Genomic DNA, 57671 nt, shown 5'->3' with positions numbered 1-57671 from the left:
CCAGAGCATGTGGTGGTTCTGCTGCAAATACAATTATTGGTGCGACTCAGCTTGGAGCAAAGACTTTCTACTCTTGTAAAGTTGCAGATGATGAGACAGGAGAGTTCTACAAGAATGATCTTCTTGCTAATGGTGTAAAGTCTAATATTGAACAAGGCCTATATGATGGTGAAACAGGAAAGTGTCTCGTTATGATTTCAGATGATGCTGAAAGAACAATGAATACTTTCCTTGGAACAACTGCAACTTATTCAGATGATCAACTGGACCTTGCTAGTCTTGGTGAAAGTAAGTGGCTATATATGGAAGGCTACCTTGTTACTGGAGCTGCAGGCATTGCTGCTTGCGAAACGGCAAGAGATTATGCACGCAAAAATGATGTTAAAGTTGCATTAACTTTTTCTGATCCAGGTATTGTTGGATTCTTTAAAGATGGTTTCAAGAAAATGATCGGTAGTGAAAAACTTGATCTTCTATTTTGTAATGAAGAAGAAGCGAAGTCGTTCACAGGATTAGATAATATAGATGATGCCTTCAATGCTCTTAAAGAAGTTTCTCATACATTTGCTATCACTGCAGGGGCCAAAGGGGCTTACTTATTTGATGGAAATGAGCGTCTAAACGTTTCATCTCCAAAAGTAACAGCTATGGATACAAATGGTGCAGGTGACTTATTTGCTGGAGCATTCCTTTATGGGATTACTAATGGCCTAAATTACGCTCAAGCTGGAACACTTGCTTGTTCTTGCTCAGCAAAACTTGTGACTCAATATGGTCCAAGACTAGAAAAAGAAACAACTCAGAGTATTTTAAAAGAAGTTTTATAGAAGGTATTAAATGACAGATTTAAAGCGTATTGAATTAAAGAAATTATTTGATCGTTCAAGTGATTTTATCGGTAATGAAGTAGTAGTTAAAGGTTGGGTTCGCTCAGTTAGAAAGTCTAAGAAGTTTTCATTCATTGTTCTTAATGATGGATCTTCTCAAGATCTACTCCAAATTGTTGCAGATGCTGATATTGAAAATTATGAAGCTCTATCAACGATGCTAACAGGAACATGTGTTTCAATCACAGGAAAGGTTGTTGAGTCTCAAGGAAAGAATCAAACAATTGAGATGCAAGCAGTTACTGGTGAAATTATTGGTGCAGTTGATGAGTCATATCCTCTTCAAAAGAAAGGAACTTCTCTTGAACACTTAAGAGACATTGCTCACTTAAGAGTTAGAACAAATCTCTTTGGCGCAGTTTTTCGTGTACGTCACGCACTTGCAATGGCCACTCATAATTTCTTTAATGAAAAAGGCTTCTTCTATTTAAATTCGCCAATTATTACTGCAGTAGATGGTGAAGGTGCTGGTGAGATGTTTAATGTATCAACTCTTGATAAGCAAAACCCGGCCAAAAATGATAAAGGTGAAGTTGATTTTACTAAGGACTACTTTGGTAAAGATGTTTCACTATGTGTTACAGGTCAGCTTGAAGGTGAGTGCCACGCTCTTGGTCTTGGTAAGGTTTATACATTTGGGCCGACATTTCGATCTGAAAACTCAAATACAAAACGTCACTTAGCAGAATTTTGGATGATCGAGCCTGAGGTTGCTTTTGCTGATCTTGATGATGTTGCTGATCTTGCTGCTGATTATATAAAGTATATGATTGATTATGCTTTCACTAATTGTCGTAAAGAACTTGAGTTCTTATATAAGATGCCATTTACAGATGTTGATGCATCTCATTTTGAAACTTTAGCTGCCGTTCGTGATGGAGAGTTCAAAAAGATTACTTACACAGAAGCAATTGATATATTAAATGCTTCTGGCCAAAAATTTGAATTCCCAACGAATTGGGGAGATGAGCTACAAACTGAACATGAAAAATACTTAACAGATGTTCACTTCAAGTCACCTGTTACAGTTACAGACTACCCGAAAACATGTAAGGCCTTCTATATGAAGCAAAATGACGATGGTAAAACTGTTCGTGCCATGGATGTTCTTGTTCCTGGTATTGGTGAGCTCATTGGTGGATCACAACGTGAAGAAGACCTTGATAAGCTTACAAAGCGTATGGATGAGATGGGAATGGAGAAAGAAGGTTACTGGTGGTACCTTGAGCTTCGTAAGTTCGGTTCTGCTCCTCACTCTGGTTTTGGCCTTGGGTTTGAAAGAGCAATTATGTATATTACTGGTATGAGCAATATTCGCGATGTAATTGCTTTCCCTCGTACGCCGGGAAATTGTGACTTCTAATCAAAAAAACTATCCAAATATAGTATTCTTTCCGGGGCTCAATCAGGCCCCGGGATCTTTTATTTTTTCAAATCCAAATGTTAAGTATATTTCACTTTCTTTTAATAAGAAGGCCAGGCCAAATCTTAAAGAAGATTGTGAGCGTATTAAAGAGGTATTTAAAACAAATCCTACCGCTCATATTGTGGCCCACTCTTTAAGTGCTCTATTAATAGAATGGCTAATACAACACGATGTGATTGAAGTAGGGGATCGTAAGATTACTTACGTTGCTCCTGCATTTATACCTCGTAATAAATTAGCAAAGCTTGTTGGTAAGGTTGCTAAAGGCCCTGCCGCAATCCTTCCAATACCATCTCTAGCTCCAATAAAGACTCGCGTTCGTTCATATGTAAGCCTTGGTGTTTATCGAGAAATTATTTTGTTAAACGAGAAGATTGAGCTAAAGAAATGTCTTCGTAAGGTTGTTGTTGATAAGAAAGATGAAATGTTAAATGTGAAGTTTCTTGGAAAGTTGCCAAATATTGAGATGGTAAGAGAAAATCGTTTCCCTCACCATCGCGCTTATGATTCATTAAAAAGAATTATTGATCAGACTTCTTAGGGGAGTTGGCCCCTTTGTTTTCAGACTTTTCACCTGATGGTTTACGGAAGTTTCCACCGCCTTTACCTTTTGGTGGACGGTTGCGATTATTTCTCCCACGAGACTTCTTTTCACCATCTTTATTATCTGATTTGTCATTTCTAGGGCCGCGATTGCGATTATTATTTGATCGTCTCTTTGGCCTATTATTGTTATGACGCTTCTTTTCGACATTTTCTTTTGGAATATTGTCATTTTCATCTTCACTTGAATCAAGAGGAAGCTTTTCAATTTCCTCATCATCTGAAGTCGATTCTTCATCATCCATTAACTCATGAGCATCTTCGTCTTGATCATCATCTTCATCGTGAAGGCTCTTTAGAAATGCTTGCTTTCTTAGGCGTAGCTCTTCTTCTAGTTCTTCAATTCCAATAACAACAGAGTTCTCTTTTGTGATTGATCTAAACTCTGTCGGGAATTTCCAATCTTTTGGTGGACGACAACGTTTGCGGTCGAATTGATTCTTGTAGTAGCGGCGGATATAGCCACGGTCTGTAAGCATTTCAAATTGTTCAAGGAGAATATGAAGCTTTAGGACCTTTCCAATATCGCCATTTTTAGTGCGAATATATGATCCTTCACCTGGAAGGAACTCTCTCTTATTTGTATAAACATCATCTTCATACTTAATACAGCATTTAACTTGTCCACAAACACCATTAATCTTGGCCGGGATAAGGGCAAGATTTTGATTCTTTGCCATTTTAATCGATGTATTACCGTAGTTGGTTAGAAAGTATGAACAACACGTTTGTAGTCCACAAGCACCGGTAGCACCAAGTGCAGCAGCACGGTCTCTAACTGAAATTTGACGAAGTTCAATACGCATCTTTATTTCAGAAACGAGGTCTTTGACGAGGTTTCTAAAGTCAACACGCTCTGGAGCTGTGAAGTAGAAAACGGCCTTTTTCCCAAATTGAATAAATTCAACGTGAGTTAGGTTCATATTGAGATTATGTTTTTCAATGAGGCGAATACATGTGACTTCAGCCTCATTTTCTTTTTTCATATAGCTTTTTTGCTCGTCAATATCTTCTTGAGTGGCAACTTTTGAGATGGAGCGGATTGGTAGCATTGATTTATCAAATTCAACTTCATATGGAAAAGAGTTGATATAACCTACAGTCATTCCGCGGTCACTCATGGCAATAACTTTTTGGCCATAAGTAAACTTTCTCTTACCAAGTAAAAAAGGCTGAGATTTAGCATTACCAGGAAATCTAACACGAACCATCGTTAGGGTCTGTCCTTCTTCGAACTTTCCCTCTTGCTCTTTAGCAAGTTTGTCATCGTGCTTACTGAACTTATTTGCTTTTTTCTTTTGCTCTTTATTGGATTCTCGAGGAGAGTCCTTTGCTTGTTTTGTCTCTGTATTTTTAGCAGCTTCTGATTGATCAGAGTCCTGCGTCGTATTATTATCAGTCATTTAATTACCAAATTTATTTTTGAACAGATCTTATTGTCCTCTTTATACTGCTTTATGTCTAGCCTTTATGCATCGTAAATTACTTATATAACGAACTGCAAAAGGCGTGAAAGACGTGATTTCACAGCACCATTAAATGGAATTTCTTCAGTTGAATTCTTTATTGCTTCTAGACACTTCATTTGATCCCTAATATCAAATTTATCGTTTTGATTAATATAGGCAGCTATTAAGTGGTGGAGGTTTAATTCTCTGGCAGGCTTCTCTTTTATAAGGCCTTGGATTGCATCTAATTTTAGATTGCCATCTCTTATCTCTACTAGGATGTCTTTAAGTTCATTATCTTTACAGCTTCTATCTAGAAAGCTATGAAAGTCGAGATTTTGAATCTTATCAATATTATCATTAGAGTCATTTGTAATGTGAATATTAATAGTTCTTGAATCGATTGTTGCTAGTGACTTCTCATTTGAAGATTTTAGAAAAATAAATAAATGGCCAGCAGGAGGCTCTTCAAGTGTTTTTAATAATTTATTTGCCAGTATTGGTGATATTTTTTGAGAGTCTTTAAATATAGTAATGCAGTATTTTAATTTTGATGGCCTAAATCGAATAAAGTCGAAAAATTCTTCAATTTTCTTATCACTTACTTTATAGCTTTTCTCATCTGTCTCAATAATTAGTATGTCTTCATGGCCTAGAGTTAAGGATTCACTTGCATGGTCATGATCCCAATTATTTTCAAACATGAGAATATTTTCAAGGAAGTTAGTTGTCCAATTACTTAAGATTTTAGATTTCTCATCAACTTCTAATTGCCCTGCTGTGTGTAGGGTATAGAAATGCGCCATCTGTGAAGATTTGTATCTTTCAAAAAGGGCCTTAAAGGCGAGATCTTGTTCTTGATTATTCTTTTGCATTAATAATTTGGTCAATGTTATTTATTAATTCGTTTGTAACATCATCCATGCTCTGTGAACCATCTATTACTGATACGCGATCAGAGAAAATACTTGCACAATAATCATATCCTTCAATGAGGTTTTGATGAAAGCTATTATCTCTTGATTCAAAATAGTCTTTAGGCATATTTCTTAGTCGCTGCCTCTCTAATGACTTTTGTAAATCAATTCTTAGGTAGAATGTTTTATGAGGAACGATATTAAGAGGGAAGCTAGAGTGAATATTTAAAATATATTCTGGCCCTAAACCTCTTGCTACACCTTGGTAGGCTATTGAGCTATCAAGGAAACGGTCACAGATAACAACAGTATTAGGTGTTTCAAGCTCTGGAAGAATTAATGATGAAAGATTCTGTGCTCTTGCTGAAGCAAATAAGTGTGCTTCTGCTGCTGGGTGAAGTTCTTGTGTAGACGTCAGAATTGCTTGTCTAAGCTTTTCCCCAAATGCTGTTCCACCTGGTTCTCTAATGACAATTACGTTGAAACCTTTTGTTTCTAGATAGTCTTTAATCTTTACGATTTGAGTTGATTTTCCAGATCCTTCGATACCTTCGAAACTGAAAAAATATGAGCCAGGGAAAGCGGCCTTTCTAAAGTATTGTGTTAAATTCGTGATTTCATTTGTGTTTTCCATACTTAAAAATAACACAAATATTTAATTTTTGACTACTTATTCTTTAAAATTTTGCTTAATACTCACTACCTTCAATAGCATCTTCAGGGACAAACTCATCTTCATAGAATTCTTCTTGTCCTCCTGCAGCAGGTGATCGCTCAAGATAATCATCGACAATTTCACGGGCCGCATCAAGTTCGTCATAATTTTCTAACTCTTCTTGTTGTGGATCAAAAGTTTCTTTTGAGATTCTCTCTCTAATTGGATCAAGCTCTAATGCTTCAGAGTTATCATCAAAAATAACTTCAGGAGGCAGGTCTCTTGGATCCATTTGTCCATCAGTCATCTCTCTAGTGTCACTTAGAAAACTTCCTTTATTAAGAGGTCTATCGCTTCTTGTGATCTCTCTTTTAGGTGCCTCTTTTTTCTTTTTAATTCTCGTTGTAGGCTTCTTTGTTGGCTTTGGCCTTTCTTGAACTTTTGGTTGAGTTCTCTTCTTAGCAGCTGGAGTACGTTGCGTTCTTTGCACTTTTTGTTTTTTCGCTACTGGCTCAGGGCTTCCTGAAAAGTTTGAAAAAGTAAAAAATACTGCAGCTACAATGATAAAGCTAAAAGCAAAAGCTGCTAGTCTAAACATTGCAGTATTATCTGTTTGTTCTTTTTGTTCAAAGTCATCAATTTGTGGTTTATTAGGATTTAGCTTTTGGTTTCCAATATAAGCAAGATCATAAATAAATTCGCGATCGCCTTGATCTTTTTTAGATACTGCCATCGCTCGATCCGCATCAAGCATAGAATTTTGAAAAACATGGCCTTGTGGTGACTCAGGCAAACTTTGATTATCTCTAGTTCGACGATCAAATACTTCAAATTCGTAAATTGTTCCCCAGCTGAGCCCATTATCAACAGATACTAGATCAGTGTGAAGCACCTCTAATTTATCAAGCTTTGCATTCACCTCATTGCTTGTAAAAGGTCCATCTTTCTTACCATTTTTTAGTAAGAAGAATTGATCATCTTCATCAATTTTAAATTCTTTTACAATCTCAGGTCTTCGTCTTTGGAATAGTGGGTGAGAAGTTACTGGTGTCCAATCTGAGTCGTTTAAGCTCTTAGCGAGAACATTTTGATTAAGAAGTCCATAGTCATCAATAAACTCTTTTAAATCTTCCTGCCAGAATGGTCCAAGTTCTTTTCCACTGTCTTTAATATAGTAGACTTCATTTGGCTCATAGAGGCCAGCTGAGATCTGCTTCTTAGTCAGTAGATATTCTGTAACTTTCTTCTTTGTATTTGAACTCATAAATCCTCAAACCCTGATAAGTTTAATCACTTTCTTACTAGAGTTATCGGAAAATATTGCCTGATGTTTAATAAAGCTTTAAAAATAAAGGCCGACTTATAAAGTCGGCCTAGTAAGTATCTGTAATGTAATTATGAAATTATAGGATTGAGAAATAGGCCGACACTACTAGTCTGGCATTCTTAAGTGTTTCATCAACGAAATCAGGATCTTCACCTCTAAAGTCTACTGGCTCTAGAGCTAGTGATGCTGATAGAGAAACAAATGGGAAGCTGTATCCAATTTCTGGAGAAACTGAAAGAGTCTCAGCTTCTGTACTTCCAGATTTTCTTTGTTGTCTATAGTAGTCAATTGTAAGTGATGTATATAGCTTATCACTTATATAATATGTAGGAGCAACTGCTGCGTAGTAATTTGCTAAAAGAGATGATTTACCAGAGTTTCTAATATAACTTTCGTAAAATGCATAAGTACCGATTCTTAATTTATCGTTAATCGTCTTTCCACCAATTAGGTAAAAGCGTTGTTTTGCATCATATCCAGACTTTCTTGTGGCGGCCGGGTAGTGGTATAGACGGTATTGAAGATAAAGGTCGTAACCATTTTCTTTATCAGTTAAAAGTTTCTTAACATAAAGTCTTGCTTGAGTTGCACCGTATTGTTGATGAATTGTACGGCTTCCATCTTTATTTTCTTGTTTTTCTGAGAAGTCTGTTTGCCAATAAGGAACAACTTTTACAGCAAATCTATCGTTGATATTGTAACCTAAATATAGGTAGTTATAGAAACTATATCCATTAATTGACTCTTTAAAACCGTTTGAGCCTTCCACTAAATACTGTGCATTAAATGGTGATTTTTTTAGTTTTTGCCAAATTGTGTTTTCTTCTGGATTTGGTGTCGCTGCTGTTTGTTGAGTTGTCGTTGTAGCTGGTACTGAAGGCATTGATGCCGTTGATGTAGCACCAAGTGCGCTGGTAACCATGAATGCGAGTATCGCTCCCCTAAATAATCCCATTTTTTTCTCCCTCTTTTTATACAATAGCCAATAATCGAAGTTTTTTTATTGTATGGCAATCCAGAATTTCGTTAAGGTACAAAATTAAAGTTATATGTAAGATTTTTTAAGAAAATGACACTCGTTTTTTATAATTTTATGTAAAATGTATCCACTAGGTGTCATCTCGACCACATTTTTAGCTTCTATTCTCTTAGATGTATCTTTATACTATTTGTATGTTGTTGATTTTTCTTATTCAGGCGATTCTTCGAATAGTGGCCTATCCATTTTTTCTATTTTTCTACTTATTAAGAATAGGGCCATTTTATCGTCGAGTAAGTTTTGAATCCAAAAATTATCTGGATGAAGGCACGAGGGCATTTTCTCGTGTAGGCAAGAAGGCCCACTGCTTATTTCATTTCTCAAGTGAAGGGGAGTTCGAGCAAATTAGGCCTATTATTGATGAGCTAATTTCACATGGTAAAAATGTTGAATTGCTTTTCACTTCTCCTAGTGTGGAGCACAAGGTCGTTGAATATTATCAGGCCCATCGTGAGAGAGTTCGTTATCTAAGGTTGCCCCTCATCACATACTTTCCACTTTTAAAAAGACAAAATATTATTGCTTGGTCTAGTGCCTCAAAGATGATGATGGTTAGATATGACTTTTTTCCTGAGCTTATTTATCTTGGATCAAAGATGAGTGAGTTTATCTTATTTTCCGCTACTTCAAAAAGCTCAAAAGCAAGGTTTAATAAAGATGGTAAACCTATCATCTCTTGGATTAAGAAGTTTATCTACGCTCAATTTAGTGAGGTTATAGCAGCAACTATTGAAGATCAGAAGGTATTTGAAAGTGCGCAGTTAGGCACTCAGATCGTTGCACCAATTGAACTTCGTATGCTTCAGATTAACTCTCGTCAAAAGAGTTTTAGAAAGCATAAACACTATGAGTTCTTAAGTCAGATTTTAGGACTCTATCTTTATCAAGATAGAATTTGTCTTGCTCAAATGTGGATAAATGAATTCACTTTCTTTAATGATACAAATTTATTAAATGATATAGCAGATAAGAAGAAATTTGTATTTCTAGCTCCCCATTTATTAAAAGAAGATAAAGTGGAGGAGATGTTATCAGAGATCAAAAAACTCTCTCCTAAGCTTAAGATACATATTCTAGATGAATCTAAATTAACACTTGAATCTTTTCAGTCTTTTCTGAAAGAGATTACAATGAGTCCTGGACTAATCTTATGTACAGTGAAGGGAATCCTTTGTGAAATCTATCCATACTTTCATAAGGTGTACGTTGGTGGTGGCCACGGTAAAGGTGTTCACTCATTATTGGAGCCATTTGTTGCTGGTTCAAGGATCTTCTGTGGCCCTAATATTCATCGTTCGACAGAATACGATATGATTATCTCATCAAATTTTAATATAAAGATTATTGAAGACTGTCATGAGATTTACCATATAATGAGTCAAGAAAATGAAGACTCTATGAAACCTGAGGTCATCTCTGCTATGATTGAAGAAAGCGAATTGGCCAAGAGAAAATTAATTAACTTATTAACAAAGTAAAATTATGAATAAAAATATTGATACATTAATTATAGGTAATAATATAACGAGTTTTTTAACCTCGTCTCAAATTTTAAAAAGCGGGCATGATGCCGTATATTTAAAAGATCAAAGAATAAAGTCTAACGATCCTTATTTTAAATTCTATGGGCCTATTGATTTAGCTTTCATTAAAACATGGATATCAGATATTGATGAAGAGTCATCTATTTTTAAGAGATCAAATTTTGAGCTCGCTCCATTTTGCTTATTAGTTAATTCTAAAAGATATGAATTTGCTTCTCCTAGGCCTTATCTGAATTATTCACAGGTAACAAGGCAATTTCCAAACTTACATGCGCAATTACAGCAGATACTTGCTTCTGAACAAAAAGAGATAAGTGATTTTGAAGAGGACTTCCTAACAGCAGTAAGTCGTCTTGGAGAGTCATTATGTCGTTACAAGACGATTCACCAAGTTTCTGTTGCTACTTTTAAAAGTGCACTTCCTGATTATATTTATGATTGTTACTCTTCATTTAGACGAGAGTTTAAAAATAATAGTGAATTACAAAAGCTAATGAGTTCTTTGCGCTGTATTTATACACAATCAATAGAGCTTACATTTTCTGATCTTGAGTTAATTTACTTCTTCATTGTTTTATTATCTCCAAGATATCGCTTTATTTGGAGTCTCGCCCTAGAGGCCCAGGCCAAGGATGCCATCGAAAAGCTTGGAGGAGTAACTTTAGAAGATACGATTGAAGAATTTAGTTTTTCAAACGCAAGACCTTGGGCCACTCAACTTGCTTCTTATAGTGGAGTTGTAGCACCATCAAAAATGGCCATCTTCAGCTCTAACGTTGAAAGGTTGGGAATTGGCCATGATTTAAGTAGCGTATATGGCTGTATCAAGCTTAATTATAAAATGTCTGATAATTTATTATCTGGAGAGTATTATCATTTTGATGCTTATAGCTTTGGTAGCGACGTTGCCTTTATTCGTAAAAAAATAGGTGGTGATGGCGTTTGTGAAGTGAAGGTGTATTCGCGCTTTGAAGACTGTTTCAAAGTAGATTTTGTTCAAGATATGTTTCACAAACTACTAATTGAAAATGAGATAATCGATTCACAAGACGTTTTATTAAATTGTGTTGCCATAGATGAAGTTTGTCTTTTAAGAAATCATGGACTTTTAAATGCTAGAGAAAATGTAAAACTTAAGTTTAGAACAGGAAGTCGTGGTAAACTTGAAAGTGTAAAGGGCGTGTATTATCACGGGCCTTTAAAGAAAAATAACCTTGGAATAACTCAAACTCTATTAGAGGCAAGAGACTATAAAACTTTTGTCTAAAATTAGGGACTATAATGATAGAAAGTAAAAAGCATAATGAGTTAAATAATGATAAAGGACAGACTGTTGTCGAGTATCTGCTTTTAATTACTGCAATTGTATCCATTATGTTTGCTGCTTTTCAAACTCTTGATGCCAGATTCAAGGCCGATCCCGGTGCTTGTGATCGAGGCAGCATAAACCCTCTATGTTTCCTTGATACCATAGGTCTTGATAGCTCAACTGATGTCAGGGCCGATAAATTTCGCTATTATAACCTTCGTTAGACAGTCTAAGTGTCTGATTTTTAAGTGTTTTTCCTTCTCCATGAAATAATTTCATCAACGTTCACCTTTTGCAGAGAATAATCTCGCTACGTGTTATAAACAAGTATAAAACTCTTATTTAGTACAAAGAACTACAAAGAACAGGGAGTACAGAATGAAAACAACAAAGTTTAATTGCGCCGTGATGGCAGCATTGATCTTTTCTAGTGCAGCTTCATTTGCACAAGAAGACCCACTATTAAGTGAGACAGATCAAGTCGTTCATACAGATGAAATTAATCTGGATGGATTTTACAAAAAGAAAAAGAAGAAATCTGCGGCAGACAAGATTCAAAAGCTTCGTCGTGAGCTCGAGGAAAAGCACGAGCAAATGATGAGAAAGAATGTTGAGGATATGCGTCTTAAAGAAGAGAGAAGAATCGCTAAGAAGATTCAAAAGGCTCTAGAAGGTCAAATTAAGGCCATGGACGAGATCAATAGCATTCAATCAGCTCCAGCTAGATCTGAGGTCGTAGCTCCAGTTGTACCTCAAGGGCCACAATTGGATAATAAAGTTTCTGTTCAAACAGGATTTAAAACAATCACTGGTGATCAGAAAGAGTGGACAGCAGGACTTAATTTTGATGCGGTAGTAGAAACTAAGGTTTCTGATCGCGTTGATGTAGGTATTAGTGTTGGTTATATGGGAATGACTATTGGTGACCAAGACTTAGCTAGTAATAGAGGATACTCATGTAGTTATTCTGGTTGTTACAGCACTGGTTATTACCACTCAGCAAATGATGAAATTTCATATAATGAGTTTAATTTCGGTGGACACGCTAAGTTCTACTTTTCTCGTGCTGCGAAAATTAAGCCATTCTTGAGCCTTGGGACTAAAGTTCACTTTGGTAACTTTAAAATTGAAAACCCAAGAGATAGCTTTAATAATACTGAATTATCTTATCGCTATGTTTCAGGTGGAGCGACTTTAGGTGCAGAAGTTAATTTTGCTAAAGAATTTGGAGTTCAGCTAGCGCTAAACTACGATAAGAATATCTTTAGAATGGGTGAAGAAGATGAATATGCTGGTTCAGCAAATGATTATGTTCTAAATAATCAAGCTAAGAACCTTGAAGGTGCAGATTCATTCACTTTAGGTCTTGGACTGTCATACCTATTCTAATCAATTGTTTAAATAAGAAATTTATCCTGTTCTAATAAGAAGGCTCCCAAAGTGGAGCCTTTTTTTGTTTGCATAACCTGTCAAAATCCCTACAATAGTGTCAAAACAATTAATCAGAAGAAAGGAATCATAGATGAAACCAGTCTACATTGTTGAGGCCGTAAGAACTCCACAGGCCAAATCCGGTACAATTATTAAAGATATTCAAGCGCCATACCTTGGAGCTTACCTTGTACGTCATATTATGGATGGGACAAGTATTGAAGATGATGCTGTTGATGAGGTTATTTTTGGTAACACAGGGACACCAGCTAAATATCCAAATATTGGACGAGTTATCGCTCTTGAAGCAGGACTACATAAGAAAACTTCAGGTTACTCTGTTCACCGCAATTGTGCCTCTGGTTTAGAAGCTGCTTCACAAGGCTTTTTAAAAGTAGCATCTGGCCGCAGCGAGATCGTTGTTGCTGGTGGTGTTGAGTCGATGTCAAATATGCCTCTTATCTATGGAAAGCAGATGACTGAGCTTTTTGCAAAGCTTATGAAGGCAAAAACAACAGGTGATAAGCTAAAAGTTTTATCAAGCTTTAAGCCGGCCTATCTTTCTCCTATTGTTGCTATTGAGCAAGGTCTAACAGATCCTTTTTGTGGGTTAAATATGGGACAAACAGCAGAACTTCTTGCACGTGAGTTAGGAATTACACGTGAGCAACAAGATGAGTATGCAAATGAGTCACACCACAAGGCCATTAAGGCCATTGAAGAAGGGCGTTTTGCAGATGAAATTGTCCCTTTAATATACGGTGCAAAATTAGATAAATTATTAATGAATGATCACGGTCCACGTAAAGAATCTTCTGTTGAAGGTCTTGCTAAGATGAAGCCTTACTTTGATCGTAAATCAGGTACAGTTACAGTTGGAAATAGTTGTCCAATTACTGATGGTGGATCAGCAATCCTTTTCTGCTCTGAAGAAGCAGTGAAAAAATACAACTTAGAGCCAATGGCGCGAGTTGTTGACTACCACTTCCACGGTCTAGAGCCTGAGCGTATGGGAATGGGACCTCTGTTAGCAATGGATGGTGTTTTTAGAAGAACAGGTCTAACTTTAGAACAGATGGATCTTGTTGAAATTAACGAAGCATTTGCTGCTCAAATTATTGCTGTTAAGAAAGCTTTTACTGATCAAAAAGTTGCAGACAAATTTGGTGTTGATAAGCTTTGGGGAGAAATTCCTGATGAGAAACTTAATGTAAACGGTGGGGCAATTGCACTTGGACACCCTGTTGGTTCAACTGGTTCACGTCTTGTTGTTACACTTGCACATGAGCTTAAAAAGCGTAAGGCCGGTTACGGAATTGCTTCCCTTTGTATTGGTGGTGGCCAAGGTGGTGCCATGATTATTGAGAACCTTCAAAAATAAGTAGGATACAGATATGACATATAAAAGATTAAGTTTTGAAATTAAGGATAAGAAAGCGTTTGTTGGTTTTGGTTACAATTGTGACAAGGCAATGACGGTTTTAGATGAAGAAACATTAAAAGAGCTTCAAGATATTGTTGAAGATCTTCACTCAAAAGAAAAAGAATTAGATGGTGCCATCTTCTTTTCACACAAAGATAGATGCTTCTTAGCTGGTGCTGATATCAATCTATTCGATACAATGCATACGGCAGCTGATGGCCAGGCTGGAGCTGAGGCAGGGCAGACAATTTTTAATCGTCTTGAAGACCTTAAAATGCCGACTGTGGCCTGTGTAAACGGTGTATGTCTTGGTGGTGGACTTGAGTTTGCTCTATCATGTAAGTCTATTATTGTGAGTGATGACAAGTCTACTGGACTTGGTCTTCCTGAAGTTAAACTTGGCCTAATTCCAGGTTTTGGTGGAACTTATCGCCTGCCAAAGAAAGTGGGACTTCCAACTGCTTTAGATATGATCCTTACTGGTAAGAACTTAAATGCAAAGAAAGCAAAGAAAGTCGGAATTGCTGATGAGATTTATGCAAAAGAGCGCCTTCTTGATCTTGCTCCAAAGCATTTTAAGAAAAAAGCAGATAAGCGTAGCATGATGGATAAAGTGCAAGATGCTGCTACTGATAACGTGTTTACAAAGAAAATTATTTTTCAAAAGGCCCGCGAGTCAGTTTTAAAGAAAACAAAAGGCTTCTATCAGGCCCCTCTTAAAATACTTGATGTTATGGAAGGTGGAGTGATGAAAGGTCGCGCATCTTACTTAACAACAGAAGCACAAGCTTTTGGAGAGTTATGTATTGGTGAGCAATCAAAGAACCTACGTCATATTTTCTTCTTAATGGAAGGGTCTAAGAAAATGGATGATGCTAAAGGTGTAGGACGTTCATTAAAGCGTGGAGCTTGTCTTGGTGCCGGTACAATGGGTGGTGGAATCGCATGGCTTATGGCCAAAAATGATATGTTTCCAATCATGAAAGATCTAAACCAACACGGACTAGAGCTTGGTTTAAAACAGGCTTCAAGTAACTTTTCAGGTGCTGTAAAAAGAAAACGTATGTCTAAAGATGATTTTGAGCGCAAGATGAGATCAATTAGTGCTCAAACAGATTATCGTGGTTTTGAACATACTGACCTTGTAATTGAGGCCGTTGTTGAAAATATGGATATTAAAAAGAAAGTATTTGCTGAGACAGAAACAAAAGTTCGTCCAGATACAATTCTTACGTCAAATACTTCATCTCTATCAATTCAAGAGATGTCTAAGGCATTAGAAGATAGTTCTCGTTTTGCTGGACTTCACTTCTTTAACCCTGTTCATATGATGCCTTTAGTAGAGATTATTAAGCATGATAACGTTTCAGACGAAACTGTTGAATCTCTTTATAATTGGGTTGTAAAAACTAAGAAGACTCCTGTTGTTGTTAATGATGGGCCAGGATTCCTAGTTAATAGAATTCTTATGCCATATATGAATGAAGCAGGATTCTTATTAGAAGAAGGTGTTTCAATTAAAGATATCGATGATGCTTGTCTAAACTTTGGTATGCCAATGGGGCCATTTAGGCTTTTAGATGAAGTTGGAATCGATGTAGGTGATAAAGTTTCTAAGATTATTTTCGACGGCCTTGGAGCACGTCTTGCTTCTAATGGAATTGGAAAGCAGATGCTTGAAAAAGAATTCTTAGGTAAGAAGAACTCTAAAGGCTTCTACCTTTATGATGAGAAAGGAAAGGTTACAGGACCTAATGATGAAGCATGGAAAATGCTTCCAAAAGCATCTAAGAAGATGAGTGAAACTGAAATTCAAATGCGAATTTTTTTACCAATGATTAACGAAGCTGCAACGACTCTTGAAGATAAGATTGTTGCAAAAGCAAAAGATGTTGATCTTGGTCTAATTTTTGGTATCGGATTCCCTCCATTTAGAGGAGGACTTCTAAGATATGCAGATACTCAAGGTATTGCGAGATTAAAAGAAGAGATGCTTAAATTTGCAGATAGTGTTGATAAAGATCGATACACTCCTTGTGAATTAATTAATAAACTCGCAAGTGATAATGGAAAGTTCTACGAATTATAGAACTAAGAATAATGTTTTTTAGTTTCTTTAAATTCTTTTTAAGTTATTTATTTAAAGCGAAGACTCGCCAAAGGCTACTTATTATGGCCTTGGCGAGTCTTGTTATATCTAGCTTTTCTCTACTTACTGTTCAATCAGTTTTAAAAGGGTTGCAAAGCAATCGTATTGAACGAGGTAAACAAACATTAGGTCGCTATATTATTGACCTTGAAAAAGACTTCAATTTTAAAAAGGCCACTTCTTATCTCAATGATAATAATTATAAGTATACTTTAGAGTATGAAATTGAAGGCCTGATAAGATTAGAAGGTTATTTAGCACCAGTCATTTTTCACGGGATTATAGAAGATACAAGTTCAATACTTCCAAAGGCCATTGATCATTGGCCTAAGAGAAATGAGATCTTAATGTCGCCATATTTAGCGCGTAAGGTTTATGCAGGACTTGATGATCGTGTGCAATTGATCTCACCGGCCCATACAGATACATTCTTTGGCGAATTACCACGTTTTAAGTCTCTTGATGTTGAGGCCTTTACCGATTCTATGGACCCTGATATTGATGAATTTCACGCTTGGGGACACGCTTATAGTGCATTCTCTATTGCTAAGTCTCGTCATTATAATAAGCTTAGAGTCTTCTCAAACTTAACGAAAATACAAGAAGAACAACTTAAGTCGAAGTTTGCAGGGGATGGAGCACGTTTTCATACTTGGGAAGAATTAAATCAAAACCTCGTATTTGCTCTGGCCTTAGAAAATAATGTCGTTCTTTTTCTATTTCTAGCAACTATTGTTCTTGTTACATTTTCAATTATTTCTGGTCTTTCAATTTTCTATGCACGTGTTAGAAATGACTTTGCTTCATTTTGGATTCTTGGCATGAGCATGGGCCATATAAAGAAATACGGTGGTTTAAATATTGCAATCATAACTGCAAGTGCAATTGCAGTTGGAAATATCTTAAGCTTTATTGTTTTAAAATTGTTAGTTCAGTTTTCACCTACAATCATGCCGGCCATGTTTGTTGATCGTTCATTACCAGTACGTTTTGAGGCATCATCATTTTTCTATTCATTCATTGTTCCCGTTATTATCACTGTCGTCTTTACGTTGTTATCTAATTGGCGATTCTTTAAAGACAATGGCAATTTCATGACCTTCGTAAAAAAGGTTGGTACTTAACCTGTGTTCGATTAGTTTCAAAGCTTCACTACGGAAGATCAGGAATCCTTGTTAGCTCTTTTAAATGCTCCTCTTTTGTTTCAAGCGTTTTTAGAAATTCAATAATTAGTTTTCGATCTTCTTTTGGAATCTCCACTCCAAGTTGAACTCGCCCCATTATATCAATTGCTTCATCAAGTGAGGCCACACTACCATCATGAAAGTAGGGAGATGTCTTTGTTACATTTCTAAGTGGAGGGACTTTAAAATACTCTTTATCATCTTCATTCTTTGTATGCGTGTAGCGGCCTAAGTCACGATTTTTACTCTTTGTGTACTTATATGGATCTTCAACGACTCCAAATTTCTGATACATTCCTCCACCGACAAGATTACCATTATGACAGCCGATGCATCCGTATTGCGTAAATTTCTTAAGTCCACTTTTTTGTTCTAAATTAAGAACGTCATCTTTTCCCTCAAGGTAATCATCAAAAATAGCAGGACCAACGAGAGTTCTTTCAAAGGCGCCAATTGATTTTGCACTTAATTCTAAAATGTCGTTTTCATTAGATGTGATAAGCTCAGTGTTAAAAGCCTTTTTAAATGCTTCATTATAATTATTATCCACAAGTTTTTTCTTTAAATGACTACTGTCTTTAAGATCATAGGCCCCCTTAAAGAAGAAAGCTTTCTTTGCTTGCTCTTCGACGTCTTTTCGATTTCCGTTCCAATGTTGTGAAATTTGAGCTGCTGTATTGATTAGTGTTTGAGCATTACGATGTGAAAGACGATATTTTGCACCAATGGATTTTGGAAGAGCATCACTAAAGCTTAATTGTGGTAAATGGCATTTTGAACAGCTTACCGTTTTGTCATTACTTAACCTAGTATCGTAAAATAACATTCTTCCAAGTTCGATGACTTCTTCTTTTGGACGATTTTCCCCAAAGTATCTTATTGAGTTTAGTCCATTACCAAATAATTCTCGCCTTTCTTCTAAAGATTTCTTATCGGTATTATTCTCTTTTCCTGTGCAAGAAAGGAGAAGTAGCATAGAAATAGTGTATACAGTTAACTTCATTTATTACTCCATTGGTTTTATTCTTTCATTCGTATGCTAATTGAAATTTGTGACAATTTTTTGTAAGAAATATTAAATTTAAGGATATAGATAAAGCTTTATAGTAGAATGAAACAATGAAGTTGCAAAAGTTAATATTGTTAATTATTTTAATGAATTTTTCAGGATGTTCGGCCGTGACAAAAGTTGCTTCAGTATTTATGTCTTCTATGGGCTCTCACCCAGATAAGGAAGAATTAGAGACTTTCACTAAATCTAGTCAATTTAACAAAGAGAAGATGAGGTTTGTAAATCGCAGACCTAATATAACTAGTGAACAGCCAATAAAGAAAGATGGCTTTGGTTTTTCTAACTTTATAGAGTTCTTGGGTAAGGGTAATGGCCGCTATCCAGATAAACCTCTTCCAATGTTAAAACCCGATATGGATAAATTTCTAGAGAAGTCTGATGTTGTAAAGTCAATTTGGTTTGGTCATTCAACAGTCTTATTTAATATCGACTCTAAGATTGTTCTAATTGATCCAATCTTTTCAGATTCTTCATCTCCTGTACCAATATTTGTTAAACGTTTTGGACCTACTGTTTTAACACTTAAAGAATTACCAAAGATTGACTATATATTAATCTCTCATGACCACTATGATCATTTAGATATGAGAACCATTAAATTCTTTGTGGATAAGGATGTTAAGTTCATCACTCCTTTAGGAGTGGGCTCACACTTAAAACGTTGGGGTATTGATCGTAAACGTGTCACAGAGCTTGATTGGTGGCAGAACGTTGAGTTTGATGGGATAAAATTTACGGCAACTCCTGCTCAGCATTTTTCTGGTCGCGACCAAGCACACGAAAATACAACTCTATGGGCATCTTGGGCCGTAAAAACTCGTAATAATAATCTCTATTTTAGTGGTGACTCTGGTTACGATACTCATTTTAAAGAAATCGGACAACGTCTAGGTCCTTTTGATGTAGCATTTATGGAGTCAGGTCAATATAACCCAGATTGGTTTGCTGTCCACCTCTTGCCAGATGAATGGCCAAAGGCCTATGAAGACATCAATGCAAATTACTACTTTCCAATTCACTGGGGTGCATTTTCTTTAGCATTTCACACGTGGGATGATCCTATAATAAAGCTCAATGAGTTTTCACAGCAAGGAAAGCTAAAGTTAATGGCCCCTAAGATGGGAGAAATTGTAAGCTTTGATCACCAGGAATACGTTACAAAAAAATGGTGGTAATAGGTATAAGAATTTTTTATCACAGTGATCTAATATAGGTATTTTATTTATCTAATTTAATTCGTTAGTTTTCTCTTAATCAATGAGCATAATGCTCATTAAGGAGATATTAATGAAAAAGATATTTGTTATTCTATTAGGTTTATTATCAATTAATTCATTTGCTAGTGAAATTAAGTCTCTAAAATATGTAAGTCCATGGAATTATCAAATGCCAGCAGTTGAAGTTTTAAATAACTCTACTGAGCATATTGAAATTATCATAAAAGGTGCTCTGTTGCAGTATCCTGATTTTGGGTTTAATTTTGAGCTTTCAGATCGATTAGGCGATGTTTTTGAATTAAATAATTTAAATGCTCTAATTGTTAAATTTCCAAAGTCTGCTTGTAAGGCAGAGATGGCAAAGGATCATTTAAATATTCAGCTAATTAGTTGTAAAAATGTCCTTACTTTTAACCAGCAAGACTATAGTGACCAATCTCAGCGCATGACTCAAGTTAAAGGTGCAGTTGTTGGCTTTGATGGAAATATTATCGAAGAAAGTGATTTAGTATTTAATGGCTTCTTAAGCTTTCATATAAAAGAAGTTACTGAAAGAACTGTAGGACACGAGCTTAATATGATTCAGGCACAAGTAAACGGTACAATTCCATTTGCAGGCCCTGATCGTCGATCTTTAAGAATCGATCTGCAAAAGAGCCAACTTGCTCTAGGGCCTAATAACGGGCTTTAAAAACTGTGTGAAGTATATCTATCATACGTAAAGTTTGCTAATCCTCTCAATAAACCCTCAGGTTAAATCATGTAATAAATAATATATTTGCGATTAATCTGGGGGATTATGAAAACCTTATTTCTCTCATTTTTGAAATTGAATTGTTGCTCAGTCTTTTTGCTAATTTTAGCTGCGCTAAAATGTCGCTTGAGTTGCGAGGCTTGTGTGATTAGTTTTTTCAGAAAGATTTTTTCGCTAATTTTAGCTGCGCTAAAATGTCGCTTAAATTGCGAAGACTTGTTTATTGCTCCTGAGACAACAAAGCCGGGCTTGAACCCGGCTTGTTGAATATCATTTTCTAGCTAAAGTGAATGGGAGCTATAGGTGCGTCCAATAGTCTGCCTTTGGGCAGACAATGCCGCACCTATTTAACCTTAAATCCCTTAAGAGCAGCGAATGCATTATTCTTTAACGGTGCATCGTTTTGCTTTGGCATCTTAGGTTTTCCACCACGAGGATTGCTCTTACGTGGGCCACCTGTTGGACGCTCGTAAGTTTTTGCTTCTTCAGCTCCGTCAGATTTTAGAGATAGAGCAATACGCTTTCTATCCATATCAACGTCAAGAACAACGGCAGAAACTTCTTGCCCAACTTTTAGAACATCAAGGGCATTCTCAACAAAGTGATCGGCCATCTGACTTACGTGAACTAAACCATTTTCTTTAATTCCAATATCAACAAAGGCACCAAATTGAGTGATGTTTTTTACAATACCTGGATATCTCTCACCAATTTTTACATCTTTGATTTCACGTACATCTTTTCTAAACTCTGTTGTCTTAAATTCTGTACGAGGATCCTGTGAAGGTGCAGTTAGTGACTTATAAATATCATTAACAGTAAATTCACCAAGTTTTGCAATAAGGTCCTTATCTGACTTTAGTTTATTTGCAACTGCATTATCTGTTGTTAACTGCTCAAGCGTGTATCCATTCTTGTGTGCCCATTCTTCTAACATATCGTAGTTTTCTGGGTGAATAAATGTCGCATCAAGTGGATTCTTCCCATTATAAACTCTTAAGAATCCTGCTGCTTGTTGGAAAACTTTTTCAGAAAAACGTGAAACCTTTAGGATTTCGCTTCGATCTGAAAATAGCCCATTCTTATCTCTATGCTTTACGATATTTCCCGCAACTGTTGGCCCAATTCCGGAAATGAATGAAAGTAGTGGGGCCGATGCCGTATTGATATCAACACCAACAAAGTTAACACAGCTTTCAACCACGCCATTTAGTGATTTTTTTAGACGAACCTGGTTTACATCGTGTTGATACTGGCCAACACCAATAGACTTAGGATCGATCTTTACAAGCTCTGCTAGAGGGTCTTGGAAGCGGCGGCCAATTGAGATGGCGCCTCTTACTGTTGCATCTTTATCTGGGAATTCTTTCTTTGCAATTGGAGAAGCAGAATAAATTGAAGCACCATCTTCTGAAATCATTGTTGCTTTAACTTTTCCGTCTTTAACCGCAGTAATATTATCTTCAACAAATTGGAGAGTCTCTCGACCAAAAGTTCCGTTTCCAATTGCTATATATTCAACATTAAATTGCTCAATCATGGCATTTAAAATTGTCGCAGACTCACGTACCTGATTTCTTGGTGGGTGAGGGTAGACAACTGTATCAACAACAAATTTACCCGTATTATCTACAACAACTGTCTTACAACCAGTCACTACTCCTGGATCAAGCGCAAGAACTGTTTTAGAACCAAGGTAAGGTTGTAATAGAAGGTTCTTAAGGTTTATACCAAAAACATCAATTGCTGATTCATCTGAGAGCTTCTTAAGTTCACCCTTGATTTCTAAATCAAGAGAAGAGTGAATATAATTCTTATAGGCCTTTGATGCACAATCGACTAATGCCTTGTAACTTGTGACTGTAGTGTCTGGGAAGTTCTTTGATAGAATAAGATTATTTGCATATTCTTCATCAAAAATAATTTCAACTTTTAGGATCTTCTCAGTTTGTGCACGACGAATCGCTAGGAATCTGTGAGCGGCTTTTGGATCTTTTAGATCACTAACTTTTTGCTCATATTCAAAGTAGTCTTTGTACTTTTGCCAGTCTTTTACTTCTTCATAACCTTTACGAGGAGTTGACTTAATCATTGCCTGTGCCCAGTAATCGTTACGTAATTGCTCTTTAAGTTCTGTGTCGTGAGCAATTTCTTCGATGATAATGTCACAAGCACCTTTTAATACATCTTCAAAAGTTGCGATTTTCTTTTCTTTATTAATATACTTAAGTGCTTCTTTTGCAAGTTCTGGCATAGGAAGCTTTGACTCTTTCATTAGAATTGAGAATGGCCCAAGCCCTGCTTCTTTTGCGATTTGCGCCTTTGTCTTTCTCTTTGATTTAAATGGCGCATAGATATCTTCAAGCTGGTTAATATTTGTTGCCGCTTTAATTTTCTTTTCAATCTCTGGAGTCATCATCTCTTGTTTAGTGATGGCCTCTAGAATGAATTCACGTCTCTTTTCACGCTCGATATATTCGTCATACTTTTCTTGAATGAGGCGAATTTGTTCTTCGTCTAATCCACCAGTTTTGTCTTTACGATAACGAGTGATAAATGGAACTGTACAATCTTCTACAAGTAGCATTGCCAGTACGGCCATGATTTGTTTTGCTGTGATATCTGTGTTGTCTACACAAAATAAGACGGCATTTTGATCGATAACGTCCATAGGGTTTTTTGTCGACTTCGTTGTCTCTTCTGACATAATTCATACTCCATTAACTAAATTTGAGTTAAAATTGTATAGGGATTGAATTTGGTATGACAATAAAAACTTGAGTAAATTCCACTGGTTAACTTAAAAATATTGATGTAAGAGTTTATTATGACAAAAGATTTTGATTATATTGTAATTGGAGATGGCGTGGCCGCGCGCAGTATTCTCTATTTTTTAACAAGAAAGTTCCCTGATTCACGTATTTGTCAGTTATTTGATAATGATGCTTTTCCACCTTGCTCTATTAATACAACTAGCGTTGTTTCGATGGGACTATTTGCTGAAGGCCTTTCAAAGCTCGGTGACATCTTATTTCATGCACATGAATTCATTGATACTTTCTTTAAGCAAGAGGGGATACAGGGGGTTCACCCAGCTACTCAATACTACTTACCTCCAGATATAAAAGAAGATCCATTAAAGTTTAAGCAATTTGAAGCACGTTATGGAACAAATTTTGAAAACTTTAAAGGTTTGCAAACGGTTGCTAAGGATGCCTACTTAATTAATCCACAAGTTTTTCTGGGCTGGCTTAAGGCGCAGTACGAAGATAAAATTATAAGTCGAGTTCAAAGAGTTACTGAGCTTCCTAAAACCAATGCAAAGGTTATCTTGGCCACCTCGGCCTATACATCACTTTTTTATAAGAATAAGAATCTTCCTGAAGGCAAACCTGTTAAGGGGACATTTTTTAGCTGGAATAATTTTAAAGCTGATAAATCATTTGTCCTAAGTCGTGGCCACTATAACCTTGTTTATCGAAAAGAAGATGAGATCTTATTATTTGGCGCAAATTCAATTGAGGGACTTTGCCAACTTCATTCACCAAAAGAAGTCTATGAAAAGCTAACAATATTTGAAGGTGATCTTCCTGAACTTAAGCAGCTTGGTTCACCGCAGATACACACAGGTATTCGCCACAAGGGTAAAAGGCGTACTCCCTTTTGTGGAGAGGTTGAAGAGGGCGTTTATGCACTCACAGGCCTTTATAAAAATGGCTGGAGTGCAGGAATTAGTTTAGCAAAAGAGCTAGTTGATATGCTCTAAGCTTTCACGACTAGCAAGAATTTCTTCAAGGACATAGTCCCAAAGTTTGTATCTTAAATCGAGAGAATCAAGAGCAATTTGAGTTGCTTGTCTCTGTTTATCTTCACTGTCACAAAGTTGAGCAAGTAATTTGCCTGCAAGCTCTCCATGCTCATCTCCATCTAATTCGATATGACGCTCAAGATAGTGTTTAAAGTACGGTGCATGTATTTTCTTTTCTTCAAGAACTTTTACAAAAGGTGTAAAGAGGTCAGGAATAAGATTCTCACGTCCCCAGAAGAAGGCCGATGCCATTAGGTGAGGGTTTTGAGTATTAGTGCATAGGTTTAGATTAAATGCACTAAACTTTGCTACAGGCATAGGAATGCCATCAAATGAAAATGTTTCTAAGAATTTTTTAATATCACTTGTTTCGCTTCCAACTTCATTCATGGCATTTAGATACATTGTAAAATGATCAATATGGCCACCATTTAAGTCTTCGTCACTTTCTTCACCAAGAACAATTTCATTAATAAATCGAACACATTCTTTATCGTACTTAGATGGAATCCAAGGTGTTTCAACACATGTAACTTCTCTTTGAAGACCTTTAAGTAGAGACATGAAGTCCCATACAGCAAAGACATGCCATCGCATGAGAATTTTTACATCTTCAATACTTTCAATATTTGAATAAAGTGGGTGATTACAAAGCTTATTATGGGCCGCATGAATGAGTGTGAGATTTTCTTTTTTCATGCGGCCAATATAGCCTAAATTTTATAAGTCTTAAAGTAGACTTTACGTATTATGAACTGTGAAAGAGGTGATGAAAGTCTGGGCGTGTAAGTTTTCTACGCCTTCTAACACCATTTCTGCGACTACCACCATGCATTTGCTTTTGATTAAATTTCTTATCTTTTAAGTATTGGCCGTATACCTTTTCATCTTGTGCTCGGTAATTTTCAAGAACTTCAAACATTTCTTTAAATGATAAGATCTTTCCTTTCTCTTTTTCTGCAATTTCTATTTTCTTATATAGTTGTTCTCCAACTTCATCTAAGACAACAAAAAGATCAATTTGTTTGGAACCTAAGTTTAGGGGAAATTTTTCTTCAAGATCAACACCAGCTACAAATTTAATTAATCCTCTTGTAACAATTGAGCGTCTTGCAAGCCAAGCAAAATCATTTCCAAGTTTTGTACCTAGGCCAGGATCAAAGGCATAATTCTTATTTTCCATCCACTCAAATATCTTTGTTAGTACTGCATCTTTATAACGTGTATCTTTTAATTTATTTGGGTTTCTCCATTCTGCAACTAAGTCAAAACGCGAATCAAATTGTATCTCTCCTGGCCCAAATGTTTTAAAGCTAGAGATATTTTCACTTGTCACCTTTAGACCAAAGTCTTGAAGGAAGCTTAGAAGAGCTGGATTAAATGTTGTTTTATATTCAGGTATATCCATTGATTTACTAGATAGTTGCTCTGAGGCTTTCTTGTAGCCATGATAAATTACTTCAGAACAAAAGACTTCTGAGTCGTCGTGATAATCCATTGTAAAATCATAAGGTACATTTTTCTTTTTCTCTTTTGAATATTTAGAGAAGCGCTCATGCATTATTTTTCCTGCTAGGTGAGCAAGCTTTTCGTCCTTGTGTCTAAAGACAACTGTTCGAGAATTTTTCTGATCAAGATGAACTTGAAATGGGGCAACCACATTTCCAACTTCAATATGGGCCTCTGATGTGTAGAGCTTATTTGTTTTCTCATCACGATACACTAAAGTTAAGTGAGAGAACTGATGATCATCATCACCAATTCTTGCAATGGCAGCACTAGAGTACGCATTACCTCTGGATAAGATAATGTCTCCAGATTTTAGATCTTCAACACCTTCAAATGAGTAATCTGGATTTACCATAAAGTGAACAGGAAGATCTTTTATTTTGTTATTTGAATAATCAAGTGTATTAAAGTCGATTGGTTTTGAACCCTTCTGTCTTGAAGCATAGTAAGATTCGATAAAATAGTCTTCGAGATAGCGAAGGGCCCTAAAAATTGTTTTTACACCTTTTAAACACGCAAGCTCTTCTTGTGTTAATTCGTCGTTACTATTTAGCGCCTTTAGTTTTTCTTTCAGATCAAGACGTATACTAAAAGATGCCATTGTAAAATCCTGCATCTGATACTTAGAGAATTCAGAAAAGTCGATATCATCGGATTCTATTTCAAAGAGTTTTCCATAATAATATTGAGTCTTTTGAGCGCATTCTTTAGGCGACTTTACACCTTTTGAAACAGATTCATGCATCTCATGGATTAGCGAATCGAAGTTCGAGTTTTTAAGGGAGCTAGGGGTACGGTAAGATTTCTGCTGACATCCAATTGGAATAGTAAGTGAAAGTAGGCAAAGTCCACATGTAAGTAACCGTTTTTTCATCAAATCTCCCCCATAACTAGATAAAAAATACTATCGACAATAATTTTAATCGAACACGTGCTAATAAATTTTTATCGGATTTTACCTTTTAAAACTTAAGTATTATTATCGGGTATAGAAAGGTAATATTGGGAAGACACTTAAATATTAAACATTTAGACATTGATTTATGACAATTATGACAGATTCAACAAACTTACAAACAAATGATGAAGGCGATAACAAGCCTCTAAGAACAGTAAAACCTAAAAAGAATGAGGAAGTGCACTTTCGTATCCTCAACGCTGTAACTAAGTTAGAAGTGGCCAAAGGGCACCTTAATTGGAAGATCGCTGAAGTTGCTAAAGAGGCAGACGTTACACGTTCTCTTATTTACTATTACTTAGGTAAGGAAAAGGATGTTATTTTAAAAGAGGCCGTGAAGTACATGATTAGTACGGTCTTCAATCTTACTCAAGAACATTCTGTAGGTATTAGAGAAAGGATTAAGATTGTAAGAGATCAAATAATCCAAATGCCTTATTTACTTGCTCTTTATATGATTAACAAAGGTGCAGGTAATGATCTTTCAGATATTATTGCTGAAGCAGAAGTAGAGCTCTTTGAGATTCTAAGCAAGAAGCATCCAAACCTCGATCACCGCGAGCATTTAAGAATTTATTTTATGCAGCTAGGGATTTGTCTGTATCGCGATGTCGATGATGACACTCTTGATTATCTTTTTTCACAATACGATAGAAAATAAAAAAGGCCGCAATAGCGGCCTTTTCTTTTATCTTGTTTTTAATTCTTAACAAAAGTCAATTGAAGCATGGTTGTAATTGTCTTTTGGTAATTCACAACTATCTTCTGAGAAGTTATGGTCACCACCGTTTTTAATTGGATCAAACTTTTCAACCGTTCCAGGTATCGCTTGATCATCAATTAAATCGTGATCACTATCAAATGCTTCTTTATATGACTTATATACATCTAGCATATATACATCAGGTGATTGGTTCTTTCTTTCCTTGATGTTAAACATGCTCGTTGAAGCTTTACTTAAGAAGTCCATAAACTTGTAAAGTGTTTTACGTCCTCTAAACATCATCGTGTACATATTTTCAGTCATACCAAGACGGTCACGAAGAATTGAGTTGAATTGGAAACCTTCTCCTGTGAAGTACCAAGTCTCTTCAAGTCTTTCTTTACCTGATACGCCTTTACATACTTTATACCTCATTGGGTTATTTTCTGCTACGTACTTAAGACTTCCGCCTAGTCCATAGTTAGATGGTAGGTGGTTATCAACCCAAACGGCCTTCCATTTTGACGTCCCTTCTACCATGAAACACTGCTTAGTGATTGCTTCAAAGTTAAGTGTAATTGACTCAGCATATAGGTCGATTCCTTGGCTGTTGTCAGTTCTGTTGTTATTTCCGTTTGAGCGATCAAGTGACCATGATGTTGACCAGTCATATGATGCTGATACTCCAACTCCTCCGCCAACAGGTGATTTGTCACCAAATGGAAGTTTAAAGTCAAGTTTTGCACCTACACCAGTTTTATAACCATGTGACCATCCAACTCTATTACTTTCTGTAAAGTAGTCTCCAGTTCCAGTCGACTTCGAGATACGAATTGTATTCGAGTGACTTACTTTTGGTTTAGAGATTACTTCTTGTACGTGTGATACAGGTGTAATCATCATAAAGTCCCATGGCCTCTCAATACACTTTTTCATATTGTAGTCCAGGTACGTCTTCCAAAAGATTCCTGTCTTTTTCTGATCAAAGAATGCACCACAAAGTTTTTTCAAAGTGTTTGCATTGTAGTTATCTTCATAGATCCCATTAATCTCAGCTTGTGAAAGTTTGTTTTCAGCAATTAGCTTATCGTTTAATGCTCTATCAGTTAAGTTGATCGTCTTATCAAAAAGGTCGTGCTTATCTAGCTCTTCAGTAAAAAGCTTTTCAGCACTCTTTGTATAACGTGGAGCAAGTTTTGCTTTAATGATATCTGCTTTAGTCACGCCTTGGATGTTCTTAGACATCGACTCAAGGTAGTTTTCAAGTTGAATCATTTCGTTCATACTTTCTTTAATCTTGTTGTTCTGATAATCCGCTTCAGAAAACTTATCTGTAACTTGTAGTTGCGTATGAAGTACAGAGTTAAAAGTTTTTGATGAAGCGTGGAATGTACCTGCTGCCCATGCTGGACGAGGTGCAGTCCTTGGATCATCACCTTCACGTAAAATTGGTGAAAGCTTAACGGCCGCAAAAGTTCTCGTATGTACATATGGCATGTCTACAAACTTAATTGGCATATCAATTCTTGCTTTTAGTAAGTTATTTTCTACTTCTACTTCACGTGACGCTACTGAGATAAGTTTAAACTTATGCTTATTCTCATTTGTAAGGTCGATATCACCTTGTAGTGGTGCTAAGAAGTATACTTCTAGCTTCAGCTTACCTTGATAGAACGGCTCAATTGGGTTCATGTGGTGAGCGTAGTTACCGTAGTGTACCTTTGGGTACATTTTTACGATAAATGACTTCTCAACAACAAGATCAAGGTTGTTATTAAGGTGAAAACCATTATTGTTATCGTGTCCTAAGAAGCTGTAGCTTACTTGGTCAACAAATAAACGAGCTCTTTGGTTATTGTTATCTTCTTCACATTTTCCTGATCTTGAAACTTCTGCAAAGATCCATCCACTGTTTGACCATGGATATAGACAAAGCCCTCTTGTAACTTTTGCGTTCTTAAGAGTTTTGTTTTGTACTTCGATTTCAAGATTAAATGGAATACGTCTCGTATTCGTATATCTTTCGTGTTCTAAGTAGAACTTAACTTCAGCACATCCTGATTCATCAAGTTGCCCATCTGTTAGGTCATACATTTGTGTAACAGCATTTTCTTCACCATTTTCTTGTTTTTCAAGATTAACAAGCTTGGCCTTGATAAACTCATTTGAAAGTGATGAACCATTTGTTTTTAAGTTTAAACAAGCAGATACAACAACCTTCTTATCAATGATTAAGTTATCATTTCTTGGGTCAACTAGTCCGTAACCTTTAGGTGTGATCTTAATGTTTTTTACATTAATAATTTCGTCGTTTGATAAACGATCCTTATTAAGACCTTGTGATAGGTGATAGTTGTTACCGTGAATCATACTGTTAGCATACTGGTTAACAGCAAGCTTAAGGTCGTAAGAAATATTTGCACTTGAAGAAAGTATAATCTTACGACTCATTGGTAAGTATGTATTTGGTAGAGAGTAGTCCATTTCAACTGGCTCATCCCAACGGATACAGCTTGACTCATCTGCTTCTCTTTCAATTGTTTGGAAGTTGTCTCCAGTTACAAAGAATTTACGATATTGAAGACTCTTTCCAATCTTTGATGATAGGCAGGCCTTAACGTGAAATGTCTTGTGATAAGCAATACGTGATTTAACGTTTGCTTTATCTTCAGACACACCTTCAACACTAAAGCGTGAAACAGTAATTACTGAACTTTCATTTGCTTGTGCCTTAAGCTGTCTTGCAAGCTTTTGTTTTTCATCGTTAGACGTATCACTACCACAGCTAACAAGAGTTGTTAGCATAAGCATAGACATGCTTAAGAGAGTAATGTTTTTAAATGTCTTACAAAATGTCATATTCTTTCCTTAGGGAGATTGTGTAAACTTGTTCATCACTGTATCCATCAATTAAATAGACAGAGTCAGTGTTTCCTAGAACAGTTCGATTCATATAATTTATTTCTGTTTTAAATCCTTTCTTATTCTCTAATTTGATTCCTACCTGATAGCCTTTGTAGTCATTTGCTAACTGCGTACCACGATAAAATGCTGGAGCAGTGTCGGCCTGGTTTTCAAATCCTAGGGCCTCAAATGTTACTTTCTTATCTGAAATCTTTGTTTCATAAGCGGCTACATAAGCGAAACCTGTGTTCTTATCATCTGGTACTGCGCTTTCTGTATTCTTAACGTAAGCACCTTTTAGTCTAATTCGATCATTTCCAATTCCAAATTCAATACCTGCATTTGCATACATTCCTGTAAAGTCATATAGGTAAAGACTTTGGTCTGGTGTTGCTCCTTTACTTACAGAGTTACCCCAGAAGTAATCATTATCAGCAATATCAGCAGATAGGTTCTTATAACGGTAAGTACCTGCTGCACCATAAACTTTGAAACCTCTTGTTAAATAAGTGATGTCAACAGACTCGTTAAAGAATTGTGGATCACCATTATCATCGATATTAAAAGTTTCTCTTAGTAAAGCGTTCTGTGGCTGGGCCTGAGTCGCTTGTAATCTAAAGTAGAAGTTTCCAACTTTAGTTAGTAGCATCTCTCTTACACCTAGAAATGAATTCCCACCGTTAACAAATGGTGAGATGTAAGTTGAGTTTGTACTATTCTTAAGTGCACCTGCACTTATCTTTGCAAAGTTAAACATCTTATAAGAGAAATATCCGTGCTTATAAGAGAACTTCGGCTTATATGTTCTAATTCGTCCTGTTTCTTGAGTTGATGAATTACCTGTTTGGTATTTAAATCCACCATCAAAATTAAAATCAACATGCTCAAATACTTCTGCTTCAAGTTCAACGTTCATATTTGTTTCATAAACAGTTCCCTTGTCAGTACGTGAATCAAGAGAGCCAAGTTTTGCACCAATCGTTAAGCTTAACTCATCAATACCTGCGTTCTTTAAAGTTGACTCAAGACCTGAGTTAAAAACATCGGCCTTTGAGGCACCACTTTGTGCAAGTACTGGTGATGAAAGTACGAAACCTAGTAAAATTAAATGTTTGTTCAATAGCTTCTTATTTTGCATGTCATTCCTATTTGATACGATGTTATTAGAGTTGCAGGAATGATGCCATGTTCCATGAAACAAGTTCACGGGTGTAAAAACTTTAAACTACTGAAAACTGGTGTAAGTATCGGAATTTAGTTTAGTAAGTTACTGTGTAGTGGTTAAACAGTGTAAAAAAAATGAACGGTAGCTCGAGTTTATTTGTTTAAACTTTGTTTACCTTGTTAACGAGTTTTTGGGAGCTTAGATAGAAAAGAATGGTGCGAAAGGGCAGATTTGAACTGCCGACCTACGGGATATGAATCCGTCGCTCTAACCAACTGAGCTACATTCGCACATACATTCAAAAGAATGATAGGATATTAGTGACTTGCGAGTTAATTGTCAATATTATATTTAAGTTAATATTAAGGAATTTGTAAATTATCATGTCGTTAAGAGAGATTAAACAAAAACAGTTGCCACAAAAGGCCAAGCAAATGCTTGCTCATTTCATCCGTTTCAACAAAGAGATGAACTTTGATTTTTCGGCCCCTATAGTCGTGGCATGTAGTGGTGGGCTTGATTCTATTGCCTTAACGCATTTACTTCTAATGGCCGGGGCCAACGTTAGGCTTATACACGTTGACCATGGGACAAGAGAAGAGATTAGGGCCGAAAGGCATCTTGTAAGAAACTTTGCTCATAAGTATCAGATCCCGATGAAGTCTCTCAAAGTAGAGCTAAGTCTTAATGATGGAAACTTTGAAGCACAGGCCAGAAAATTGCGCTATGACATTTTAAAGAATGATTTAGAAAATGATGAGTTACTCGTTACGGGCCATCATTTAGATGATTGCTTTGAGTGGTCTCTACTGCAGCAATTTAAGTCTCAAGGAAAAGATATTGATCTAGGCATCCCATACCGCAACGGGAGAGTGTATAGGCCACTTTTTGCTTTTTCAAAAAAACATATTCTAAAATACGCCAAATTGGCCAAGCTCACTTGGCTAGAAGATTATTCAAATGAAGATATACGCTTTGAGCGAAATCATATTAGAAAGATTGTAAAAGAATCAATCTCATCTCGTTGGCCTGGCTACCTTAAGCATTATTGCGAGCGCATGAATCGCATGAAAAAGATAAAGGAAGGGCTTGAGGACAAGAATTATAAGATTATTAAAAGAAAGTGGGGGATACTTATTAAACACCACGGGTGTGTTGATGAGAATTTGAAAAAAACCATTTTATCTCAAGCCTCAACAACACGAGGAAAGACTTACAAACAATTTAATGAATTAGAGGGACTAATTAATAGTCCAAGGCTTGGGCCATTAGATTTTTCTGGTGGAATTAGGGTCTATGCTTTTGGTCCTTATTTGGCCGTTGTTAAAAAGGGTTGTAAATTAGAATTCTTAAATAATAAAACTACGCAGATTCCTGAAGGTGTTCCATTCTTATCAAATAATACTAATGCAAAGCATAGTCTCAAGAAAACTCCACTAGAGAACTCAACTTTAAGAAAAATTTTTTCGGAAATTAAACAACCAGTTCATTACTCATGGCGTAAAGCCGGTAAAGTTTTAGTGTGGCTTTAAATAACTAGGCTTGACACTCACTAAAATGATACCATTTTAGTAACTATGAGGTTACAATATAGCTTTATTTTTTAGAAACAGTATTGTGAACAAATAGTAAGTATTTAAATAATTTATGAGTAAAGTAAATTAAAAAGGATTTTAATGAAAGGACAAAACAAAACGTTACTTCTTTGGATCATCTTAATCCTCATGTTTGCGGCAATCGCAAAGATCTCTTCAGAGAGCAGACAGACTTATAAGCCAGTGACTTATCCTGATTTCGTTAGCGCAATCAAGAGTAAGCACGTTGAGAAAGTCGTTCTTAAGGGAAAGGATAAGATTCTTGGTAAATTCAAAGATGGTTATGAGCAAGGTGCTTGGTTTGAAACAACAGGGACAACAGGTACAGAAACTTTTAAAATTTTAGAGTCACACGGAATCTACCCAGAGTATGAAGCGGAAGAAAAACAAAATGTCTTCACGACTTTCTTACTGCACTGGGGGCCAATGATTTTCTTATTCCTCATTGTGATCTTCTTCTTACGTCAGCTACAAGCTGGTGGTGGAAAGGCCATGAGTTTCGGGAAATCAAAAGCACGTCTCTTATCACCACATGATAAGAAGGTTACATTCAAAGATGTTTCAGGTGTTGAAGAGGCCAAAGAAGAATTGGCCGAAGTTGTGGACTTCTTAAAAGATCCAAAGAAATATACTAACCTCGGCGGGAAAATCCCTAAAGGTGTTTTATTAGTAGGTCCTCCAGGGACAGGGAAAACACTTATGGCCCGTGCCGTTGCTGGTGAAGCAGGTGTTCCATTCTTTTCAATTTCAGGTTCTGATTTTGTTGAGATGTTTGTTGGTGTTGGTGCCTCTCGTGTACGTGACCTTTTTGAACAAGGTAAGAAGAATGCTCCATGTATCATCTTTATCGACGAGATTGATGCTGTTGGACGCCACCGTGGACACGGTATGGGTGGTGGACACGATGAGCGTGAACAAACACTAAACCAACTTCTTGTTGAAATGGATGGTTTTGAGTCCAATGAAGGCGTTATTCTAATTGCTGCGACAAATAGAATTGATGTTCTTGATAAGGCCCTACTACGTCCTGGTCGTTTTGATCGTCGTGTAACAGTTGGACCTCCAGATGTTCGTGGACGTCTTGGAATCCTTAAAGTTCACACAAGAAAGACACCTCTTGATACAAATGTAGATCTTGAAGTTATTGCAAAGGGTACTCCAGGCTTTACTGGTGCAGACCTTGCTAATCTTGTTAATGAGGCCGCTTTATTTGCCGCTCGTTATGGTAAGAAAGTTCTTCAAATGATTGATTTTGAACAAGCTAAAGATAAAGTCCTTATGGGGCCTGAAAGAAAGTCGATGGTACTTTCTGATTTTGAGAAGAAAGTTACAGCATATCACGAAGCTGGTCACACTCTTGTGGGACTTAATCTTCCAAAAGCAGATCCAATTCACAAGGTATCAATTATGCCTCGTGGTGGAGCTCTAGGTGTTACACAAACTCTTCCAGATGAAGATATGCACAACCTAACATTAGAAAAATCTGAAAACTATATTGCCTTCCTAATGGGTGGACGTGTAGCAGAAGAGATCGTATTTAACGAAATTTCTAATGGTGCTTCAAATGATATCGAAAGAGCAACACAACTTGCTTCTAGCATGGTTTGTTCTTGGGGGATGAGTGAGAAGATGGGACCGAGAAACTTCTCTCAACCAGGCGCATCTCCATTCGGTTCAACTGCACCAAGTGAAGGTGTAGGTTACTCAGAAGCAACAGCTAAGGATATTGATGAAGAAATTCACCGCTTCCTAGATGAGAATTATAAGCTTGCAAAGAAGATTCTAACTGATAATCGTGATGCCTTAAACCGCTTAGCTGAAGGGCTTGTTGTTTGGGAAACGCTTGATATCAATCAGATCAATGATCTTGTTGCCGGTAAGGATATTGGTGTTCCAGTTATTGATGAAGAGTCTTCAAAGTCTTCTTCAACACTTTCTGGAGAAAAAGAAGAAGCTTCAGAAGAAAAGAAGTCTGATGCTGTCAATAAACCTATCGATGATCCAAAATTAGCATAGTTTATTATCAAATATGACAAATATTTTATTTTTAGGGGTAGTTAACGCTACCCCTAATTCATTCTCTGACGGCCATAGAAATCTCGATAATGATTTTCAAATCGGCCAACTTGAAAAATTCCAGCAAGCAAAATATGGCCTTGATATTGGCGCTGAAAGTACGGCCCCTTTTAATGAGGCCATCTCTTTTAAGCAAGAATGGCAAAGACTTGATGAGTATATCTCACAGCACTTAGATCGTCTTAAGGCCTTTAAAACCATATCGATTGATACTTATAAAGTTGAAACAATGGAAGAGTTTATGCACTCGTATGGCCATTATTTTAGTGAAGTTATTTGGAATGATGTTTCTGGGGCCATTGATAAGGAAGGGCTCGCCCTCTTTAAAAAGTATCCTAAGATGCGCTATATACTTTGTCATAATCTTGCACCTAAGCGAAACTTAGCAAATTCTCACATGGATTATCTCAACGAGAACCTAGACTTTAATTCTATAAGAGAATTTTTCAATCTTAAGATTGCTTTCTTAAGCGAGCATAATTTCGATATGGATCGCTTAATTCTGGATCCATGCTTTGGGTTTTCTAAAACTTTAAATCAGAACTTAGAATTATTAGAAAATATCCACAAGATCCAAGACATTCATGAAAATTGGCTTATTGGCATCTCTAAGAAGTCATTTCTACAACATCTTGTAAGGCTTGAAGGCAGTGAAGATGAAATGACGGATATACACACTGCTAGCGAAAAGTTTCATTGGAAATATCTAAAACGTCTTAAAACACGCCTAAATAGTGTAAAACAGCTGTATTTTCGTGTACATGAGGCTGGAAATATTACAGATTAGATAGTTTTTGAACCAAATTTGTCCTATAACTGGTCTACGATTATTTTAAGGGCGGTTATGAGATTATCTAATTACATTTTCACAGCTTTACTTTGTTTTTTAACTCTTAATTCAAATGCATCTGTTGCTAATAGTGCTGCTTCGTTTTTTAAGCATCTTGATAAGGCCATTTACGGTGAGCTAGATATTGCTGATACGACAGGTGAGTTATCTCAGGACGTAAAAAATGGTGCACATGCGACAGCTCTTATGGTTAATCGCTTCAGTTTAAATGAAATCCTAGATGGTAAATTATATAGTGCTAAGGGACAGAATTTCTTTAAAAAGGCCAAAATGTGTGAAGGTGAAAACGAGTTTCTAAATGACTTGGCCTATGGTGGGTGCAGCTCTGTACTAGTTGGACCTAAAACTGTTTTAACAGCAGCTCATTGTATTCAAAATTATCAATTAGCATGTGATCGAAAAAGCTTTGTCTTTGATGCAAGGGCCGATTTAGGATCTAAAAATAAGGTTCAATACTTTGTTAAAAGCCAAGTCTATCACTGTAGTAAGATCTTAGCGTATCATCAAACAAGAGATAAGACCTTTGATTACGCACTTATCGAATTAGATCGTAATGTAGAAGGTGGGCGTAGGCCAGTTAAGATAAAAAAAGACCTACTTCAAAATGGTGATGAAGTTTATATGATTGGACACCCTAATGGTTTCCTATCTCGTTATTCAACTAATGGTTTTGTTCGCTATGATGATGAGCTTTTCTACAATACAAATCTTGATGCGTTTGGTGGCAATAGCGGTGGCCCTGTCTTTGATAAGAAAACACATGAGATGGTAGGGCTTTTAATTCGTGGCCATGATGATCTTATTTGGGACACTGAGAAGCAATGTAATCGTGTTGTTTATTGTGAAGAAGATGGTTGTGATGGAGAGTCAGTTTTAAAAATTGGTGCCATTATTGACGATATCGAAAGTCGCCGTAATAATTAAAGAATGAAACTCGGTCAGGTCATTTTATTCAGTTCAAATGCACATCTTACATCATCTTTTTTAAGTGATGTATTTGACTTAGAAATAGAAAATGCATCTGACTCTATTGTTCTCTATAACGATCAAATACGCTTTCTCGTCATTGAAAGGCCAAAGCTTGCTCAAGTTGGAAATAATATTGTCTTTGATTTTATCGTTAGCACTCAAGATGAATTAATCGAGCTTCAAAAGAAGGTGGAGTTTGTAAATTACCGTCTTGAAAGCTCAGGTGAAGATCTAAATATATTATCGAGTGAGCGCTCACCAGAAATTCTTGTCCATGAAGGAATCCAGTTTTTCTTTCTTACAGACCCTGACAATCGCAGGTGGAAAGTCACTCTTATCGAATCCTAATTAACATTTATTATCCAAATTTAATTTTATTTAAGTCACAAAGATGACACCTTTGTGTAAGCACATTGGCCCTAATGTGGTTCATTTTGACAGCATATCTTTGTATGTAGTGGATATCTTAAAATGAACAATTGGCACGGTTCGTGCTTATATATAAGCATGTCACCGGCAGGATGCTAGTGATAGTCGAATGACCGACACAAAGACTCAAGGATGAGTATGCGCTTTTTAATACTTGCTCTGGCCGCGAGTTTCGCGGCCAATCTTTCGGCCAATTATATTGTTAAATATAAAGATGGCTCAAGCGAAACATCAATCGCAAATCCTACAACAAGCTTTGCAAGCTTTTCTATTTCAGGCGATATTGAATATGTGGAAGAGGATAGGAGACTATTTGCTCACTACGGTGAGTATAATGATACCTATTATTCTAACCAATGGTACTTCAATAATTATCTTTCAAATTCATTCTATCATGCTCGTGAATATGCATTGGCCGACGGTGGGCCAAATGTAACAGTGGCCATTATTGATACTGGTATCACATCACATTTTGAACTAAATCAAAATGTTGTGGGAGGCTATGACATGATCTCCGATGGTGCCAATTCTCGCGACGGTGGAGGCCGTGATAGTGATCCAAGTGATGAAGGGGACTTCGGTGATAATTCTGGCACTTGTAGTGCAGGCTCAAGTTCTTCAACATGGCATGGGACTCATATCGCAGGAATCGTTGCTGCTCGCTCTGATAATAACTACGGTATTGTTGGTGCCGCAAAAGGTATCAATCTTCTTCCGGTAAGAGTTTTAGGTGCATGTGGTGGGTTAACATCTGATATTGCAGATGCTGTACGCTGGGCCGCTGGTGGAAGTGTGAGAGGAGCTGGCCAAAATCCAAATCCTGCAAAAGTTATTAATATGTCTTTAGGGGCCCGCGGAAGTTGTAGTCGTTATATGCAAGAGTCGATTGACTTTGCGAAGTCACAAGGTGCAGTAGTGGTTGTTGCAACAGGAAACTCAAATGCAGATGCAACATTTTATACCCCTGCAAATTGTCGAGGTGTTTTAAGAGTCGGTGCTGTTAATCAATCAAGAAGTCGTTCAACATATTCAAACTTTGGTAGCATTGTTGATATTGCTGCCCCAGGAGATGGGATTTTATCAACAGTAAATAGTGGTCAGACCACACCAAGTACTGAGTCATTTGCTAGTATGAATGGAACATCAATGGCCGCAGGTTTTATCTCTGCAACAGCTGCAATGATTTACCAAGCAAATCCAGGCCTATATCCAGATCAAGTTCGACAAATTATTACTCAAACAGCTGTTTCATATTATTGTGACAAAGAGAGTTGTTCTAAAGGTGCTGTGGATCCATATGAGGCTGTCTCTCTTGCTTATAACACAACTCCTAATGCTAACTTTAGTTATAAAGATCCGGTCCTTGTGGGTGGTACAGCTGCCTTAAATGATGGATTTTCTTCTGGTAACAAAAGTGGCGGAGCATGTGGGACTATTGAAGATGTAAGTGGTGGCCAAGGCGGAAATGGAACACTTGTTGGCCTTTTCTTTATCATGGCCGTTGTTATTTTTCATCGATACAAATTTACTAAGCAGCTCTAAGATGTCTTGCCGGTGCCTCTGAGGTAAGTAGTGAGCAGTCAACTTCAATTTTATCATTAACTATCTTGCAGCTATTAACTCGGTAGATATCATTATCGTTTGAACCTGTACCTATCTTTATAATCGCATTACGAGGGATTTCTTCTTTTGTGATTAATTTCAAATGCCCAAAGCCTTTTTCAACGATCTTAAAACCTCGTACTATATCGGTGACTTCAAATACCTCAATCAATTCATGGCCAAGAGTGCTGTCGTCGTTAATGATCTTATTTATCTGATTAATAATAACGTCAAAACCCTGTTGTTTTAATAGAAAGAGGTCGATTCCTTTTCTTGCTGCCTCTTCAATCACCTGGCTATCATTTTCATTCGTTAAGAGGATAAAGCTGATATTCTTATCCAGAATTGAAATCTCATCATATAATTCAATACCATCCATTTGAGGCATCATGTAATCACAGATGATATAGAGTTTATCATCACCAAGTAATGCTAGAGTTTTAATATCCTCAATGGCCTTGAATGGGTTAGTATGATACTTGACATGAAAGCTAAATGTGTTTTGCAGGCTAGTGGCAAGGAGCTTGGCGGTTTCGTAGCAGTCGTCAATAACCATGATGTGCTTTTTCATACACTCAGTATAATTGAGTCATGAGTCAAATTTAGGATAAGTAGTCTAAATTTTAATTAAATTTCTTTAAACAGGCTTTTGTATTAGTTAGTTAGAAATGAAATCTCTGCACTATGCAGAGATTTCTTGAATCTTGTAACCCTCGCCATAAACACTGCGAATAATATAATTAGAATCCTTAATCTTTTTTCTGATGGAACTAATATACGTGTCAATCATGCGGTCATTCACTTTATGATTGTCTGGTGCAATATGGTTTAGGATTTTTTCTCTTGCGAGAACATTTTGTTCATTCTTAAGTAGAAGATGAATGATCTTAAATTCAGAAGACGTAAAATGAATACGATGGCCTTTGATCTTAACTTCTTGAGAAGGTACATTTAAAGCTATGTCACGATAGTTTATAACTTCCATGGCATTTTCATTATTGACCGACTTTAGTGTCGTATTAATAATACTCTTAACTTCAGAAGGCTCAAACGGCTTGCTGATGAAGTTTATACCTCCTAATTGATACCCAGTAACTCTTGTGTTGACATTATTCTTTGAAGAAATAAAGACAATTGGAACATCTTTTAATTCCTCATTCATTTTCAATTGTGAGCAAATCTCAAATCCTGATTCATTTTGTAATAAGATATCCAAGAGTATTAAGTCTGGTTTTTCTTGCCAAGCAATTGCTATGGCCTCATCCTGATTGCTGGCATCAATAATATTATAATTACTTTCCAGCAATGCACGCAGTAGGTCTCGAATTTCTTGATCATCATCTATGATTAATATTTTTTTCATGAATAGCTCCTTTATATTCATGAATATAATGTATAAATTTATCAAGAAATCTTCAGCTTAATTTTAGTAAACAAAACTAAACTCTTGTTTTTAATTCTTCATCTTTACTGAACGCAGAAATATTGTCGTAAATTAATTGGGCCATATTTAAGCGTGCCTCGTCGTTGGCGGATCCAATATGGGGGAGGATGAACACATTGTCTAACTTACGCAAGGGAGAGTCAGCTTTTAATGGCTCGTTACACACAACATCAAGACCGGCCTTTGCTTCTTTGTGCTTTTCAAAGAATGAGAAGAGCTCTTCTTCATCGATGATCTCTCCACGTGCTGTATTTATGAGAATAACGTTATTTTTAAAAAGAGCGAATATCTTTTTATCAATTAGCTTATGGGTTTCTTCATTATATGGACAATGAATTGAGATGATATCGCATTCTTGTGCCAATTCTTCTAAGCTGAGATATTTAGCATTGCAGCTGGACTCAATTTCATCTTTACGATTTGGGCCAGTGTAGTAAATTTCTTGATCAAAGGCGCCCTTACACATTTTTGCCAATTGAGTTCCTATTCTTCCTGCTCCAATGATTCCATGTTTCTTCTTAAATAGAGAATTTCCAATAAAGCCTGAAGGCTCCCATGTTTCCCATTCCTTATTAAGAACATTCTTTCTTGCAGCTTCTAAATTTCTTGCAACGGCCAGCATAAGTGCCATTGCTAATTCGGCCGTTGCTTCAGTTAAAACATTTGGCGTATTACAAATAATGATTTCTTTAGAGTGAGCATATTTAATATCAATATTATTAAAGCCAACAGCATATTGAGTGATGAGTTTTAGCTTAGGTAGCTGGGCCAATATATAGGCATCGATTGTATTGCTAAGCATTGAAATTATCACTTCAGAGTCATTAGCATTTTCTATCATTTTCTCACTTGTGAGAGGGCCATCTTCTCTGCGATCCCAAACTGTAAGTTTATGACCATCTTTCTTAAGCCTCTCATAAAGAGGACCTTGGATTATATCTGTGGCGAAAATATTAAATTTTTTCATTTGTATACCTTTGTTTGTGCACCGTTTAAACGTTGTGTTGTCAGATCTTTTGCTAAAGCGGCTTTACATCATAGAATATACTTTTAAAATATAGATTAGACTATATTTATGCAAAAATACTCAATGGAGGAGATTTTGAAATACTTATCAAAGATAATGGCAGCGGCCATTGTAACATCTCAAATTTCAGCAGCAACTATCGCTATTATTGACTCAGGTACAGATATGCAACACGACGTGATTGCTCCAAAGGCCTGGATTAATCAATTAGAAATTCCTGGTAACCAAAGAGACGAAGATCGAAATGGATACCAAGATGATGTTTATGGTTGGAACTTTGCTGAATCTAATAATCAGGTAATTGATTACAAATATCTTGGAACGTTAAATGACGATATGGTTAAGTTCTTCGAGTTACAAGAAAAGTCAATGCGTGGAACGATTACTCCTGAAGAATTAGACTGGATGAGGTCAATCATTAAAAATGAAGACTTTATTAAGCGTATGACTGTTTACGGTAACTTTATGCACGGAACTCACGTAGCGGGAATTAGTGCTACAAAGTCTGATGATGCAAAAATCTTAGCTGTAAAACTTATTCCAACAGAAGTAAAACTTCCAGGACAAGAAATTGCTTCACTTAACCAAGATAAGGGAATTATTGATTTTCTTGTAAAAAGAGCAATCGATGCTCTCGCTAAAGCTCAGACTGGTACTTTCAATGAAATTGCTTACTATGTATCTGATCACGGAGCTAAGGTTGCTAACGGATCATTTGGTACGGGATTCCCACAAGCAAAAATGATTGTTGAAACTGTTATGAAAACTGTTTCTAAAAAAGAACCTAATCCTGAGACAGTAGAGCATTATGCTAAATACTTTGTTAATGCTTTAGTTGATAATTCACAATCAATGCTAAAAGCAGCACCTAATACTTTATTTGTATTTGCTGCCGGTAATGATGGACTTAACAATGATGAATACCCAACATCACCAACAAATATTCAAGGTGATAATGAATTATCAGTAGCAGCAACTATCGATTATTCATCTCTTGCTCCTTTTTCTAATTATGGTGAAAAGATGGTTGATGTAGCAGCTCCAGGTGTTGGTATTCTTTCAAGTGCTCCAGGTAATAAGTATATTAAAGTTTCTGGAACTTCACAGGCCGCTCCTTATGTAGCTGGTGTTGCTGGAAAGATTCTTGATATCAACCCAAGTTTAAAGCCTGTTGATGTAAAAAAGATTATTATGGAAACAGTTGATACGAAGTCATTTCTAGCTGGTAAAGTTAAGACTGGTGGTGTTGTCAATTCTGAGCGTGCACAGCGTGCAGCAATACTTTCTTTAGATATTTCTCTATCAAAGGCCATTGCTTCAGCTAAGGAAGATGTAGCTGATATGGAAGTAGAAGTAAGAGAGAAGTCTCGTCGTGCTCCGATCTATATCAAAGGATCTGTTTTACCACTTCCTTCAAATTTCGTTTTAAAATAACAAATAAAAAAGGCCGCTCATGCGGCCTTTTCTTATAAGGTATCTTTTAATTCTTTTATTGTTCCTCTTTTGGCCGTTCCAAATTCTGGCTCCTTTAATGAGCGCTTAATTTCTTTCTTTTTTAGACCTTTCATAAATAGCACTAAACTAAGCTGTTTTGGACGATTCTTATCTTCTTCTTGATTGATAAACGTTTGCACAAGATCAAATCCGTACATTGCAGGTCGCCCCATGACAATATTTACATCCCAATCAATACCTTCTTTATCCTCATGTGGATTTGATTCATACGAGTATTGAATTAGCTCAGTACATACAAATCGAGAATATGAATTTCCATTAAATGAATAATCATACTTTTTACCAATGCTTGAAAATGTTCTCTCAAGTGCTAGGGCCTTATCCTTCTTTTTTAAATTTGGTCTTAAGATAACTAGGTTATCCCATGCCATCGAAGGACCTAATTCCATAAAGACAACCCCAGGCTTTAGGCCTTCAAGTGTTACATATGGATTACCGTCTTCTTCACTTTTCTTATATTCCTTCATTGAATCAGGAAACTTCGCATGTAAGTAACTAAGATAATTTTTGCAATTAAGTCCTTGGTCGATACACTTTTGTGCATATAATTCGTTGGTTTCTTCATCCGCATTAAAGTAATTTGAAAACTTCGAGTATTCACCGATGTAAATTAGGCCGTGGGTCCAATTTCCTTTAAATACTAAATTTGATAGTTTCCCATATCGTTGAATCGCTCCGATATCACCTGGTTGAAATTCTCTTTCAGATACCTTTTGAAGCTCTTCTTCTTTTATTGCATGCTTCATCGGTAGGGCAACGTAGCTTAAACTTTTTAAAATAAACTCTTTAATACCGTAGAATATTGTATATCTTCCAGCATTCCATTCAGTTTCTTTCTTTAATGTTTTAAAGGCCTTGATTTCACCTTGAAATTCTTCAATCCCGTCAAATATCTTTTCAACAATTTCTTTATCTTTCGTATTCTTTGCAAGAGAGCTGATTTCATCTTTCAACTCATTAAAGTCAAATATTGTAGGATTTCTAAGATTTCTTAGTTCATATTTATCAAAGCCTGTATGTGAATGACGGTCATTACGTCTTTGTTTGTAATAACGAGAGTTATACTGCATTTGTTTTTTTACTGACTTAAAGAGTTTTTCAAACGCTTTTGAATCATAATTTATATCTTCAAAGTCATCAGATAGTGCAGCAATAAAGTTATCTCCACTCATCATCAAATAATTCATTAAGTTAATTGCAGTATTATATTTTTGAATCTTATAATCAATGGCCTTTAGCGCCTTAAGATAATTCTTCTTTTTTACGTACTTTCTAATTTGTTCAATCTCATGATCTCTAGAAGTCAACGTTCTTTCTAGCTCACGATATTCTTCAACAATTTTGACTCTCTCATGGTACTTCAATACGTAGCGTGGAGTGAATGTTGTTCTATATGAAATCTCTTCAGTATCTGTTGTAAAAGACTTTAATTCGCTCTCTAGCATATTCTTATAAGTGTCACTTGCTAGAGTGAAAGTATTAACTAGGATAAGTAGTATTGGCCCAACAATATATCGATTTTGCTTTGATGATTTCATAGAGTCATTTATAGCAAATAAAGAAAATTGTAGGCCTAAGTTTGTAAAGCTTACATATTAGGTTTAGATTTTAAACAATTGAATTCTGTCGATATTTTCCATGAATCCAGTTACTTAGGTCGCTTTTATAGTTCTTTGAAAATCTGCGATCACTTAGTCCTCCTGGTAGAACTGTATAGACATCGTGATTTCGATGATCGGTTACCATTTTCCATGAAGGGACAAATGACGTTGTTCTTTCATGAGCTTCATAGACAGCACCCTGAGTAATTGTCGATCGATTTCCTGGGATTTCAATATTATCAACATCAAAGCCTAGAAAAGACGGTAGTTTTCCGTCAAAGAGAATATGCTTCATTTTGTAGCGATTGATATCTCCCCAGCGGGTATCAGCTTGCCTTTGCTCACATTCTTTAAGGGCCTTGGCAATATATGTATCCTTGTCTGCTGTATCCTTAAACCAAATATGGTCAATATCATTTGTCAGAAAAATACGATCAAATAAACCATAGAAGTCTGCAATAATTGATGTCTCATCCATACAATATGTCGTTACTTGCTTTCCAAGTAAGTGATCACTAAAGAACGTTTTTAGAAGTGTTTTATAAAACGATTCAAAAATAGGCGCAATTTTATTATCTACATCATAATTACGGTTCCAGTTAATTAATTTTCTTCCAAGATCTGATTCCTCAAATACACTCTTAAAAACATTAATATAAAGGTCGGCCTGTCTTGAAAAAGTATCACCTTGCATCTGTTTAAAAAGATCTGTTGAATGCTTTTGATTTTCTACTAAAAGCTCAGTTACCCTATCTTTACGATATGAGGCCATTGGTGCATTTATAGCAGTAGGGAAGTGTTCATCTTGAATCCTATTATTGGCCGTTGCAATAATTTTTTCATTAGGGTTTTTAAAATGATAAAGCTGATGACCCTCGTAATAGCCTTGCCAAATATTTTGTTTAAAATATCCTTCAATTGGATACAGTCCTGAAAAGTTTCTCTTAGGTAGGACTCCTGATTGATGGTAGCCAATATTACCTTCAGAATCTGATAGAAGCCAGTTACAACTTATTGCTACATCTGAAACGCACTTAAATAAATCATCAACATTTTTTGCATGAAAGATATCCAGAACTGCCTTAAGAGTTTTTGCGCCACCTCTTTTTCGACATGACCATGCCATTGATAAATAGTGGCCATCTTTGATATTTTTTATTTCACTGTCTGCCTCTAGAAAACCAGCATGTGTTTCTTTAATATAAATTTCGACATCTTTTTTATTCTTTCTTTTAATAATATCTCTTCGAACTTTAAAATCAAAAAAGTTCGTTTCAAAGCGATACTTTCCATCGCGTACTTCTTCGATAAAATGATCCACCATATCCATGAAACCATAAGTAAAAGAAAAAGCAGTATCATCACTTCTTCCCATAACAAACCCTGGGACACCAGGCATAGTAATACCAAAGAAATTTCCAACATTTTGGATATTTGCTTTCATTTCATACCAAATGGCCGGTAGGCGATTGCATTCTAAATGAGGATCACATGCATGTATTGCGTGGCCCATTTTATTTGATACCCAATTATTAGAAGCTTGAATTTTAGGGATAAATTTTAAAAACTCATAACTTTCAGGAATTAGAGGATTATATATTTTTACTTTTTGTAAAAGATTGATCTCACTATCACTAATAGTATCAAGAGCGCCCTTAGCAAGGGACTTTACTCTTTCTATTTTAATATCTTGTGTTTGCTTATCTTGGTGATTTGTATTTTGAAGAAGCTGTATAATAAGCTTTTCAAGATCTTGTTGACCTTGGGCCAGGCCGAGGAAGCTCATGGCCTTGATTGTTAGTATTGTGTCACTAATTTTCCAAGTTTGAGGCGTGTGTGAGAGAAGCTTAAACTCAAATGGTAGGCCCTCGCTCATGGCCTTGTTTACTCCATTAACATAATAGCTGAGTAGATTAGACGTTTTCTCGTCAAGATTGTCTATCTCTTGTCTCGCAAAATAGTCTATTCCTAATTCACGCATATATTTATCAATAGCAAATGTTTCCTCTGTATCTTTTAAACACTCACATAGGCGACCTTGTGCAATTAGTCTAAGCATCTCCATTTGCATGAAGCGATCTTTTCCATGATAGTAGCCTTGGGCGTGAAGAAAGCTTTTGACGTCTTTTGTCGATATCTGTCTAGTTACATTATCTAAAATGTTTGTCTTGAAGTCTAAATTAGGTTTTTCCATATATTTATAATGACACGATTAGCGTTTCCTAAAAAGCAATATTTTGAGATATAATATTACAAATTACATTCAAGGATTTTTTATATGACTAATATTGATCATTCAAAGATACCAGATCTTGAACATCGCAATTTTAGAAATGATGATTTCTGGCAAAAGATTCCTGCATGGGCAGGCGTTACAAGAGGAGAGTTTTCTGACCACTTATGGCAGCTGAAAAACTCAATTCGTAAAATTGACCAAGTCAAAAAAGTACTAGGTGATAAAATTTCAAAAGAGTTTTTTGAAGACCTACAAAAAGGCCAACAAATAACTCCAATGAATATCAGAATCACTCCTTACGTTTTTGCACTTATTAATTGGGACGATCCTGAGAATTGTCCTCTAAGAAAACAATTCTTACCAATCGGCTCTCAGTTCTTAGAAGATCACCCTATGCATATGGCAGACTCTCTTAGTGAAGATGTTGACTCGCCAGTGCCGATGCTGACACATCGTTACCCTGATAAGGTACTCTTTCTTCCGCTAACGATTTGTCCAGTATATTGTTCTTACTGTACACGATCACGTGTTATTGGTGGCTCTACAGAGTCTGTTGAAAAAGAGTCTTATGGAGCAAATCAAAAACATTGGGATAATGTATTTGCATATCTTGCTCAACATCCAAAAGTTGAAGACGTTGTTATCTCTGGTGGTGATGCTTTCATGCTCAACCCAAAACAAATCCAATACATTGGTGAGAATTTATTAAAGATACCTCATATTAGACGTATTCGTTATGCTACTAAGGGAATTGCAATTTTCCCTCAAAAGATTCTTACAGATGATAAGTGGATGGAAGCATTAGTTAAGGTTCATAAGCTTGCTATTGGCTTTGGAAAACAAATGGTAATTCATACGCACTTCTCTTCACCGCTTGAAATTACGAAGTGGTCTCAAATGGCCATGGACCGTCTCTTTAGTGAAGGAATCTTAGTTCGTAACCAAGCAGTTCTTCAAGAAGGTGTAAATAACCATGTTGATGAGATGGTACTTCTAACTCGTAAACTTGGTTATATGAATATTCAACCATACTATGTTTATATGCACGATATGGTGCCAGGATGTGAACACTTCAGAACAACTCTTGGCGAAGGTGAAGAATTGGAAAAAGCAGTTCGTGGTACAACAGCTGGATTTAATACTCCAACTTTTGTCTGTGACCTACCTGGTGGTGGTGGAAAGCGTCACGTTGCTTCTTATGAATACTACGATCAAGAAAATGGTATCTCTGTTTGGCGTGCACCATACGTTAAACCAGATAAAGTTTTCACTTATTTTGATCCAATTCATAAATTGGCCCCTGATGCACAGGATCGCTGGAAAGATGCAGCAACTCGCAAGGCCATGATTGATGAGGCCATCAAAAAAGTTTAATACCTTTCTAAGTTATTGATTATATGCTTATGTGTGTCATTAAGTTGGCACACATAAGCTATTAAAATCTCGAAAATCTTACCTAATTTCAATATCCTACAATACACTTGAGTAATGAACTCATTCTTCCGATAAAATAAGTATATGAAATAATGATGCCTCTTAATAAAAATTAATGAGAGGCCACTAGAGGAAACTTATGCTTCGCTCAAAATTCAATAATATTTTTACTATACTTCTTAGCCTCATTCTTGTTTCACAAGTCAGTGTCTATGGAAATAATTTTAAATCAATTCAAAAAAGTGAAATCCCTAAGATTAAGCAATTACTAGGTTCATCAAAGAAGCTAGATAAAAAAGCAGTTATTGAATATATTAAGCAAGGACTACCTGAATCAAGTACTGAATTTCAAAATCTTATTTATTCTAAATTAGAAAAAGAACCTGAGAACAAAAGAGCACACAAACTTTCTGAGTATATGTATTCTGAAAAGAAGTATCTTAATGCTGGGGATGCTTGTTACTCGGCCACTAATCAATGTAGTGGTAAATTGGTATGCGATTTCCCAATTAAGTTAGATGTGAAAGATCAGTCGCAGCGTCCTTATGAAAAGTGTCTTGTCCCTAAGAATAAGAATCAACACTGTTCGATTTTTTCAGATTATTGTCTAGAGGGCTCATGCAAGAGAATGCTAAGGGTTACTGATATCAATACTTGCCAAACTTATAAAGAGAGCTGTCGTCGTGACTCTGAATGCTGCTCTAATAGTTGTAATAAAGAAACAAAAACGTGTGAAGCAAATTATAAATGCTCTTCATGTATTGGTATTGGAAGTCGACCAGGAAAGAATCAAGAATGTTGTGAGTCTTTATTTAAAAACTCAAACGGAGTTTGTGCTCCAATTATTCCGTCTTTTTCAGCAATTCCTGCTTTCTTAATGGAGTTATTAATTCCAAGTGTAGAAGCTGCTGAAGTTGAAAGAAGTGAACAATTAAAAACATCAGTTGTTAGTGCAAAAGCAAATATGAAAAAGCTATTAACTGACAATGGTGTTAACAATTCGAAAATTAATACTTATATGAATCAATTAGAGTCACAAATTAGTAATTGTGATTCTAAGCCAGTTAAAATAAGAGATCGCGATAGTGGTTTTTCTTATGAATACCCAAGACAGGAATGTTTTAAGGAATTATCAGATAAAATTACAATTGAGGCCAATCACCAAAGTGCAGTTGCTCGCAAAAAAGCTGAGGCAACTAAGATCTTAGATGACTTTAGAAACCAAACTAAGACTAATCCAAAACACCCTCAACATAGTGAGAGTGCCTTTGAATCGTTTCAAGCACCTTATATAAGTGCTTTAAATAGCTGTATTGATAAGAATACGCAACTTGGTGACCCTAATACCTCGAGAAGAAAATCTAGGATTGATAATTGTGTAAATAATATTAAAGTTAATATTAATGATGGCGTAATTGAAGCTGATTATATCTCAATGTTAAGAGGTGGTGATTCAACAGATCCTGATTATAAATTATATTCAGGCATGGATGACAGCTCTCCCTTATTTAAAGATATATCAATCTCAGATATGAAGTCATGTCGTGTAAATCTCTTCGGTGATTTTCTATCAAAGCAGTCAGATAGTTATTTTGAAATGATGATGATGATGTTTGCTATGGATTATACAACTGGTGGTAAAGATGAAGGAGATTTCTTTCATATTAAATCCCAATATAATACTGCTGAAGCAGCTAGAGGAAACTTAACTGGTACCAGTAACATCGAATATAATTGGAATGTACAAGTAAACTCAATGCGAGGATATAATCTTGATCTCTTTGATCCATCGATGGTTGGTAAAGGAAAACCTCTTTGGGATGAATTTGATCAAAGCGTGGGTGAGGCAGCTTTAAAAGAAATTCAAAACTATCTAAATAATCTTCCTGATAAAGAAGAAAAGATCTTTCTTCATTTATTCTATAATGGAAAGATTACTGCTGATGCTCAAAATAACATTATTAATTATTATATGAGAAAAGATCCTAAATATCTTGCTGGTTTTGATGGTAATAACCCTAAGGATAGAAATGGACGTTATAATATTAGAGATGTTGTTAGGTTTGAGGCCGTAAAATATAAGCATTCGCTTTATAAACTTTATTCCACGCTAAAGAAAAGATCTCTTGAGATGATGTGTCGCTGTGTTGATACAGTCGGTCCAATGAGTCCTACGGATTGGTTACAACCTGATGTTGAGGCCAATTACATTGCTAATTGTAATGGGCTTGGGATGTATGATTCATATGTCATTAATAGTGAAAAAACGGTGTGTGATGAAAATGAAGAAAATTGTAACCAAGTAGGTTCTAAAGATTATCTTGATACAGTTCACAAAAAAGAAGTCGAGTCCGTGGAAGAGGCCGGTGGTAGCGAGAGTATTGTTGAAAACTCTGTTGGGACAAAAATTGTTAAAAATGAAGGCTATAATGTTGCCAAAAGAGAAAATGATTATTTTGTACAAACTCTTGATAAAGTAACGGCATGTATTGGAAGTGGTGAGTGTGATAAGACTTCTCGCTATGATGAATTTGTCTCACAAGGAAAAGTTTCTTTTGAAGCGATAAGGAAAGAGACAGCAAAGGGACACGGTGAGGATTTCACTTTATTCTTAAGAGATATGGCCCTTATGAAAATTAAGGCCATTGAAGATGCAAGTCTACAAAATCTATCACATGGTACAGCTCTCTTTGAATATACTGTGCAATGGTTAAAAGAATATAATTGGAATTACATTAAATATAATGGTCAAAAATATACTTTATCTCGAAAATGTCTTTATCCTGTTTGTTGGATCATGGAATTGATGAAGTTTTTAGGCCTTCATAAGAATTCATTATTTAACCGTATCGTAAATGTATCAATGACAGGAGTGATGGGAATTTTAAGTGATGCTGATATGGATCTTGATCCTGAAAGAGGTCCTGAAAATATTTGTGGCCCACGTCGTAAAAGTAAGTGGAAAATTGCACGTGTAACAGTTGGTAAAAAATATAAAATTAAATGTATGAAATTCTTGTCGCGAAAAAATGATGTCTGTAATCAAGAGATGGCCGTAGGTGTTTGCTCCAGAAATACATACGTCAAACGAGAAGGTGGAGTAGCACTTAGGATAATTGATCCTTTCTTGCCTGATATGAGTTCAAATTATAATACGAGTTATCGCTCCACAAGTCCGATACGTTTTAATGCTCAAAAAGAAAAGACATTAAATTATTTTCCGCTTGATGATAAGGTCACAAATTATTATCGAGATCATGCAAAGGGATATTTCTTATCAACTTTAATATCTGAAGATAATGGCTTTGAGAGTGAAAATACGGATCGTAAGCGTATGGCACAGGAATTTGCTCAATATGCTTATCGTTATCACTTCTATGCTCCTAAGGTAACAAAGCTTGATTATTATATCACACCAGGACTCATTCCGTATTTTGAGCTTCTTATAGCTAAGATGAATAATTACATGGGACAAACCCTTGCTAATCTCTCGTCCACAGCTGCATACGCACTTAAAATGCATAATTATTGGTATACTGTTAAAGAAGGTCTTACTGATAATACAAAACTTGATAGAAAGCAAACTCAGCAGCCATGGGACCAGATACAGCTTAATAATGGATTTGGTGAGTTTACCAATTGGCTTTCAGGTTTTAGTACCGCCACAAATAATTTCAAAGATGCTATGACTAATAAGAAGGGGGCCAACTCTTCTATTCGTGGCCGTCTCGAAGCAGGTAAGGGCTCAAGCAATAAGGCCATTTCAGATCTAAGTAGAGGAGTTTCAAGACAGATCTCTAATAACGATCGTCGTCGTAAGGATCTAGGTTTAATGAGAGATGCCCTAAAGAAGCGAGGGAAATCTTCTGAATTTGATAATTTACAAAAATTAGCAGATGAAAGACGTTCCGAGCATGATGGTATTTTATCTTCTCTTTCTGATTCATTTAGAGATGGAACATTTGGTAGCGGCAGCAGTCAGCGCTCTAGAGGATCACGCTTAGGAATGCAAAGTGAAGATACATCGTCAAATGGCGAACAAGAAGGATATTCTCAAGAAGCAATAAATCCGGATGCTTTAAAGAATGGTAAGTCTCGTAAGGGTGGTGTTGGCACTTCTTCTAATACTAAAGTGGGTTCAAATGCACTAAACGAGGATAGCTTAATAGACTTTAGTAACTTAGAAGATACTGAAGGCCTTTTTGAAATGGATGATGACGCTGTTGTTACGATTGGTAACTCTAAAATGACGGCAGGACAATTAAAAGATCATCTTAGAAATCTAAAAGAAAAAGATAGTCGCAGGGCACAGCTTTCTAAGCAAGATAAAGAGTGGGAAAGAGATGGTGTCTCTTTATTCCAAATCATCTCGCAACGCTATCAATTATATGTTTTTCCAAAGGTATTAGAATAAAAACAGGGTGCCATGCACCTTTTGTTTCGCATTTGCGCAACAAAAGGTGCATGGCACCTAGTTATGATCCTGCAATCATTAAATTACTAAATAGAATTTTAGGAGTGAAAAGTGAGTGATCACTTGATGCTTCAACTTTATCACTTATAAGATCAATTTCACTTAGCATCTTAAAGAAGTTTCCACTTACAGTTACATCCTTAAAGTAAGTTTCTATTTCACCGTTATTCCAAATACGTCCACTTACTCCCAGTGAAAACTCACCAGAGATTGGTTTGATACCACTGTGAAGCCCTTGTGCCGTTAGAATTTCCACATATCGACGTGAGTTGAACTCATCTTGTGTATTTGTTCCTGCTTCAATTAGAAAATTTGATGTCGTGGCACTAAGAGGACTCTTTGCTCCACGAGTTGCACAGAAGTTATTTTCTAGTCCAAGCTCTCTTGCTGTAGCGCTATTGTGAAGAAATTGCACAAGTTTTCCATTTTCTAGTAGGGTATTGGTTTGTTTCTTCTTTCCTTCACCATCAAATGGACAAACACTGTGGCCTGCCTTAAAGAAAGGATCATCTTTAAAAGTTAGTCTTGAATCAGCTACCATTTCTCCTAGTTTCTCACGCCATGGATTTGATTTATCAATTGCTGCCTTCGCACTAAAAAGTAGCATGAAACTTGAAATGATATTATCAAAGAGATCAACTTCAAATGTAACATCATAATCACCAGTTTTGATTTGAGATGCATCGATGAAGTTATTGGCCACTTCAAGAGATCCGTTAATTACTTTATCGTAATCTAGTTCTCTAAAGTCTCTTTTTGAGTCAAATAGGTAGTGCATAGCATTCTTATCACCCTTTTTTACAAGAGCAGATGTGTATGCAGTATATGATTTTGACTGATGTGTACAAAGAACACCTTTTGAGTTTCCAATGGCAAAATTTGAAATACCTTCGGCCATTCCATTATAAGGTGCAGACTCACAATTGCTATCACGCTTTCTAACTTCTTCTTCTAAAAAAAGTGCTTTTTCAATCATCTCATTAGCATCAGGTGAGTACTCAATATTTGCCACAGGGTTAATATCATCAACTTGTGTACCTTCTTCTATTAATTGGTATTCATCAACTTTTGAAAATTTCGAATTTTGTGCTGCATTTTCAAGAATAGTCTTAATTGCATCATCACCTAGATCTTCAGTGAAGCTTAGACCTACCTTTTGATCCTTAATAACACGTACACCAAGGGCACCTGTATTGGCCTTCTTGTACTCACTTAATTCACCACTGTCTGCTTTTAGTGAGAAAGACTCAGAGCCTGAGATAATAACGTCAACGTCATTTAATCCCATGTCTTTTGCCATATTAAGGGTTTTATTAATTATTTCTTTTTGTGTTTGTTGTTTTGTCTTCGTGCTCATTTACTTACCTCCACCAACTAGGATCTCGTCAACTTTAAGTGCTGGCTGACCTACGGTCGTATTAACACCACCTGAAATTGAACCACATACACCAGCGGCAAAATCGAGGTTATCAGCAACCATGGAAACCTTTGTTAGGGTATCAGGTCCTGTTCCAATTAGAGTTGCGCCTTTTACAGCATCTCCAATCTTTCCATTCTTGATTTCATATCCTTCAATTACCGAAAAGTTAAACTCTCCTGTTCCTGGACTAACTGATCCACCGCCCATTTGAGCGCAGTAAATTCCGTGATCAATTGAAGAGATCATATCTTCAAACTTATCATTTCCTGCTTCAATATAAGTATTTCTCATACGTGAAGTAGGAGCATATTTATAAGACTCACGTCTTGCACTACCAGTTCTTGGGTGACCTGTTTTTTGAGCGCCCATTCTATCGGCCATAAAGTTTGTAAGGATTCCATCTTTAATTAGTTGTGTTTTCTGAGTGGCCATACCTTCGTCGTCGATATTAATCGATCCCCAATAGTTCTGGTTTGTTCCATCATCAACAGCACTAACGACACTAGAAGCAATTTGTTCGCCTTTCTTATCCCAGAATACTGATGCTTTCTTGGCAACAGACGTTGTTTCTAATAGGTGACCACAAGCTTCGTGAAAGATTACTCCACCAAATCCGTTATCAATTACAACTGGCATTTTTCCAGCTGGACATGGCTTGGCCTTAAGCTTTGTTAGAACTTCCTTTGCCATTTTTTCAGAAATATACTTTGGGTCTTGTCCAAGAATGAATTCCCAACCAAGCATTGCCCCTGGAGAGTATCCTGCGCTATCTTGAATCGTTCCATCACTTGCAATACAAGATGCTCTTAGGCGAATATAATTTCTCTCATCTGTAATGTGTAAACCTTCAGAATTGAAAATTTCAATTTCTTGCATTCTTTGAGTTGTTCCAATTGGAACTTGCGTGATTTTATCAGTCTGCTTACGAGTCATTTCATCAATGGCCATAAGTAGAGGTATTTTCTGATCAAGTGAGATATTATTTTTTAGACCTGTTTGCACGAAGTGTGCTTGATTAATTTTTTCAAAATTAAAATTTGTCGCAGTCGTAATTGGATCTCTTAAGTCTTTTGCACTAAGAGAAGAAACAATATCTAAAAGATCTTCTTTCTTTTTCGAATTAGTATATCCATAAAGTACTTTCGTTCCATAGAAGAGACGAATTCCGATACCAAAATTAATTCCATTTTCAATATTGTCGACTTTTGAGCTCTTAATTGAGATTGATTCAAAAGTTTGGCGATCAATAAAGATCTCTGCGAAGTCAGCACCACGCAACATTGCATAGTCAATAACTTCTTTTGCGATTTGATTATCTAACATAGTATATCCTCCAAAAGTGAGAATATTCTAACAAATGAACATGTTTAAAGGAAGGTAATTCATTCTAATGAGGCAATAGATTATCTTTATTACGCAGCTTCTTCTTGTTCTTTAAGCTTTTGCTGAATGCGTTTCACGCTTGAAGAATGACGCTCTGAGCGATCACCTGAGCGACGAGAGGTTAGAGATGAGATTCGATCAATTAATTCATCATGACGTGTTGTGATTTCATCAAATTGTTCTTTGTCGAGTCGGTATAATTCACAATATCCAAGAGCGCGAACATTAGCATTTCTCTTAGTGTCGTGTAGGAGAGCACTTTCACCAAAGATTTGACCTTCGTGAAGAGTTGCTACAACGTTTCCATCGCTTAGAATTACTTCAACACTACCATGGCCAATGATATACATCTCACTTCCTGTCTCACCGATATTGATAATAGTTTGCCCAGGTCCGTAGTATTTTTGCTCAAGGGCACCAGCAACCTCTTTAAGGCAGCTTGAAGTTAAATTCTTAAAGAATGGCAGATTTCGAATTAACTTCATATTCATGTAAACTGAAAGCTCACTTTGAAGGGCCTGAGGTAATTCATTAATAATTTTATTATCGTTTTCTGTAAGTCTCTTTGTTACAAGGTGATTGTAGTAACTGAAAACATTTTGTTGAAGTCTCTCTGGAACATTATAATGCTTCATAAAACTTGCTAGATCATGCATCTTCTCACGGTTTTGTTGCTTGTAGCGCTCACCATCTTGAACCATTTTTGTTACAGTACCAATGACAAAACCATAAACACCAACTCCTAAGATCATGATCACCATCGTAAAGAGGCGACCTTGATTTGTCGTAGGAGTAATATCTCCATAACCAATTGTTGTAAGAGTAGTTACCGTCCAATACATGGCCGTAATATAATGTGAAGTTCGGTCAATGACTTGCGCCTGATCTATTGGAGCAATCATAATCCAGCATAAGCTAATCCAGTGAACTGCAACAGAGAAGACAGTTAAAATGGCCGTAAATTTAATGGCCTTAGGCACAAAGGCAAGATGTGAGACTATTTCAAATAATCTTACAACTCGTACTAAGCGAAATAATCTAAAGTAAGTAAAAGCGTGAAAGCCTAGTGCGTAACTTAAGATATCATAAGGAATCGAGGCAATTAAATCGACGCTCATAAGTGTCATCCACTTTAAGCGATGGCCTTTAGATGTGAACTTCATATTTTGTTCACGTTTCTTTTGAAAACGAAAAATCAGATCACCTACAAAAAGTCCTGAAATAATAAGATCACTTACTAATTGCCACTTTTGAATCTTGGTTTGAAAAATGAACGAAAAAGGTGCCTCAATAGCAGTAAAGATTACAGCAACAAATATGATTGCGTTCCAGATAATCTCATTCTTTGTGAGGACCTTGTTATTAAACATTTAACCCGACTTATTGACTCAATATTGAGAAGTTTTATAACTTCATTAATTAACTTCGGCTAAATCCCTTAATTCTTTAGTATTTTTTATTGGGCCAGGAGAATTTTTGTAAATTTTTTGTCAAGCAATACGGTTGTTATTGACCGCATAGAGCTTTCAGGCATAATTATGTCGATATTATTATTTTTTAATGGAGTAAAATACAATGTTAAGAGTCGGACTCTTTATTCTCACTAATATCTTAGTTGTCGCAACAGTTGGAATTATCCTTAGTCTATTAGGGATTCCAATGCATATGAATCAAGGTGGATATAGCTTTGAAATGCTTATCATCTTCTGTTCTGTATGGGGATTTGCTGGATCATTTATTTCTTTGGCCATGTCAAAGTTTATGGCAAAAAGAATGTATCCAATGACTGAAATTAGTGAAAACGATCCTAATTACGGATGGGTTGCTCAATCTGTATCAAATTACGCTAAATTAAGTGGAATTAAGAAGCCAGAAGTCTATATTTACAACTCAAATGAAGTTAATGCATTTGCTACAGGGCCAAGTCGAAATAATTCCATGGTAGCAGTCTCTGCTGGACTTATTCATACCATGAGTCGTGATGAAGCAGAGGGTGTAATTGGACATGAAGTTGCCCATATTGCCAATGGTGACATGGTAACAATGGCACTTGTACAAGGTGTGGTAAACGCCTTTGTTATGATTTTATCTCGTTTAGCTGCCATGGCAATCTCAAATGCTATGCGTTCTGAAGACGATGAAGGACCTGGTCTTGGCTACTTTGCTCAAACAATGCTCGTTGTT

At 36.2% G+C, this 57671-nt stretch carries 43 protein-coding genes and 1 tRNA gene (2 of these 44 only partly in view); 24 read left to right on the top strand and 20 right to left on the bottom strand.

The features are described from left to right. The 3 genes in view from DAY19_RS12145 to DAY19_RS12135 are tightly spaced (at most 10 nt apart) and all read left to right on the top strand, a layout consistent with a single transcriptional unit that may run on beyond the window. A protein-coding gene (locus DAY19_RS12145) for an adenosine kinase (protein WP_115362820.1) crosses the window boundary here: on the top strand, positions 1–827 show its 3' portion. It extends 172 nt beyond the left edge of the window; 827 of the gene's 999 nt are visible here — the last part of the coding sequence; the start codon falls outside the window, past its left edge; it ends in the stop codon at positions 825–827. 10 nt (positions 828–837) lie between these two features. Beyond that, positions 838–2250 (top strand): asparagine--tRNA ligase, encoded by a 1413-nt coding sequence (gene asnS, locus DAY19_RS12140; protein WP_115362819.1) that lies wholly within the window; start codon positions 838–840, stop codon positions 2248–2250. Next, complete coding sequence (locus DAY19_RS12135; protein ID WP_115362817.1) at positions 2240–2854, top strand: alpha/beta hydrolase; 615 nt, start codon at positions 2240–2242, stop codon at positions 2852–2854. Before asnS ends, DAY19_RS12135 begins: the two co-directional genes overlap by 11 nt. Here the strand turns inward: DAY19_RS12135 and DAY19_RS12130 are convergent. From DAY19_RS12130 to DAY19_RS12110, 5 genes are all read right to left on the bottom strand, one after another. Beyond that, positions 2835–4319 (bottom strand): PSP1 domain-containing protein, encoded by a 1485-nt coding sequence (locus DAY19_RS12130; protein ID WP_115362815.1) that lies wholly within the window; start codon positions 4317–4319, stop codon positions 2835–2837. The two genes, DAY19_RS12135 and DAY19_RS12130, sit on opposite strands and share 20 nt — an antisense overlap. Positions 4320–4402: 83 nt before the next feature. Next, on the bottom strand, positions 4403–5254 hold the full coding sequence (locus DAY19_RS12125) for a hypothetical protein (protein ID WP_133296962.1): 852 nt from the start codon (positions 5252–5254) through the stop codon (positions 4403–4405). Then, positions 5226–5915, bottom strand: coding sequence for a dTMP kinase (gene tmk / locus DAY19_RS12120; RefSeq protein ID WP_115362812.1), 690 nt, complete (start codon positions 5913–5915; stop codon positions 5226–5228). Before tmk ends, DAY19_RS12125 begins: the two co-directional genes overlap by 29 nt. A gap of 55 nt (positions 5916–5970) precedes the next feature. Continuing rightward, complete coding sequence (locus DAY19_RS12115) at positions 5971–7200, bottom strand: hypothetical protein (RefSeq protein ID WP_115362810.1); 1230 nt, start codon at positions 7198–7200, stop codon at positions 5971–5973. Positions 7201–7339: 139 nt separating this feature from the next. Continuing rightward, the gene (locus DAY19_RS12110) at positions 7340–8218 is read right to left on the bottom strand and encodes an autotransporter domain-containing protein (RefSeq protein ID WP_120404846.1); all 879 of its coding nucleotides are present in this window, start codon (positions 8216–8218) and stop codon (positions 7340–7342) included. A gap of 218 nt (positions 8219–8436) precedes the next feature. On the opposite strand from DAY19_RS12110, the gene DAY19_RS12105 reads away from it, so the two are divergent. From DAY19_RS12105 to DAY19_RS12075, 7 genes are all read left to right on the top strand, one after another. Further along, positions 8437–9780 carry a glycosyltransferase N-terminal domain-containing protein gene (locus DAY19_RS12105; RefSeq protein ID WP_158536896.1) on the top strand — a complete coding sequence of 448 codons (1344 nt, stop codon included), beginning with the start codon at positions 8437–8439 and terminating at the stop codon, positions 9778–9780. Positions 9781–9784: 4 nt separating this feature from the next. Then, positions 9785–11113: a hypothetical protein gene (locus tag DAY19_RS12100; protein WP_115362804.1), complete on the top strand. Its 1329-nt coding sequence runs from the start codon at positions 9785–9787 to the stop codon at positions 11111–11113. 14 nt (positions 11114–11127) lie between these two features. Next, on the top strand, positions 11128–11379 hold the full coding sequence (locus DAY19_RS12095; protein ID WP_115362803.1) for a hypothetical protein: 252 nt from the start codon (positions 11128–11130) through the stop codon (positions 11377–11379). 154 nt (positions 11380–11533) lie between these two features. Beyond that, a complete protein-coding gene (locus DAY19_RS12090; RefSeq protein WP_115362801.1) occupies positions 11534–12544 on the top strand; it encodes an OmpH family outer membrane protein in 1011 nt (336 codons plus the stop codon). 133 nt (positions 12545–12677) lie between these two features. Continuing rightward, positions 12678–13967 (top strand): thiolase family protein, encoded by a 1290-nt coding sequence (locus DAY19_RS12085; RefSeq protein WP_115362799.1) that lies wholly within the window; start codon positions 12678–12680, stop codon positions 13965–13967. A gap of 13 nt (positions 13968–13980) precedes the next feature. Continuing rightward, entirely contained in the window at positions 13981–16098 is a 2118-nt protein-coding gene (locus DAY19_RS12080) for a 3-hydroxyacyl-CoA dehydrogenase NAD-binding domain-containing protein (protein ID WP_115362797.1), read from the top strand. Positions 16099–16181: 83 nt separating this feature from the next. Next, positions 16182–17282: an ABC transporter permease gene (locus tag DAY19_RS12075; protein ID WP_133296961.1), complete on the top strand. Its 1101-nt coding sequence runs from the start codon at positions 16182–16184 to the stop codon at positions 17280–17282. A gap of 28 nt (positions 17283–17310) precedes the next feature. On the opposite strand, the gene DAY19_RS12070 is transcribed toward DAY19_RS12075, so the two are convergent. After that, positions 17311–18345, bottom strand: coding sequence for a cytochrome-c peroxidase (locus tag DAY19_RS12070; RefSeq protein WP_115362793.1), 1035 nt, complete (start codon positions 18343–18345; stop codon positions 17311–17313). A gap of 116 nt (positions 18346–18461) precedes the next feature. On the opposite strand from DAY19_RS12070, the gene DAY19_RS12065 reads away from it, so the two are divergent. Both DAY19_RS12065 and DAY19_RS12060 read left to right on the top strand, forming a co-directional pair. Then, positions 18462–19589: an MBL fold metallo-hydrolase gene (locus DAY19_RS12065; RefSeq protein ID WP_115362791.1), complete on the top strand. Its 1128-nt coding sequence runs from the start codon at positions 18462–18464 to the stop codon at positions 19587–19589. Positions 19590–19701: 112 nt separating this feature from the next. Continuing rightward, complete coding sequence (locus DAY19_RS12060; protein WP_115362789.1) at positions 19702–20322, top strand: hypothetical protein; 621 nt, start codon at positions 19702–19704, stop codon at positions 20320–20322. Between the two features lie 406 nt (positions 20323–20728). Here DAY19_RS12060 and DAY19_RS12055 read toward each other — a convergent pair whose 3' ends face one another. Next, positions 20729–23092, bottom strand: coding sequence for a Tex family protein (locus DAY19_RS12055; RefSeq protein ID WP_115362787.1), 2364 nt, complete (start codon positions 23090–23092; stop codon positions 20729–20731). A gap of 120 nt (positions 23093–23212) precedes the next feature. On the opposite strand from DAY19_RS12055, the gene DAY19_RS12050 reads away from it, so the two are divergent. Continuing rightward, complete coding sequence (locus tag DAY19_RS12050; protein ID WP_115362785.1) at positions 23213–24151, top strand: FAD-dependent oxidoreductase; 939 nt, start codon at positions 23213–23215, stop codon at positions 24149–24151. Here the strand turns inward: DAY19_RS12050 and DAY19_RS12045 are convergent. After that, a complete protein-coding gene (locus DAY19_RS12045; RefSeq protein ID WP_115362783.1) occupies positions 24134–24892 on the bottom strand; it encodes a DUF3050 domain-containing protein in 759 nt (252 codons plus the stop codon). The genes DAY19_RS12050 and DAY19_RS12045 overlap by 18 nt on opposite strands. A gap of 49 nt (positions 24893–24941) precedes the next feature. Continuing rightward, positions 24942–26576, bottom strand: coding sequence for a YiiX/YebB-like N1pC/P60 family cysteine hydrolase (locus DAY19_RS12040; RefSeq protein WP_115362781.1), 1635 nt, complete (start codon positions 26574–26576; stop codon positions 24942–24944). Between the two features lie 169 nt (positions 26577–26745). On the opposite strand from DAY19_RS12040, the gene DAY19_RS12035 reads away from it, so the two are divergent. Further along, positions 26746–27321, top strand: a complete 576-nt coding sequence (locus tag DAY19_RS12035) for a TetR/AcrR family transcriptional regulator (protein WP_115362779.1) — start codon at positions 26746–26748, stop codon at positions 27319–27321. Between the two features lie 45 nt (positions 27322–27366). Here DAY19_RS12035 and DAY19_RS12030 read toward each other — a convergent pair whose 3' ends face one another. The 3 genes from DAY19_RS12030 to DAY19_RS12020 all read right to left on the bottom strand — a co-directional run bounded on the left by DAY19_RS12030 (position 27367) and on the right by DAY19_RS12020 (position 31722). Then, positions 27367–30222 (bottom strand): transporter family protein, encoded by a 2856-nt coding sequence (locus DAY19_RS12030; protein ID WP_115362777.1) that lies wholly within the window; start codon positions 30220–30222, stop codon positions 27367–27369. Further along, positions 30209–31405 carry a hypothetical protein gene (locus DAY19_RS12025; RefSeq protein WP_115362774.1) on the bottom strand — a complete coding sequence of 399 codons (1197 nt, stop codon included), beginning with the start codon at positions 31403–31405 and terminating at the stop codon, positions 30209–30211. Before DAY19_RS12025 ends, DAY19_RS12030 begins: the two co-directional genes overlap by 14 nt. A gap of 240 nt (positions 31406–31645) precedes the next feature. Further along, positions 31646–31722, bottom strand: a tRNA-Met gene (locus DAY19_RS12020). Between the two features lie 93 nt (positions 31723–31815). Here DAY19_RS12020 and tilS point away from each other — a divergent pair. From tilS to DAY19_RS11990, 6 genes are all read left to right on the top strand, one after another. Then, positions 31816–32964, top strand: coding sequence for a tRNA lysidine(34) synthetase TilS (tilS, locus tag DAY19_RS12015; RefSeq protein ID WP_115362772.1), 1149 nt, complete (start codon positions 31816–31818; stop codon positions 32962–32964). A 144-nt stretch (positions 32965–33108) separates the two neighbouring features. Beyond that, complete coding sequence (gene ftsH / locus DAY19_RS12010; RefSeq protein WP_115362770.1) at positions 33109–35043, top strand: ATP-dependent zinc metalloprotease FtsH; 1935 nt, start codon at positions 33109–33111, stop codon at positions 35041–35043. Positions 35044–35056: 13 nt separating this feature from the next. Beyond that, a complete protein-coding gene (locus tag DAY19_RS12005) occupies positions 35057–35890 on the top strand; it encodes a dihydropteroate synthase (protein WP_115362767.1) in 834 nt (277 codons plus the stop codon). 57 nt (positions 35891–35947) lie between these two features. Beyond that, positions 35948–36877 carry a trypsin-like serine peptidase gene (locus DAY19_RS12000; RefSeq protein ID WP_115362765.1) on the top strand — a complete coding sequence of 310 codons (930 nt, stop codon included), beginning with the start codon at positions 35948–35950 and terminating at the stop codon, positions 36875–36877. A 3-nt stretch (positions 36878–36880) separates the two neighbouring features. Continuing rightward, complete coding sequence (locus DAY19_RS11995) at positions 36881–37270, top strand: hypothetical protein (RefSeq protein ID WP_115362764.1); 390 nt, start codon at positions 36881–36883, stop codon at positions 37268–37270. A gap of 219 nt (positions 37271–37489) precedes the next feature. Next, a complete protein-coding gene (locus tag DAY19_RS11990; RefSeq protein ID WP_158536895.1) occupies positions 37490–38893 on the top strand; it encodes a S8 family peptidase in 1404 nt (467 codons plus the stop codon). Here the strand turns inward: DAY19_RS11990 and DAY19_RS11985 are convergent. The 3 genes from DAY19_RS11985 to DAY19_RS11975 all read right to left on the bottom strand — a co-directional run bounded on the left by DAY19_RS11985 (position 38880) and on the right by DAY19_RS11975 (position 41364). Further along, complete coding sequence (locus DAY19_RS11985; protein WP_115362760.1) at positions 38880–39524, bottom strand: response regulator; 645 nt, start codon at positions 39522–39524, stop codon at positions 38880–38882. The genes DAY19_RS11990 and DAY19_RS11985 overlap by 14 nt on opposite strands. A 111-nt stretch (positions 39525–39635) precedes the next feature. After that, on the bottom strand, positions 39636–40316 hold the full coding sequence (locus DAY19_RS11980; protein WP_158536894.1) for a response regulator transcription factor: 681 nt from the start codon (positions 40314–40316) through the stop codon (positions 39636–39638). A 76-nt stretch (positions 40317–40392) separates the two neighbouring features. Continuing rightward, entirely contained in the window at positions 40393–41364 is a 972-nt protein-coding gene (locus DAY19_RS11975) for a 2-hydroxyacid dehydrogenase (protein ID WP_115362756.1), read from the bottom strand. A 135-nt stretch (positions 41365–41499) separates the two neighbouring features. Here DAY19_RS11975 and DAY19_RS11970 point away from each other — a divergent pair, with 135 nt between their 5' ends. After that, positions 41500–42858 (top strand): S8 family serine peptidase, encoded by a 1359-nt coding sequence (locus DAY19_RS11970; RefSeq protein ID WP_158536893.1) that lies wholly within the window; start codon positions 41500–41502, stop codon positions 42856–42858. A gap of 32 nt (positions 42859–42890) precedes the next feature. Here DAY19_RS11970 and DAY19_RS11965 read toward each other — a convergent pair whose 3' ends face one another. Both DAY19_RS11965 and DAY19_RS11960 read right to left on the bottom strand, forming a co-directional pair. Continuing rightward, entirely contained in the window at positions 42891–44477 is a 1587-nt protein-coding gene (locus DAY19_RS11965; protein ID WP_115362752.1) for a hypothetical protein, read from the bottom strand. Between the two features lie 70 nt (positions 44478–44547). Beyond that, on the bottom strand, positions 44548–46734 hold the full coding sequence (locus DAY19_RS11960) for a penicillin acylase family protein (RefSeq protein WP_115362750.1): 2187 nt from the start codon (positions 46732–46734) through the stop codon (positions 44548–44550). Positions 46735–46818: 84 nt separating this feature from the next. Here DAY19_RS11960 and DAY19_RS11955 point away from each other — a divergent pair, with 84 nt between their 5' ends. Both DAY19_RS11955 and DAY19_RS11950 read left to right on the top strand, forming a co-directional pair. After that, positions 46819–48150, top strand: coding sequence for a KamA family radical SAM protein (locus DAY19_RS11955; RefSeq protein WP_115362748.1), 1332 nt, complete (start codon positions 46819–46821; stop codon positions 48148–48150). A gap of 199 nt (positions 48151–48349) precedes the next feature. After that, positions 48350–52624 (top strand): hypothetical protein, encoded by a 4275-nt coding sequence (locus DAY19_RS11950; RefSeq protein WP_115362746.1) that lies wholly within the window; start codon positions 48350–48352, stop codon positions 52622–52624. 61 nt (positions 52625–52685) lie between these two features. Here the strand turns inward: DAY19_RS11950 and DAY19_RS11945 are convergent, their stop codons facing one another. The 3 genes from DAY19_RS11945 to DAY19_RS11935 all read right to left on the bottom strand — a co-directional run bounded on the left by DAY19_RS11945 (position 52686) and on the right by DAY19_RS11935 (position 56857). Continuing rightward, positions 52686–54041, bottom strand: a complete 1356-nt coding sequence (locus DAY19_RS11945; protein ID WP_115362744.1) for a TldD/PmbA family protein — start codon at positions 54039–54041, stop codon at positions 52686–52688. Next, positions 54042–55427 carry a TldD/PmbA family protein gene (locus tag DAY19_RS11940; protein WP_115362742.1) on the bottom strand — a complete coding sequence of 462 codons (1386 nt, stop codon included), beginning with the start codon at positions 55425–55427 and terminating at the stop codon, positions 54042–54044. 89 nt (positions 55428–55516) lie between these two features. Beyond that, on the bottom strand, positions 55517–56857 hold the full coding sequence (locus DAY19_RS11935; RefSeq protein ID WP_115362740.1) for a cyclic nucleotide-binding domain-containing protein: 1341 nt from the start codon (positions 56855–56857) through the stop codon (positions 55517–55519). 205 nt (positions 56858–57062) lie between these two features. Here DAY19_RS11935 and htpX point away from each other — a divergent pair, with 205 nt between their 5' ends. Next, a protein-coding gene (gene htpX / locus DAY19_RS11930) for a protease HtpX (protein WP_115362737.1) crosses the window boundary here: on the top strand, positions 57063–57671 show its 5' portion. The gene runs 282 nt beyond the window's last position; the window shows 609 of its 891 coding nt (coding positions 1–609); its start codon is at positions 57063–57065; its stop codon lies off the right edge, out of view.

Origin of the sequence: Halobacteriovorax vibrionivorans (genome assembly GCF_003346865.1) — a bacterium.
Lineage (GTDB): Bacteria > Bdellovibrionota > Bacteriovoracia > Bacteriovoracales > Bacteriovoracaceae > Halobacteriovorax_A > Halobacteriovorax_A vibrionivorans.
Note: the sequence above shows the minus strand (reverse complement) of the source record. Positions and strands in the feature narration are given on the sequence as shown.

Excerpts from the sequence above, each read along its gene's own strand:
- asnS (WP_115362819.1), top strand. The coding sequence starts at position 838 with ATGACAGATTTAAAGCGTATTGAATTAAAGAAATTATTTGATCGTTCA.
- DAY19_RS12130 (WP_115362815.1), bottom strand. The coding sequence starts at position 4,319 with ATGACTGATAATAATACGACGCAGGACTCTGATCAATCAGAAGCTGCT.
- tmk (WP_115362812.1), bottom strand. The coding sequence starts at position 5,915 with ATGGAAAACACAAATGAAATCACGAATTTAACACAATACTTTAGAAAG.
- DAY19_RS12115 (WP_115362810.1), bottom strand. The coding sequence starts at position 7,200 with ATGAGTTCAAATACAAAGAAGAAAGTTACAGAATATCTACTGACTAAG.
- DAY19_RS12110 (WP_120404846.1), bottom strand. The coding sequence starts at position 8,218 with ATGGGATTATTTAGGGGAGCGATACTCGCATTCATGGTTACCAGCGCA.
- DAY19_RS12105 (WP_158536896.1), top strand. The coding sequence starts at position 8,437 with ATGTTGTTGATTTTTCTTATTCAGGCGATTCTTCGAATAGTGGCCTAT.
- DAY19_RS12100 (WP_115362804.1), top strand. The coding sequence starts at position 9,785 with ATGAATAAAAATATTGATACATTAATTATAGGTAATAATATAACGAGT.
- DAY19_RS12095 (WP_115362803.1), top strand. The coding sequence starts at position 11,128 with ATGATAGAAAGTAAAAAGCATAATGAGTTAAATAATGATAAAGGACAG.
- DAY19_RS12090 (WP_115362801.1), top strand. The coding sequence starts at position 11,534 with ATGAAAACAACAAAGTTTAATTGCGCCGTGATGGCAGCATTGATCTTT.
- DAY19_RS12085 (WP_115362799.1), top strand. The coding sequence starts at position 12,678 with ATGAAACCAGTCTACATTGTTGAGGCCGTAAGAACTCCACAGGCCAAA.
- DAY19_RS12080 (WP_115362797.1), top strand. The coding sequence starts at position 13,981 with ATGACATATAAAAGATTAAGTTTTGAAATTAAGGATAAGAAAGCGTTT.
- DAY19_RS12075 (WP_133296961.1), top strand. The coding sequence starts at position 16,182 with ATGGCCTTGGCGAGTCTTGTTATATCTAGCTTTTCTCTACTTACTGTT.
- DAY19_RS12070 (WP_115362793.1), bottom strand. The coding sequence starts at position 18,345 with ATGAAGTTAACTGTATACACTATTTCTATGCTACTTCTCCTTTCTTGC.
- DAY19_RS12065 (WP_115362791.1), top strand. The coding sequence starts at position 18,462 with ATGAAGTTGCAAAAGTTAATATTGTTAATTATTTTAATGAATTTTTCA.
- DAY19_RS12060 (WP_115362789.1), top strand. The coding sequence starts at position 19,702 with ATGAAAAAGATATTTGTTATTCTATTAGGTTTATTATCAATTAATTCA.
- DAY19_RS12055 (WP_115362787.1), bottom strand. The coding sequence starts at position 23,092 with ATGTCAGAAGAGACAACGAAGTCGACAAAAAACCCTATGGACGTTATC.
- DAY19_RS12050 (WP_115362785.1), top strand. The coding sequence starts at position 23,213 with ATGACAAAAGATTTTGATTATATTGTAATTGGAGATGGCGTGGCCGCG.
- DAY19_RS12045 (WP_115362783.1), bottom strand. The coding sequence starts at position 24,892 with ATGAAAAAAGAAAATCTCACACTCATTCATGCGGCCCATAATAAGCTT.
- DAY19_RS12040 (WP_115362781.1), bottom strand. The coding sequence starts at position 26,576 with ATGAAAAAACGGTTACTTACATGTGGACTTTGCCTACTTTCACTTACT.
- DAY19_RS12035 (WP_115362779.1), top strand. The coding sequence starts at position 26,746 with ATGACAATTATGACAGATTCAACAAACTTACAAACAAATGATGAAGGC.
- DAY19_RS12030 (WP_115362777.1), bottom strand. The coding sequence starts at position 30,222 with ATGACATTTTGTAAGACATTTAAAAACATTACTCTCTTAAGCATGTCT.
- DAY19_RS12025 (WP_115362774.1), bottom strand. The coding sequence starts at position 31,405 with ATGCAAAATAAGAAGCTATTGAACAAACATTTAATTTTACTAGGTTTC.
- tilS (WP_115362772.1), top strand. The coding sequence starts at position 31,816 with ATGTCGTTAAGAGAGATTAAACAAAAACAGTTGCCACAAAAGGCCAAG.
- ftsH (WP_115362770.1), top strand. The coding sequence starts at position 33,109 with ATGAAAGGACAAAACAAAACGTTACTTCTTTGGATCATCTTAATCCTC.
- DAY19_RS12005 (WP_115362767.1), top strand. The coding sequence starts at position 35,057 with ATGACAAATATTTTATTTTTAGGGGTAGTTAACGCTACCCCTAATTCA.
- DAY19_RS12000 (WP_115362765.1), top strand. The coding sequence starts at position 35,948 with ATGAGATTATCTAATTACATTTTCACAGCTTTACTTTGTTTTTTAACT.
- DAY19_RS11995 (WP_115362764.1), top strand. The coding sequence starts at position 36,881 with ATGAAACTCGGTCAGGTCATTTTATTCAGTTCAAATGCACATCTTACA.
- DAY19_RS11990 (WP_158536895.1), top strand. The coding sequence starts at position 37,490 with ATGCGCTTTTTAATACTTGCTCTGGCCGCGAGTTTCGCGGCCAATCTT.
- DAY19_RS11985 (WP_115362760.1), bottom strand. The coding sequence starts at position 39,524 with ATGAAAAAGCACATCATGGTTATTGACGACTGCTACGAAACCGCCAAG.
- DAY19_RS11980 (WP_158536894.1), bottom strand. The coding sequence starts at position 40,316 with ATGAAAAAAATATTAATCATAGATGATGATCAAGAAATTCGAGACCTA.
- DAY19_RS11975 (WP_115362756.1), bottom strand. The coding sequence starts at position 41,364 with ATGAAAAAATTTAATATTTTCGCCACAGATATAATCCAAGGTCCTCTT.
- DAY19_RS11965 (WP_115362752.1), bottom strand. The coding sequence starts at position 44,477 with ATGAAATCATCAAAGCAAAATCGATATATTGTTGGGCCAATACTACTT.
- DAY19_RS11960 (WP_115362750.1), bottom strand. The coding sequence starts at position 46,734 with ATGGAAAAACCTAATTTAGACTTCAAGACAAACATTTTAGATAATGTA.
- DAY19_RS11955 (WP_115362748.1), top strand. The coding sequence starts at position 46,819 with ATGACTAATATTGATCATTCAAAGATACCAGATCTTGAACATCGCAAT.
- DAY19_RS11950 (WP_115362746.1), top strand. The coding sequence starts at position 48,350 with ATGCTTCGCTCAAAATTCAATAATATTTTTACTATACTTCTTAGCCTC.
- DAY19_RS11945 (WP_115362744.1), bottom strand. The coding sequence starts at position 54,041 with ATGAGCACGAAGACAAAACAACAAACACAAAAAGAAATAATTAATAAA.
- DAY19_RS11940 (WP_115362742.1), bottom strand. The coding sequence starts at position 55,427 with ATGTTAGATAATCAAATCGCAAAAGAAGTTATTGACTATGCAATGTTG.
- DAY19_RS11935 (WP_115362740.1), bottom strand. The coding sequence starts at position 56,857 with ATGTTTAATAACAAGGTCCTCACAAAGAATGAGATTATCTGGAACGCA.